Genomic DNA, 57,019 nt, shown 5'->3' with positions numbered 1-57,019 from the left:
GCGCTCCTCGTGACGGTGACCGCGCCCTTCGTGGCGGTGAGCGCGCCGTCTGCGGCGGTGACCGCGCCGGGAGCGGGAGTGACCGCCGCATGGCCGTCCGCGTGGCACAGGCCCATGAACAGGGCGCACAGCACGAGTGCCAGCGCCACAACGGAACCGCCGCGCCGTCGCTCCCCTGCCACCCGCCTCATGCCACTCATAGTGCACGCGACACTACTGACCGCACACGCGGCTCCGCAATGACGGCCGTCGGGCAGGTGGCCGGATCGGCCACGCCCCATGACCGCCTCCACGGCCACGCCCCGAGGCCACGCCCCGAGGCCACGCCCCGAGGCCCCGTGCGGCGGCCGTGTGCGACGGGCGTGTGCGGCGGCCGTGTGCGGCGGCCGTGGGCGACGGGCGGCAATGTGGCGTGAGGCGTCCCGCGGATGGCGTATAGTTGTGTTCACCGACGCGGGGTGGAGCAGCTCGGTAGCTCGCTGGGCTCATAACCCAGAGGTCGCAGGTTCAAATCCTGTCCCCGCTACTGAAGACATCAGGCCCGGCACATTCAATGTGCCGGGCCTGATGCGTGCGATCCGCAGGTTCCGCGAACCGCCGCACGCTGTCACGCTGTTGGGATGGCAGAGGTGTTCTTACGACGGCTGAGCCGATGGCAGGCGGACCAGCAACGGGAAGCCATCGCCGATCTCTACGTCGCGTCCTACCGCGCATCGCCGGACCGGGAGTACCACGACCGCAGGACCTTTCTGCTGCGGTTCGCGCAGGACGTGCAGCGCCCGGGCTTCGACATGCTCATAGCCAGCGAGACCTCCCTGGTCGGGGCGGTCTACGGCTATCCGCCGAGCCGCGACGGCGAGTGGTGGCGAGGGCTGCGTGTCGAACCCGAGGAACACGCGGGCCGGGTCCAGGAGAGCGGCGCACCGGTGCAGGAGAACGGCGGCGGGATCCCGGAAAGCGGCGGGCGGGTCCAGGAGATCGAGGAACTCACCCTGTCCGGGCGGGTGTTCACCGTCGCCGAACTGATGGTGCTGCCCTCCAGGCGCCGCACCCACATCGCGGACCGCCTCCAGAAACAGCTCCTCGTCCGTGTGAACGCCGACCTCGTCACCACACTCCTCGAACCGACGAGCACCGCCGCTTCGGCCGCGTACGCCGCGTGGGGCTGGACCCGGACGGGCCGCCTCGAACCCGACAACGGGCGCCCGCCGTTCGACGTGTGGAGCACCCGCACCGCTCCGGCCGGCCGGAGCGCCGGAAGCGCCGGGACCACCCGCTGAACTCCCAGGTACAGGGCGTAAAAAGGGCGAGAACCCTACCCGGGTAGGGTTCTCATGCCGACTTTGGCGACTGCGGATTGATCGGACGGCGGCGCCGGAGCAAAGCTGAGCACCCATCTCGGGAGCAGGAACGATCGCCCCACGGTGCACAGCCTTCCCATCGGTGTGCCCGTTCACATACGGCCCGATCGTGCTTTCCACCCCGAGCGCAAGCCGCGGGAGACAGCCATGCCCGCGGGGCTCGTGAGGCATGCCGGGACGTCTGCCCACTGGGCCCCGCCCTGAACCGAACAGAGGGGACCAATGGCACACGACGCGACATCGTTCGTCCATGAGCGCTTCGCCCTCCGAGCCGCCGCACAGCCCGACGCCATCGCGGTGGAGCAGGGTGAGCAGCGCATCGCCTATGCCGAACTCGACGCGCGCGCCGATCAGTTGGCGCACCGGCTGCGCGGCCACGGAGTGGGCCGCGGCTCCGTGGTCATGGTCCACCTGGAGCGCTCGATCGACCTGATCGTGTCGCTGCTCGCCACACTGAAGGCCGGCGGGGCCTATCTGCCGGTGGAGCCCGGCGTGCCGGACTGCCGTATCGGCACGTTCCTGGAGGAGACGGAGTGCGCGACCGTCATCACCACCTCCGGCGAGCGGCACCGCTTCGACGGCAAGGGGCTCACGGTCCTCGACCCCGCCGCAGGCCCCGAGCGCCGAAGTGACTCAACTCCCCTTGTCCGTACGGACGTCGAGGGCTCCGACAGCGCCTACGTCATCTACACCTCCGGCTCCACCGGTGCGCCCAAGGGGGTGCGGGTCGACCACGACTCGGTGGCCTATCTGCTCCGCGAGATCAACGAGCGGTACGGCATCGGCCCTTCCGACCGGGTGCTGCAGTTCGCCGCCATCACCTTCGACACCTCCCTGGAACAGATCCTCGTCGCTCTGCTCAACGGGGCGACGCTGATCCTCCCCGACCGGGTCTGGGCGCCCAGCGAGTTCGCCGGGCGGCTGACGGCGTACGGCGTCACGGTGATGGATCTGACCCCGTCGTACTGGCGTGCCTTTCTGGGCGAACTCGCCGTCTCACCGGCCGAGTTGTCCGTCCGGCTCACCCTGGTCGGCGGCAGTGCGGTGCACGCCGAGGACTGCCGGATCGCGCTGCGCCTGATGCCGCACTCGCGCCTGGTCAACGCCTACGGGCTGACCGAGACCACCATCACCTCCTGCACCATGGAGATCACCCCGCAGGTGCTGCCCGAGCACGGCCCGGTCCCGGTCGGCCGTGCGCTGCCGGGCACCGTCGTCCGCGTGCTCGACGAGGATCTGCGCCCGGTGCCGGACGGCACGCACGGCGAGGTCTACATCGGCGGCCCCGGTGTCGCCCACGGCTATGTGAGCGAGGGCGCCGACCACTCACGGTTCCTGCCCGATCCGCTGGCCGCGGCACAGGACCCCGGCGCCCGCCTGTACCGCACCGGCGACCTGGGCGGACTCACCCGCGCCGGCGACCTGGAGGTGGTCGGCCGCGTCGACCGGCAGATCAAGGTGCGCGGCTTCCGGGTCGAGCCCGCCGAGATCGAAGCGGCGCTCTCCGCCCATGAGCTGATCGCGGACGCCGCGGTGAAGTCGTACTGCCGCCGCGGGGAGCTGGAGATCGCCGCGTACTACGTACTGGCACCAGCTCCGGTCCAGGCCCAGGCCCAGACCGAGACCCGGGATCCGGCGGACGGGCCGCAGCTCGGCTCCCGTGATGTGCGTGCCTATCTCACCGGGCGCCTGCCCGCCTACATGGTGCCGACGGCCTTCGTGCCGCTGCCCGAGATGCCGGTGAAGTCCAACGGCAAGGTCGACACGGACGCTCTGCCGCTGCCGGAGCTGTGCGCACTGACGACCGGGGCCCCCGAGGCGCAGGCGGCCGGGGCCGCGGCCGAGCCGGAAGAGCAGGACTTCACCCCGCTGGAGCGGGCCGTCGCCGGGATCTGGCGCCAGGTGCTGGGCGTGGAGCAGGTCGCGCCGGACGCCAACTTCTTCGACATGGGCGGAAATTCACTGCTCGCCGCCGAGCTGCTCGCGAAGGTACGGGCCTCGCTCGGCATCATGATCACTCAAGTGCGGCCGCTGATCCGGCTGTTGCTGGACGACGCGACCCTGCGCGGTTTCGCCGCCGCCGTCGAGTCGGCCAGGGCCGGCACGCTCAGCAGCGACGCCAAGCAGATCGACTTCGCCGCCGAGGCCGAGCTCGGCGACATCGACATCCGGCGCACCCCGGCCGACCCGGCCTCCTGGCAGAACCCGGCCCATATCTTCCTCACCGGCGCCACCGGCTTCCTCGGCATCTACCTGCTGCGGGAGCTGCTCGCCCGCACCGAGGCCACCGTGCACTGCCTGGTCCGCGCCGACGACGCCGAAGGGGCGATGCGGCGGCTGCAGGCCAACGCCCTGCACTACTTCCGCGACGATCTCGCCGAGCACCGCGCGAGCGGCCGCGTCATCGCCGTACCCGGCGACCTCGCCGAGCCCCGCCTCGGCCTGACCGAGCGTGACTTCGACCGCCTCGCACAGATCGTCGACGTGATCCACCACCCCGGCGGACTCGTCAACTTCATCTATCCGTACGCGCACATGCGGCCCGCCAACGTCGAAGGCACCCGCGAGATCATCCGGATGGCCGCCCGGTACCGCAACGCGCCCGTGCACTACACCTCCACCATGGCGGTGATCTCCGGCTTCGGCACCGCGGGCGTCCGCCATGTCACCGAGAAGACCCCGGCCGCGCACCCCGACCATCTGTCCGTCGGCTATGTCGAGAGCAAGTGGGTCGCCGAGGCGCTGCTGCAGAACGCCGCCGAGGCCGGTCTTCCGGTGGCGGTCTACCGGGCCGCCGACATCTCCGGGGACCGCAAGTGCGGCGCCTGGAACACGGCGACCGAGATGTGCGCGATGAAGAAGTTCATCGTCGACACCGGAATGTCCCCGGTCGCCGAACTCCCCCTGGACTACACGCCGGTGGATGTCTTCGCCGCGGCGGTCGCGCATATCGCCGCCACCTCCCTGCCGCAGGGCGAGGTCTACCACCTCACCAACCCCGGCAAGACGAATGTCTCCGTGCTCACCGACCGGCTGCGCGCCCACGGCCACACCATCCGCGACGTGCCCTGGGACGAATGGCTCGACCAGGTCGTCAGGACCGCGGTGGAGCAGCCGGGGCACCCCATGACGCCCTTCGCGCCGCTGTTCATCGACCGCTGCTCCACGGGCGAGATGAGCGTCGCGGAAATGTATCTGGAGACGACGTTCCCGGTCTTCACACGGGACAACGTCGACGCCGCCCTGCAAGGCAGCGGTATCGAGATCCCGCCGGTGGACGGCGAGATGCTCGACCGGTACATCCGGTATCTGTCCGCCATCGACTTCCTGTGAGGCGGCCGTGCTGCCACCCGCTGTGACCCGGCCGCGCTCGGCCTGGGAGAACCTGGATCTGACGGCCGCACCCACCGAGGGACCGGTGGCGTTCGGCGACGACCTGCGCCCGCAGAGCCTGCTCGGCGCCTACCGGCGGGGCCTGTACCCGTTCCCCGCGGGCAGCGTCGAGCAGCGCTTCCTCAACGAGATGATGTACGAGGCCGAGGTCGACGCGGGCCGCGTGCAGATGCTCGCCGGCGTCAAGGAGCCCTACTCCGTGGCCTGGTGCTGCCCCGATCCCCGGCCGCTGATCCTCCTCGACCAGGTCAAGGTCCAGCGCAGCCTGCGCCGTATGCTGCGCGCCGCCACGACCTGGACGACCACGGCCGACGCCTGTTTCGAGCGCGTGGTCGCGCAGTGCCGCGAGGGCCGCTCCGAACGCTGGCTCACCGACGGCCTCCTGTCCAGCCTGTGCCGGCTGCACAAGCTCGGCTACGCGCACAGCGTGGAGGTGTGGGAGGACGGGGAACTCATCGGCGGCACCTTCGGCGTCCGTGTGGGTTCGGTGTTCAGCGCCGACTCCCAGTTCACCCTGCGCAGCGGCGCGGGCAAGGCGGCGGTCACGGATCTGACCCGCCGCTTCGCCGAGGCGGGCGGCGCCGCCGTCGACGTACAGCAGGACAGTGCGCATGTCCGCCTCCTCGGGGCCCGGCCCGTGCCGCGCACGCACTACCTGGAACTCCTCCGCGCCCCGCACTCCGGCGTGCCCCTGCCCACCGGGGCGCTGCCCGCGAGCCGCCTGGCCGACTGATGGCCGGTCCATTGATGTCGGGCCCATTGATGTCCGGTCCATTGATGTCCGGTCCATTGATGTCCGGTCCATTGATGTCGGGCCCATTGATGTCCGGTCCATTGATTCCCGGTCCATTGATTCCCGGCCAACTGACCCTGGAGGTCGTGATGTCGCGCGCCCCACGCACCGCCTCGCTCGCCGAACGGCCCGACCTCGAAGAGGGCCTGCTGACCATGGAGTCGTCCTGGCCGGCGTACATCCGCCCCGACCCGGTGCTCGTGCACTGGGCGTTCGAGCGCCACGCCGGGCATCAACTCGCCTTGTACGAGGGCGAGTCGACGGTCGTGGCGCGCGCCGCCACCGTCCCGCTCGCCTGGGACGGCGACCCCGGCTCGCTGCCCGACACCGGCTGGGACGAGGCGCTGCGCCAGTGCCTCGCCGACACCTACGGCGAGCGGAAGTTCACCGCGCTGTGCGCCCTGGAGATCGCCGTGGTGCCGGGGCGCAGGGGCGAGGACCTGTCGGCGCGCACACTCGCCGCCCTCGCGGACCACGCCCGGCGTGCGGGCCTCGCCGACATCGTCGTACCGGTGCGGCCCAGCCTGAAGCACACCGAGCCGCACGTCCCGATGGCCGAGTACGCCGCCCGCACCCGCCCGGACGGGCTCCCCCACGACCCCTGGCTGCGTGTGCACGTCCGCGCGGGCGGCCAGGTCCTGAAGGTCTGCCCGGTGTCGATGACGGTCTCCGGCAGCCTCGCACAGTGGCGCGCCTGGACCGGTCTGCCCTTCGACACCAGCGGCCCGGTGGAGGTGCCGGGCGCGCTCGCCCCGGTCGCGGTGGACATCGACCGCGATCACGCCGTGTACGTCGAACCCAACGTGTGGGTGCGGCACCGGCTCTGAGGCCCCAGCCCCTCCTTCCTCCCCGTACACCGATGCCTGCCTCTCCCCGTCTCTTCCTTCCTCTCCCTTCCTCGTACTGCCAACGGAGGTCGAACCACCATGAACAGCACCGCAGTTGAGCGCACCCCCGCCGAGCGCATGCGGCTTCGCGCCGCCCTGATCGAGCGCATCGGCGGCTATATGACCGCTCACTCCATCGGCCTCGCCGCGGAACTCGGCCTGGCAGATCTCATCAAGGACGGCATACGCGACAGCAAGGAGCTCGCCGCCGAGAGCGGTACGCACGAGCCGTCCCTGCGCCGTCTCCTTCGCACCCTCGCAGCGGTGGGCATCACGACCGAGCCCGAGCCGGGCCGGTTCGCCCTGACCGACGTCGGCGCCCAGCTGCGCTCCGACTCCCCCGACTCCCTCCGTGCCTTCTCGCGGGTCTTCTGCCACCCCTCCCTGTTCGCCGCCTGGGCCGGGCTCGGCCACACCGTCAGCACCGGCGAGCCGGGCTATGACCAGGTGTTCGGCAAGGATTTCTACAGCCACCTCTCCGAACAGGCCGACCTGAGCGCCCTGTTCAACGAGGCCATGGGCGAGGAGTCGAGGATCGCCGCCGGACAGCTCGCCGCTGGTTACGACTTCTCCGGCGTCGAGAAGGTCGTGGACCTCGGCGGTGGCGACGGCACACTGCTCGCCGCCGTCCTGCCGCGCTACCCGCAGCTGCGCGGCGTGGTCTTCGACAGCCAGAGCGGCGTGGCCGAGGCGCCCGGCGTCCTGAAGGAGGCGGGTGTCACCGACCGCTGCGAGGTCGTCGCGGGCGACTTCTTCCAGGACATCCCCGGCGACGGCGACCTCTACATCATCAAGAGCGTCTTCCAGGACTGGAGCGACGAGGACTCCGTCGCCCTCCTGCACTCCGTACGGGGGCAGATCCCCGAGTCGGCCACGCTCCTGATCGTGGGCACCGTGCTGCCCGAAACGGCCTCGCCCGAGCACCCCATCATGTTCTTCACCGACCTGAACATGCTGGTCAACACCGGTGGCCGGGAGCGCACCGAGAGCGAGTTCCGGGCCATGCTCGCCGCCACGGGCTTCGCCGTGGAGTCGGTCGGCATCGGCGCCGCGGGCCCGCTCTCGATCATCAAGGCCACCCCCGCCCCTGACTCGGCCCCCGCCTCGGGCTCGGCTCCGGGCTCGGGCTCGGACTCGGCCCGGTGACGGCGCCGAGCTTCGGTGCGGAGCTGTTCCTCGGACGGCTCCGCACCGGCCTTCTGGCCCTGCCGGCCGGTGACCCCGGCCGGCTGCCCGACACTGACGAGCAATTCCTCGCCCGGCTCCGGGAGTTCTGTGCCACCGAGGTCGACGGCAGCCTGATCGAGCGCGATGACCGCATCCCGGACCGGGTGATCGAAGGGCTCAAGGACCTCGGGGCGTTCGCCATCAGGATTCCCCGCGAGTACGGCGGTCTCGGCCTGTCCGGCGTCTGCTATCTGCGGGCCCTGATGACCGTGAGCGGCGTCCACTCGGCGCTGAGCGAGCTGCTCGCGGCGCACCAGGCCATCGGACTGCCGCAGCCGCTGGCGCTGTTCGGCACCGAGGAGCAGAAACGGGAGTTCCTGCCGCGCTGCGTCCGTGAGATCTCCGCGTTCACCCTCACCGAGCCCGACGTCGGCAACGACCCGTACCGGGTACGCACCACGGCCGTCCTGGACCGCGCCACGAACACGTACACCCTCAACGGGGTGAAGCTGTGGGTGACCAACGGCGTCATCGCCGATCTGCTGGTGGTGATGGCGCGGGTGCCGGGCTCCGGCGAGGACGGGAGCGGGAGCGGGAGCGGGAGCGGGGACGAAGGCGGGAGCGAGGGCGGGCGCGGGGCCGATGTCGGTGCCGGTGACCCGGGCGGCGACCTGACCGCCTTCATCGTCGAGGCCGAAAGCCCCGGCGTGACCGTGGAGCACCGCAGCTCCTTCCTCGGCCTGCGCGGCCTGGAGAACGGCGTGATCCGGCTGCACGACGTCACCGTCCCGGCCGGCCACCGGATCGGCGCGGAGGGCGCGGGCCTGGACATCGCGCTCGCCGCGCAGGACACGGGCCGGCTCTCGCTGCCCGCCGTGTGCGCGGCGGCCGCGAAGTGGTGCCTGAAGACCGGCCGCGAGTGGGCGCGGGCCCGGGTGCAGGGCGGGCGGCCGATCGGTGAGTACGACGCGGTCGCGGGCAAGCTGGCGTTCATCGCGGCGACGGCCTTCGCCCTGGAGGCAATGGTCGAGGTCACGGGACACCACGCGGACCGCGGCGGCCACGACACCCGCCTGGAGGCCGAACTGGCCAAGCTGTTCGCCTCGGAGCAGGCCTGGCTCGTCGCGGACGACCTGATGCAGATCCGTGGCGGCCGCGGCTACGAGACGGCCGAGTCCGCGGCCGCCCGCGGCGAACGCGGCATCCCGGTCGAGCGGCTCCTGCGGGATCTGCGGATCGGCCGGATCTTCGACGGCTCGACGGAGGCCCTGCGGGCCTTCCTGGCGGAGGCGGTACTCGAACAGATCCGTGGCACAGGCGACTCGGGCACTCCCGCGCCGGAGGAGCCCGGTTCCGCCGGACCGCTCGCCGCACACCGGCGCTTCGCCGCCGACGCCGCCGCCGAACTCGCCGACCGCTTCCATGAGTTCGCCCGGCGCCCCGCCTGCGCGGCGGTCGACGACCACCAGCGCTACCTGGGCCGCCTGATCGACATCGGCGCCGAGCTGTACGCGATGACCGCCACCTGCGCATACGCCGATGCCCTCGCGGACCACGGCGAGGCACCGGCCGAACTGGCCGACGCCTTCTGCGCCCAGGCGGAGCGCCGGGTCGATTCGCTGTTCCTGGAGCTCGACGGGAACACCGACGTCGGGGACCGCACCCTCACCAGGCGGCTGCTCGGCGAGCGCTACACCTGGCTGGAGGAGGGCGTCGCCGACTCCTCCAGCGACGGCCCCTGGATCGTCGAACCGAAACCGGGCCCGTCGACGGTCCCGAATGTGCGCAGGACCGTACCGGCGGAGCGAAGGACGGCGTCATGAACGAAGAGGTCACCAGGATCATCCGCACCGCACAACAGCAGATGACCGCGCATGAGCCGTCCGGGCGCCCGGCACCCAACCGGTATCTCGACCTGCTCGAATCGGGCCGCCTCCCCAAGGAACAGCTGCGCGCGCTCGCGGGCGAGCTGTACCACCTGGTGAGCAGCGACCGGCGCAGCTTCGCGCTCGCCGCCACCCGCTTCCCCGACCCCGCGGGCGCCGACCTGTTCCTCACCCTGACCCAGGGAGAGACCGAGGCCCTGCGCCTGCTGCTCGACTTCGCGTCCGAACTCGGCCTGGAAGAAAAGGAGTTACGAGAGTACGAGCCACAGCCCCTGACCCAGGCCTACCCGGCCTTCCTGACCCGGACCGCGCTCTTCGGCACCCGCAGCGACCTGGCCCTCGCGCTGCTCGCGAACGTGGCCGATTCGGGCGCGGCCTACACCCGCGCCGCGGACGCGCTGCAGTCCTCGTACGGCTTCGGCGACACGGCGGTGGCCCACTTCCGCTACTTCGCCGCGACCCCGCAGGAGCTACTCGACCAGGCCGCCGCCACGATGGCGGCGGGCCTGGCCGGAGGCGACGACCCGGCCCAGGCGATCCGTACGGCGCGGATGGTGCACGCGTACGAGGAGACGTTCTGGGCCACGCTCGCCGACGCCACGGCCTGACCGCCCAGGGGCCCCGGCCCGGGGCCGGGCCGGGACCGGGCCCACCTCCACGCCCGCCCCGACGCCCCTCACCCCAACTGCACCTGTTTCAGGGGCACTTCGAGGCGCCGGTCGATCCGGTCCTGCTCCCAGGTGCGGGTGTCGACCAGCCACCACCGCTCGACCTCGACGAGGTAGAGCCGGTGCACGGCCGGCGCCCGCAGCTCGGCCGGCGGAAGCTGCCATCGCGCACGCTCCCGCTCGTCCGGGAACAGGGCCTCGTAGAAGAAGCCGTGGTACCGCTCGAGGTCGCCACCGGTCAGTGCCGTACACCGCCCGCTGAACTGGGCGCCGTCGAGCGCCCCGACATCGAGGCCGCCACCGTCGCCGCCCGCCACGAAGAGCGATCCGCTCACCCGTGGCCGGGCGGCGATGTCGCGCCCGTGCTGTGAAACGGCCGCCGAGCCGAACACGAGGCGCAGCGGGTCGCCGAGCCAGGCGTACTGCAGGGTCGCCACCCACGGCTCGCCGTCCGCCGACACGGTCGCCAGGTTCAGATAGCGCGCCTCGTCGAGCAGCCGCCGGGTCCGCTCGGCCAGGACATCGGCCTGTGCCGCTCTCACGCGGTCACCTGTCCGCCGTCGTGGCGCAGATAGACCGGCAGCGAGCCGATCCCGTTGCCGATGAAGGTCGGCACGGGCTCGATCTCGTCGGGCGCGACGGCGAGTTCGAGCCGGGGAAAGCGCTCGAACAGTGCGGGCAGGGCGACCTGGGCCTCCAGCCGGGCGAGGCGTGAGCCGGGACAGAAGTGGGCGCCGAGCCCGAAGGCGATGTGTTCCTTGCTCGCCCGGTCGATGTCGAAGGTGCCGGGATCCGCGTGCACGGCCGGGTCCCGGCCGTGGGCGCCGTAACAGATCAGAATGGCGTCACCGGCCCTGATGAGGACGCCCTCGCCGAGGTCGATGTCCTCGACGGCCCAGCGCATCGGCAGATGCATGACCGGGCAGTGCACCCGCATCGACTCCTCGACGGCATCGCTCCAGCGGCCGGGGTCGGCCATGACTGTCTTCAACTGGTCGGGGTGGGTGAGGAGTTCACGCACCGTGTGGTCGATGAGATTGATGGTGGTGGTACTGCCGCCGCCGATCATCAGGAGCAGAGTGGATATCAACTCATGCTCGGTGAGCGGCTGTTGTTCACCAGCCGCCACACGGCCGCCCTCCCCCGCCCCCTCTCTGTACTCCTCGCCGGCCTCCTCGCCGTCCTCCTCGTGCGCGGCGAGCAGGAAGCTGGTCAGATCCTCACCCGGCTCGTCGCGCTTCGTGGTGATGAGGGACCGCATCTCGGCCACGAGGGCGTCGTTGACGGCGATCGACTCCACCTCCGAGACATCGGTCTGCCCGACGGCCCGGAACAGCCGCAGCACCTCCGGCCGTTGGGAGCCCGGCACCCCGAACAGATCGCAGATCATCTCGGTCGGTACGCGATAGGAGTACGCGGCGTGCAGATCGACCACCTCGTCGCCCGGCCGCCCCGCGAGGTCGTCGAGGAGCCGGGAGACGAGTGTGTCGAGCCGGCCGTGCATGGCGTCGACTCGGCGCGGGCTGAACGCCGGGGTGATGAGCTTGCGCAGCCGGGCGTGGTCCTTGCCCTCGGCGGTGGCCATGGAGTCCACATCCACCCACGGGGCGAGCCAGGGCACGGAACCCGGCCGGTAACTCGGCACGTTCTTCTTGAGGTTGCGGGTGACGCCCGGGTGGGTGAGCAGCCGTCGTACGACATCGCCCCGGGTGACCGACCAGGCCCCGACACCTTCGGGCAGCCGCACGGGCACGGCGGGGCCCTCCTCGCGCAGCCGGTCGACCTGTGCGTACATACACCGGCCGCCCGTGCTGCCGAGGGTCTGGGTGGGCTCCGCGCTGAACGGGATCATGCCTTCGCCTCTGCGGCCTCGCCGGACTCCGCGTCCGCGCCTGCGCCCGCGTCCGCGTCCGGCGTCTCGGCGGAAGCCGCGGCGGCCTGCCCCGTGGGCGGCACATGCCGGAGCCAGAAGGCGGCGACGACCGCGCCGACGGCGGCGATGCCCGCGGCGGTGGTGGCCGCGGTGCCGAGCCCGCTGGCGAAGGCGTCCCGCGCCACCCGGAGCAGGGAGCCGCCGGCCTCGGCCGGGAGCTGACCGGCCGCGGCGACCGCGCCGTCGAGGTTGTTCCGCGCGGCCTCGGAGGCCTCGGCGGGCAGCCCTTCGGGCAGGGAGCCCTCGATCTCGCTGCGGTAGCGGGCGACGCCGATGCTGCCGACGATCGCGACGCCGAGCGAGATACCGAGGTCGTTCACGGTCGAGCTGAGCCCACTGGCGGCCCCGGCCTTCTCCGGCGGCACGGAGCTGACGATCAGCTCGTTGGGCAGCGTCATGGACGGGGCGACGGCCGGGTAGATCACGATGAAGCTGGCGATCAGCCACGGCAGTCCGGTGGCGGGGCCGACCTGGGCGAGCAGCAGATAGCCGACCACCTGCACGGCGAGCCCGGTGGCCATGATGTAGCCGGGCCTGATCCGGCGGGCCATGATCGGCGAGAACGTGGCGACGGCGATCAGGATGAGCGCCGCGGGCAGGATCGCGAGCCCCGTCTCGATCGGCGAAAGCCCCTTAACGAGCTGCAGGAACTGGCTGAACATCAGATAGACCCCGCCGATGCCGGTCGGCGCGAGCACGAAGACGACGAGGGCGCCGCTGACGGTGCGGTTCTTGAAGAGCCGCATATCGAGCAGTGGCGCGGACGCCCGCAGCTGCCGCACCACGAACAGCACACCGAAGACAAGACCGACCACGATGGCGGCCACCGAGACGGCGAGGGACTCACCGGTGGCGATGGACTTGATGCCGTAGACGAACGGCAGCATGGTCGCGAGCAGCAGCAGGGCGCTGAAGAAGTCGAGCCGCGCCCCGCCCGCGTACTGGTGCTTGGGCAGCAGCAGCGGCGCACCGATCACGACGACGGCCATCACCGGCACGGCGACCAGGAACGTCGCCCGCCAGGAGAAGGCGTCCAGAAGCAGACCACTGAGCAGCGGGCCGAGTGCCACACCGCCGGAAATGCCCGCGGCCCAGGCGCCGATGGCGACTCCGCGCTGCTTGGCGTCATGGAACATCGTGAAGATCAGCCCGAGCGTGGCCGGCACCTGCGCGGCACCCGCGAGCCCGAGCACGGCCCGCCAGACGATCATCATCGCCGGATCGTCGGTGGTGGCGGCGGCCACCGACACGATCCCGAACACGGCCGCTCCGGCAATCAGCAGATTCCGGTGCCCGATCCGGTCGGCCATGGTGCCCATGAGCACCAGGAAGCCGGCCATGAGGAATCCGTAGATGTCCAGGATCCACAGCGTCTGCGTACTGCTGGGCGCGAGATCCGCGGCCAGATACGGGATCGCCAGGAACAGGATCGTGAGCATCATGAACAGGAGCATCGTGGGCAGCACAAGGATCGCTAGCGCGGTCCACTCCTTGCGCCCGGCCCGCGCCCCGGGCGCGTTGCTCGCCGAAGACATGGGAGTTCTCCCTTCACAGTCGTCCATCATCAATACCCCTACGGGGTACCCGTATGTGAACGTACGGCTGGGGGGTATCCAAGTCAAGGTCACAGACCAGGCGCTCGCCCGACAACAGCAACTCGCCAATGCCGTACGTCAGTTGCCCCCGCGCCCGGCGCAATCCCCCGTCACCACCACCCGCAGTCGCAGACAAACCCCCAAAACTCGCCGCACAACCCGCACTTCAACCACCCCAAGCCCACGCACGACCCCACAGACGGCAGAACAAGAACCCCGAGAATCCATACCTCCGACCGTACCCCCTACGGGTACGAGGTATACGGGCTTCGGTGAGGCGCGGTCAGACGGGGTTCCCCGGAGGCCCTCTGTGCGGAGTCGCTGGAACTCGTTGGCCGGTCATCGCCGCACCACGGCAGACTCGGTTCAATGGACGCGTACGCAGCAGGTAGTGAGCTCCGCAGACTTCAGCGGGGGCCCGACCCCACGGAGGACGCCTTCGTGATTCGCGTCCACTTCACGGCTGAAGCCCCCGAAACGGTCATCGAGCGCGCCCGCGAAGCGCTCAGCCGAGTTGTCGAGCGCGTGGAGTCCTGGCCACCGGAATCCGAATGGGAGCAGATGCTGCCCGCATGGTTCATTGAGCGCTGTGCACCGGAGCCGACGCCCGACCCTGACTTCGACAGCGCGTACTGGCTTGCCCGTTGGCGGGGACTCAGTCCCGCGGAGAAAGCGGCAGCGGCGGCAGGGCCGTGGACACTGTCGAACTGGCTCTACTACTTCGACCCCACGGACGAGGGGCAGGGAGACGACCGCAGCTGGTGGTGGTGGAATGCCGGCACGGACGATGCGCATGCGGGCTGGATCGACGTGGCCACCACTGGCTGGCCGTTCGGGACGGGCTCCCTGTACTGGCTGATCGAAGCATCGGGAGGCAGCGACCCGCGATACTGACCGTGCTCGTCGAGACGTGCCCTGCCTACGCCACGTGTGATGAGGCGTACACCGATACGGGCCGCGTCTTCGCTCGTGACGACGGCACGTGGCTGCACCCGGCATGGGTGACCGCCCGGCGTCCTCAGCCGGCACAGGGTCGGCAGACAGCGAAGCGCCCCACCCGAAAAGATCGAGTGGGGCGCTCGTGCGCAGGTCAGGCGATGTTCCCGCCAACCCGCCGGAGGTAGGCCGTGTGGGACTCGAACCCACAACCAATGGATTAAAAGTCCACTGCTCTGCCAATTGAGCTAACGGCCCGCGTCAACGCACCCCCGAGCATAGCCGCAGGAGCGGACAGAGCCGATCGGGTATCGGTGCAGGGACACGAAAGCGGGCCCACTCCTGGGAGTAGGCCCGCTTCTTCATGCCCTGAGTGCGTCCGGATCAGCCGGAGCGTCAGCCGTTGCGCTTCCAGCGGGGCTTGTCCTCGCGGCGGCCGAAGGAGCCGGAGCCGGCGCCACGGTGGTCGTCACGACGGTTGAACGGGCGGTCGCCGCCACCGCGGTGCTCACGGCGGTCACGGTTGAACGGGCGGTCGTCCCGGTTGAAGGGACGGTCGCTGCCGCCACGGTGCTCACGGCGGTCACGGTTGAAGCCACCGCGCTCGCCGGCGCCGCCACGGTCGTCCCGGCGGAAGCCGCCGCGCTCGCCGTCACGGCGGTCACGGTTGAAGGGACGGTCGTTGTCGCGGCGGGGGGCCGTGCGGTTGAACGGACGGTCGCCGTCACGGCGCTCGAAGGAACGGCCACCACGGTCGTCACGGTCGCGGTTGAAGCCACCACGGTCACCGCGGTCGTCACGGCGGAAGCCACCACGGTCGTTGTCACGGCGGTCACGGCTGAAGCCGCCACGCTCGCCGTCACGACGCTCGAAGGAACGGCCGCCACGGTCACCGCGGTCGTCACGGCGGAAGCCACCACGGTCGTTGTCACGACGGTCACGGCTGAAGCCGCCACGGTCACCGTCACGACGGTCACGACGGTCGAAGTTGCCCCGGTCGTCGCGACGCTCACGACGGTCGTACGAGGGACGCTCATCACGGGAGTCACGGGACTCGCGCGGCTCACGGACCTCGGCGCGCGGCTGCTCCGGAACCTCGGCCGTCGCAGCGGCCACGGCCTCGGCGGTGGCGGTCTCGGCAGCGGCGGCAAGCGCCTCAGCCGGGTCCTCGCCCCGCTCACGCGCGGCGCGCGCCGTGAGGCGGTCGGCCTCCTCGCGCAGCTCGCTCGCGCGCCGCTGCGCCCGCTCCAGCTGCTTGGTGAGGTCGGAGACATCACGCTCGGCCTGCTTCGCGGCGTTGTCCGCGGAGTCGGCCTGCACCTCGGTCAGGGACCGGGCACCGGTGATCTCGGCCACCTCGGGGTCGAACGAGCCGCCCTGGCCGATGATGTGGCGCGAGGCGTCGACGCCCGCGTCCTCCATCAGCCGGAAGATCTGGCGGCGCTGGTGCGGCAGCGACAGGGACACGACCGTGCCGGAGCGGCCCGCGCGAGCGGTACGGCCGGAACGGTGCAGGTAGTCCTTGTGGTCGCCGGCCGGGTCCACGTTCAGGACCAGGTCGATGCCGTCGACGTGGATACCGCGCGCGGCGACGTCGGTGGCGACCAGGGCGTTGACGTAGCCCTTCTTGAAGTCTTCGAGGACGCGGGTACGGGCACCCTGCGTCATACCGCCGTGCAGCGCGTCGGCCTTCACACCGGCCTCGCAGAGCTGCTCGGCGATGCGGTCGGCGCCCAGCTGGGTGCGGACGAAGATGATCGTGCGGCCCTTGCGGGCGGCGATGGCGGCCGTGACCGGCGCCTTGTCGCGCGGCTTCACGATCAGGATGTGGTGGGTCATGGTCGTGACGTTGCCCTGGGCGCTGTCGACCTCGTGCGTGACCGGGTTGTTCAGGTAGCGCTTGACCAGCGTGGAGATCTCGTTCTCCATCGTGGCCGAGAACAGCATCCGCTGGCCGCCGGACGGCACCTGGTCGAGCAGCTCGGTGACCTCGGGCAGGAAGCCCAGGTCGGACATCTGGTCGGCCTCGTCGAGCACCGCGATCTGGGTGTTCTCGAGGGAGCAGGCGCCGCGGTTGATGATGTCGCGCAGACGGCCCGGGGTGGCGACGAGGATGTCGACGCCGCGCTCCAGGGCGTAGATCTGATTGCCCATCGACGTACCGCCGCAGACGACCTTCATCTTCAGGCCGAGCACATCGCCGTAGGGCTGCAGCGCGTCCGCGACCTGCATGGCGAGCTCACGGGTCGGGGTCAGGATGACGCCGCGGGGCTTCTTCTTGTCGGTGTGACCGCCGGCCAGGGTCGCCAGCATCGGCAGACCGAAGGAGAGGGTCTTGCCGGAGCCGGTGCGGCCACGGCCGAGGATGTCCTTGCCGGCCAGAGCGTCCGGGATGGTCGCGGCCTGGATCGGGAAGGGCGTGCTGACGCCGTTCTGCGCGAGCTTGCGGACGACGCCCTCGGGCAGACCCAGGTCGCCGAAGGTGACCTCGGGCTTGCTGTCGGCCGCAGGGGCGTCCGACGCGGGGGCGTCCGTCGCGGAGGCGGCGGGGGCATCCGTCACAGCGGTGTCCGTCGAGGAAGCGGTGGGGGCGGTGGTGATGGCCTCGTCCGCCGCGATCTCGGGCATGACGGAGTGCTCAGTACTGAAAGTGGACATGCGAAATGCGAAACCTTCCGGAGTCTCGGCACGCGCCCAAACTCCGTGAATCGCAATTCGACCGCCTCTATGCGGTCAGCCACGGCTAGGGAGAGTACGCGCCACGCGGCGCGCTTCGATTCTGGCGCCGGGCAAATGGGATCAAACGATCTACCACTGTACGCACCCTCCACCCCAAAAGGCAAACCAGCCCCGCCATCAGCGGAAACGTCCCCCTCACCGCCTCTCACGCCCCTCCGCGAGGACCCGCAGCGGACTCGTCCGGCTACGACGGCCCGGCCTGCGGTGACGGCTCACGGCCGCCGTAGTCGGCACCCGCCACGTCCTGTCCGTCGAACGTCGACTGCGTCCGGTGCGCGGCGGACGAGGACGGCTCGTCGGAGGAGGGCGGCTCGGGCTCCGGCGTCGCGCTCGTGACGGGCGGGGTGGCGGTCGCCGTCGGCGAGGGCCTGGACGGCGCAGTCGTACGCGACGGGGTGGCCCTCGTCGGAGAAGGCCGGCCCGACGTGCTGCGCGTGGGCCCGGCGGCCGACGCAGGACCCGAGGCCGACGCACTCGCCGGCGAGGAAGCCCCGGGCCCCGCGTCCGCCCGCCCGTCCTCACGGTCGCCACCGGCGCCGTCGCCACCGCGCCCCGTACCGCCACGGCCACCGCCGCCCACCGCGGCGCCGCCGTCCGGATCGGCCTCGGCACCCCGCTCTCCCGCGGACCGGGGCGGGGAGGGTTTCTCCGCGCCGTCACCCACACTCACACAGCCCGCGCCCGCACCGAGGGCGGCGACCACCACGGCCAGACGGACGGATACGTACAAAGGGCGCACGGGCGGGTACCTCCGGGGCGCGGCGACGGGGTCCCCTTGCCCAACTCCCGCCGCCCGCAAGAGGACACGCGGCGCACACCGGCAAACGCACCCGCGCCGGACCGGGCCCAGCCGCGCCGGCTCACCCGCGCCGGCTCAGCCGTACCCCAGCGCGTGCAGCCGCTCGTCATCGATGCCGAAGTGGTGCGCGATCTCATGCACGACGGTGATCTCCGTCTCGGCGACGACATCCTCGCGCGACTCGCACATCCGCAGCGTCGGCCCGCGGTAGACCGTGATCCGGTCGGGCAGCACACCCGCGTACCACTCGCCGCGATCGGTCAGCGGTGTCCCCTCGTACAGGCCGAGCAGCTCGGGATCGTCCGCCGGGGGTTCGTCCTCGACGAACACCGCGACGTTGTCCATCAGCCGCGTCAACTCCGGCGGGATCCGGTCCAGGGCCTCGGCGACCAGTTCCTCGAACTCCTCGCGCGTCATCTCCAGCACAGCCCCATTGTCGGGTACGCCCCCGCATAGCCACCCGCGCACATGGGCATACGGCCCCAATGGCCGCCCGCGATCTCGTTGCCGCCATACGCCGCGTACGACGCACGCCCGGCGCACTCGTACGCCACTACCGCGCGCGCCACCCCCATCCGGTCAGCGAACTCGTCCACCAGCCGCACCCGTACGCCCGCGCCCTCGGCATGGTCGCCGTCGTGCTGCTCGGCGCCTGGCTCGGCCTGCTGATCGTCGGCAGTGTGCGCGCTCCGGTCGGCCCGATGGACACCCAGATGACGCTGCGCCCCTCGGCCACCGGCGGCACGAAGATCAACGTCTCCCCGCTCGGCGCCCTGGAACTCGACTCCCACATAGCCCCCATCCGGCTGGACGTCGACGTGGACAGCCTCGACCCGGAGCGCTCCCGCGCCCTCGTCGACCACCCCGAGCGGCTGTCCGGGCTGCAGGACGAGGTCACCCACGACGTCCAGGACGGCACTCTCGATCTGGCCCTGCGCTCCTGCGTCGCGGTCGTCTCCGGCGCCACCGCCCTCGGCCTCGCGGTCTACCGCAAGCCGCGCCGCGCCCTCGCCGCCGGCGGCCTGGCCCTCACCCTGCTCGCCGCCTCCGGAGCGACCGCCTTCCTCACCTGGAACCCCAAGTCGGTCCTGGAGCCCAAGTTCTCCGGACTGCTCTCCTCCGCACCCTCCGTGGTCGGCAGCGCCCGCAATATCGTCAGCGAATTCGACGTCTACCAAAAGGAGTTGGCGCGCCTGGTGACCAATGTGACCAAGCTCTACGACGCCACCTCCACCCTCCCCACCTACGCCCCCGACCCGTCCACGGCCCGCGTCCTGCACGTCTCCGACATCCACCTCAACCCGGCGAGCTGGCACATCATCGCCTCGCTCGTGGAGCAGTACGAGATCGACGTCATCGTGGACTCCGGCGACACCATGGACCACGGAACCGCCGCCGAGAACGGCTTCCTCGACCCCATCGAGGACCTCGGCGCCCCCTATGTCTGGGTGCGCGGCAACCACGACTCCCAGGCGACCCAGGGCTATCTGGAGCGCCTCAAGAACGTGCATGTCCTGGACGACGGCCGCACCGTGAACGTGGCCGGACTGCGGATCGCCGGCACCGGCGACCCGCAGTTCACCCCCGACCGCTCGGTGGCCGCCGAAGGCGATCCGGCCGAGCGCGCGGCGGGCAGCAGACTCGCCGCGGCCCTGCTCGCCCAGAAGGCCAAGGGCACTCCGGCCGACATCGCCGTGGCACACAACCCGGTCGCGGCCAAGGAGACCGACGGCCTGGTGCCGCTCGCCCTCGCCGGCCATGTCCACCACCCCGAGATGGAGCAGCTCGACGGCGGCACCCGGCTGCGTATCGAGGGCTCCACCGGCGGCAGCGGCCTGCGCGCCATCGAGGACGACAAGCCGGACCCGGTCACGGCATCCGTGCTCTATCTGGACCGCACGACCAAGCGCCTGCAGGCCTGGGACGAGATCAAACTCGGCGGTCTCGGCCTGACCACGGCCGAGGTCAGCCGCCATATCCCCGAGGAGAACGAACCCGGCGCCACCCCGACCCCACCCCTGTCCCCCGACCCGTCAAGCAGGTCACCACAGGGGTCCCCGTAAACCGTTTTGGCGATAGCTCCCCGCATCCCATATGCTTCTCACGTCCCCGACGCGCTGAGAAGCGCCCACGGCGGGTCGATAGCCCTCATCGTCTAGCGGCCTAGGACGCCGCCCTTTCAAGGCGGTAGCACGGGTTCGAATCCCGTTGGGGGCACGCACCACCCTGTGCGACACTTAGTCGCGCAACAGCTTGGTCCTGTGGAGCAGTTTGGAGTGCTCGCCACCCTGTCAAGGTGGAGGCCGCGGGTTCAAATCCCGTCAGGACCGCTGCGGTTCCCCGCGAATCGCGTGGCTGGGTAGCTCAGTTGGTACGAGCGTCCGCCTGAAAAGCGGAAGGTCGCCGGTTCGACCCCGGCCCCAGCCACAACAGCCCTAGCAGGGCAAACGGCCCCACCGAAGATCTTCGGTGGGGCCGTTTTCGTGCCACTTACGCCAACCCGCCCGCCCGTCCGGAGACGAGCGGGCGGGCGGGAGGCTCAGGCCTCGGGCTCGGGTTCCGTCCGGGCCCGCGGGCTGCGGCGCCGCCATGCGCGTACGCCGAAGAAGGCGGCCACGGCCAGCAGCAGGGCCGCGACCAGGACTCCGTCCGGCACCTTGTCGCCCACACCCCGGGCCCACTGCTCGACGGCGAAGGACTCGTCGACGTCGAGCAGTCCCGGCAGCGCGGTCGTGCCGTCGAAGACCAGGAACAGCGTGCCGAGCGCGATGAAGAACAGGCCCGACAGGAGGGATGTGGTGTGCAGTTCGAAGCGGCCGACACGGAACGCGCGCCCGCGCAGCCAGCGGCGGCGGCCCAGGTCGAAGCGCTCCCAGAGGAGGGCCAGGAGGAAGAGCGGGACCGCCATGCCGAGGGCGTAGACCGCGAGCAGCGCACCGCCGTAGCCGGGATTGCCGCCGAGCGCGGCGACGGTCAGGACGCTGCCCAGGATCGGCCCGGCGCAGAAGCCCGCCAGGCCGTACACCGCGCCGAGGGCGTAGACCGACAGGCCGTTCGTCGGGCGGATGCGGCCCGACAGCTCCGCCATCCGGCGCGAGGCGAAGCCCATGCCGAGGATCTGCAGGACTCCGAGCGCGATGATCAGCCAGCCGCCGACGAGGACGAGGAGATCCCGGTTGCCGTAGAAGAACCGGCCCGCGAACGAACCCGCGGCACCGAGCGGCACCAGGGTGGTGGCCAGGCCCAGATAGAAGATTCCGGTGCGGGCCAGGAGCCGGGACGAGCTGTCGATCGAGTACGCGAAGAAGGCCGGCAGAAGCAGGGCGCTGCACGGGCTGAGCAGGGCGAGCAGCCCGCCGAGGAACGCGACGAGATAGCCGATGTCGCCCGCTCCCGAGCCCGTCATTTGCCGCCGCCCTGCTGCTCCTCGCCGCCCGTCTTCTTCTCGGCGCCCTGCTTCTTCGCTGCGGCCGCCGCCTCCTCGATCGCCTGCGTGAAGGTCTCCTCGGGCTGTGCGCCCGCGATCGGGCGGCCGTTGACCAGGAAGGACGGTGTGGAGGTGGCGCCGAGCTTGTACGCCTCCTCGGTGTCCTTGCCCACGGCTGCCTTCGCGGCGGCGCTGTCGAGGTCCTTCTTGAAGCGGTCGAGGTCGCCGACGCCCGCCTGCTTCGCGAGGTCGGCGAGACGGTCCGGCTTGAAGCCCTTCTCCTTGGACCCGTCGGCGTACGCCGCCTCGTGGAACTGCCAGAAGCGGCCCTGCTGCCCGGCGGCCCAGGCACCGCGCGCCGCGGCCTCCGACTCCTCGCCGAAGATCGGGAAGTTGCGCCACTCGATCCGCAGGGTGCCGGCGTCGACGTACTTCTTCACCAGGTCGGGCTCGGTGTCACGGGCGAACTTGCCGCAGAAGCCGCACTTGAAGTCGGCGTACTCGACGAGGACGACGGGGGCGTCCGCCTTGCCCTGGGCGAGCGGGTCCTTGGCGTCGCGGCGGGCCAGCTTCTCCAGCTCCGGATAGACGCCGTTCCGGGGATCGGCAGAGACATCGGCGGCGGGGGTGTCACTCGCGTCCGTCTCCTTGGAGTCCGGCCTGGTCGCGGTGAAGGAGAAGACGCCGAGCAGCAGCGCGGCGACGAGGACGGCCGCGCCGATGGCGATGCCGCGGCTCTTCGAAGGGCCGGTAGGGGTCTTGGACATGGTGGTTCAGGTCTCCTGAAGGCAGTTCAAGAAGTGCGGGGGAAGATCAACGGGAGTCGGCCGGGGCCGCCGGGCAGGCGACCTCGCCCGCGAGCCGGCGCACCGTGGCCACGGCGAGCAGCGCGAGCGAGACGACGGCGAGCGCGGGCTGCAGGGGCGCCCACACACTCAGCGCGCCCGAGGTGCCGAGGGCGAGCAGCACGAGCTTGTTGCAGACCGGGCAGCCGATGGCGAGGAACGACAGGACGGCGCCGGCGGAACCGAGCCGTGAGGCCCGCTCACCGGGCGGGCGCCGGTCCTCACCGGTGCGCCGGTCCTCACCCGTGCGCCGATCCTCACCCGTGCGCCGATCCTCGCCGGTGCGCCGGTCCTCGCCGGTGCGTACATACGTCGCGAGCAGCAGCCCGGCGAGCAGCGCCGAGGCCACGAGCACCGGATAACTCCACCACTCGGGCGGGATCTCACGGCCGAAGAGCGGGTTGGGGATCAGTGCCGTCGGCAGTCCGAGCAGCAGGGCACAGAGCACGGCGGCGCCGAGCGCCACGGACCGGCGCGCCGCCGGCCAATGGGCGGGGGCGCGCAGTGCGAGCCGCAGGTCCATGCGGGGTGGTTCTCCTGTCCTGGGCGTCGAGTTGAGGGCCGGAGACAGGGCCTTCTACACGCGCAGGACGGAGAGTTCGACATGCGTGGGCGGATCGCGGGGCGGCGGTCCGCGGTCGGGGGTGACGCCGAGGAAGGCGCCGTCCGCCGTCCAGTCGGCATGGCCGCCGTGCGCGTACGACAGCGTGGAGACCAGCTGTTCGTGCGCGAACGCGCCGCGGGACGGTGCGGCGGGCTGGCCGCCGCTCTCGTCCTTCTTCTGCTGTCCGCAGCCGACGCCGTCACCCACGGCGGACATGGCGGGCGCGGCGACGCGCACCGTCTGCGCACCCGCACCCGCACCCGCACCCGAAGCGCCAGCACTGAAGGCGCCGGAAGTGCCAAGAGCACCGGAAGCCCCCGCGGCAGCCGCACTCGCGGGCCCGCATACGAGCCCCAGCGTCAGCACCGCGAGAAGCGCGCCCAGGAGAAGCGCCACCGACGAGCGGCGACGGGGTGCGGGCGCAAGGGACATGGCTCCATAGTGCACCACCGGGACAGACGGGACAGAAATGCGTTCGCCAGCGCCTGAGCGCGGGTGAGATCCTGGGATCCGTATGTCTACTTCCTACGCCGAACTCGTGAGTCTCCTCGACGAGGTCTCGCTCCGCGACGCGCACCGTCTGGGCCGCCGTCTCGAAGGCAGCCGCCGGATCCGTAAGCCCGAGGCCCGTCAGTCCGTGCTCGACGAGATCGCGGCCGAGGCGGGGAAGTGCGCTGCCCGGGTGCAGGAGCGGCGCTCCGCGCTGCCCGCGATCAGTTACCCCGAGCAGCTGCCGGTCAGCCAGAAGAAGGACGAGATCCTGGAGGCGATCCGGGACCACCAGGTCGTGATCGTCGCCGGTGAGACCGGATCGGGCAAGACCACCCAGATCCCGAAGATCTGTATGGAGCTCGGCCGCGGAGTGCGCGGCATGATCGGCCATACGCAGCCGCGCCGGATCGCCGCCCGTACGGTCGCCGAGCGCGTGGCGGACGAGCTGGACACTCCGCTCGGCGAGGCGGTCGGCTGGAAGGTCCGCTTCACCGACCAGGTCAGCAACAGCACGTATCTGAAGCTGATGACGGACGGCATCCTGCTCGCCGAGATCCAGACGGACCGCGAGCTGCGCGCGTACGACACGATCATCATCGACGAGGCCCACGAGCGGTCCCTGAACATCGACTTCCTGCTCGGTTATCTGGCCCAGCTGCTGCCCAGGCGCCCGGATCTGAAGGTCGTCATCACCTCGGCGACCATCGACCCGGAGCGTTTCAGCAGACACTTCGGCGACGCCCCCATCGTGGAGGTCTCCGGCCGCACCTACCCGGTGGAGGTCCGCTACCGCCCGCTCCTCGAAGAGGACGCGGACGATGCGGACCGCGACCAGATCACCGCGATCACGGACGCCGTCGAGGAGCTGATGGGCGAGGGCAAGGGCGACATCCTGGTCTTCCTCTCCGGCGAGCGCGAGATCCGGGACACCGCGGACGCGCTGGAGAAGAAGAAGTACAAGTTCACCGAAGTGCTCCCGCTGTACGCCCGGCTTTCGCACGCCGAGCAGCACCGGGTCTTCCAGCAGCACACCGGCCGCAGGATCGTTCTGGCGACGAACGTCGCGGAGACCTCCCTGACCGTCCCCGGCATCAAGTACGTGATCGACCCGGGCACCGCGCGCATCTCCCGCTACAGCCACCGCACCAAGGTGCAGCGCCTGCCCATCGAGGCCGTCTCGCAGGCCAGCGCCAACCAGCGCAAGGGCCGCTGCGGGCGTACGTCGGACGGCATCTGCATCCGGCTCTATTCGGAGGACGACTTCCTCTCCCGGCCGGAGTTCACGGACGCCGAGATCCTGCGTACGAATCTGGCCTCCGTGATCCTGCAGATGACCGCGGCGGGCCTCGGCGACATCGAGAAGTTCCCCTTCATCGACCCGCCGGACCACCGCAACATCCGTGACGGCGTCCAACTCCTCCAGGAGCTGGGCGCGTTGGACCCCAAGCAGAAGGACGTCCGCAAGCGGCTCACGACGATGGGCCGCAAGCTGGCGCAGCTGCCGGTGGACCCGCGTCTGGCCCGGATGGTCCTGGAGGCCGACAAGAACGGCTGTGTCCGCGAGGTCATGGTGATCGCGGCCGCCCTGTCCATCCAGGACCCGCGCGAGCGCCCGGCGGAGAAACAGGCGCAGGCGGACCAGCAGCACGCCCGCTTCAAGGACGAGACCTCCGACTTCCTCGCGTTCCTCAACCTCTGGCGTTATGTCCGCGAGCAGCAGAAGGAGCGGGGCTCCAGCTCCTTCCGGCGGATGTGCAAGCAGGAGTATCTGAACTTCCTGCGGATCCGCGAGTGGCAGGACATCTACACCCAACTGCGCACCGTGGCCAAGCAGATGGGCATCCATCTGAACGAGGACGACGCCGCCGACCAGCAGGTCCATATCTCGCTCCTGGCGGGCCTGCTCTCCCACATCGGCATGAAGGACGTGAAGGAGTCCAAGGACAGCGGCCCGGGCGCCAAGCGGGACGGCGGCGGCCGTAACGAGTATCTGGGCGCGCGCAACGCCAAGTTCGCGGTCTTCCCCGGCTCGGCCCTCTTCAAGAAGCCGCCGCGCTTCATCATGTCTGCCGAGCTGGTCGAGACCTCACGCCTGTGGGCCCGGGTCAACGCGAAGATCGAGCCGGAGTGGGTCGAGCCGCTGGCGGAGCATCTGCTCAAGCGCACCTACTCCGAGCCGCACTGGGAGAAGGACCAGGCGGCGGTGATGGCGTACGAGAAGGTCACGCTGTACGGCGTCCCGATCGTCGCCCAGCGCAAGGTGAACTACGGCCGCATCGACCCCGAGGTCTCCCGCGAGCTGTTCATCCGCAACGCCCTGGTCGAGGGCGACTGGCGTACGCACCACAAGTTCTACGCCGACAACCGCCGGCTCCTCACCGAGGTCGAGGAGCTGGAGCACCGGGCGCGCCGCCGCGACATCATGGTCGACGACGAGACGCTCTTCGACTTCTACGACCAGCGCATCCCCGAACACGTCGTGTCCGGCGCCCACTTCGACTCCTGGTGGAAGCACAAGCGCAAGGAGGAGCCCGAACTCCTCGACTTCGAGCGCTCGATGCTGATCCGCGAGTCGGCCGAGGCGGTCACCAAGGCGGACTACCCGGACGCGTGGCACCAGGGCGCCCTCAAGTTCCGGGTGACCTACCAGTTCGAGCCGGGCGCGGACGCCGACGGCGTGACGGTCCATATCCCGCTGCAGGTCCTCAACCAGGTCACCGACGAGGGCTTCGACTGGCAGATCCCGGGCCTGCGCGAACAGGTGGTCACGGAGCTGATCCGCTCCCTGCCGAAGCCGATCCGCCGGCACTACGTCCCGGCCCCGAACTACGCCAAGGCGTTCCTGGAGCGCACGGCGCCCCTCCAGGAGCCGCTGCACGTCACCCTGGCGCGCGAGCTGCACCGGATGGTGGGCGTGCCGGTGCACCCGGACGACTTCGATCTGGCCCGGGTGCCCGAGCACTTGAAGATCACGTTCCGGATCGTCGACGAGCGCCGCAAGAAGCTCGCCGAGGACAAGGACCTCGAAGCCCTCAAGCTCCGGCTCAAGCCCAAGGCCCGCAAGGCGATCTCGCAGGCCGCCGCGGCCACGGCGGAACGATCCGGCGGCGAGGCCATCGAGCGCACCGGCCTCACCGACTGGACCATCGGCACCCTCAGCCGCGTCTTCGAGACCCGGCGCGCGGGCCACCCCGTCAAGGCCTACCCCGCGCTCACGGACGCCGGCGACAGCGTGTCCGTACGCCTCTACGACACCGAGGCCGAGCAGCAGCAGGCCATGTGGAAGGGCACCCGCAAGCTCATCCTCCTCAACATCCCGGTGAACCCCGCCAAGTTCGCCACGGGCAAGCTCACCAACCAGCAGAAGCTCACCCTCTCCGCGAACCCGCACGGCTCCATGCAGGCCCTGGTGGACGACTGCGCCACGGCCGCCGCGGACAAGCTGATCGCGGACTTCGGCGGCCCCGCCTGGGACGAGGAGTCGTACCGCAAGCTCTACGAGAAGGTGCGCGCCGACATCGTGGACGCGACCGTGCACACGGTCGGCCAGGTGCAGCAGGCGCTGGCCGCCTGGCAGGCCTGCGAGCGCCGCCTGAAGTCGGCGAAGAGCCCCGCGCTCCTGGCCAACCTCGCGGATGTACGCGCCCAGCTCGACGCCCTCGTGAAGCCCGGCTTCGTGACGGCGACGGGCCTGCGCCGGCTGCCCGACCTGATGCGCTATCTGGTGGCCGCCGACCGCCGTCTGCAGCAGATGCCGACGAACGTCCAGCGGGACACCACACGGATGCAGAAGGTCCACGAGATGCAGGACGAGTACGCATGGCTGCTCGAGCAGCTGCCGCAGGGCCGCCCGGTGCCGCAGGAAGTGAAGGACATCCGCTGGATGCTGGAGGAGCTGCGCGTGAGCTACTTCGCGCACGCGCTCGGCACGGCGTATCCGGTCTCGGACAAGCGCATCGTGAAGGCGATCGACGCGGCCGCGCCCTAGCCTCATGCCGTGACGAGACCGTCACACAGAGCGAGTTCGACCGGTGCCCATCTGCTGCTGTAGAGTCTCTTCTCGCAGCACAGCGCAGGAATCAGGTGCTGCGACTCCAGGTCCTGTGGAGCAGTTTGGAGTGCTCGCCACCCTGTCAAGGTGGAGGCCGCGGGTTCAAATCCCGTCAGGACCGCAGCAATCGAAGCCCGTATCCGTGAGGATGCGGGCTTCGACGCGTCTTGACTCCGTCACGTACCACCGGTACTCACACATCAAGGGGTAATGGGGCCGAGGAGGTGGCGCATGCCGGCATCCGCACGACGGCACGAGACACGCGCACTGCTGCGCGCACATCTGGCTGCGGCCTCCGAGTATCGCCATCTGACCCGCCACTGCCCCATATGCCACCGGCTACTTCGCCTCGCGATGGAGCCCGCCCCGCTCACCCCGGCCGACCTCGCACCGGCCGATTTCGCCCCGGCCGACGCCGCTGAAGGTGACCAGGAGCCGACGGAGGACGAAAGTCCCGCCAGTCCATGACCAAAGGCGCGCCACAGGCGCCGTCGGCGGTGGGAGGCTGACTGTGGGGCGAGTTGAGCCCGGCCCCGCACAGTTCGTGATCTCCATTAACGCAGGACCGCCACCAGCAACAAGCGTCACGACGTGTGACGGGTGTCACCGAACGAGTTTGAAAAACCCCGGTACTTACACCCGCCCTACATAGGGTCAATTTAATATGTGCAATTGCACTGCCAGTTGAGGCTCTCCCGAGGCACTTCCGACGGAGCCCCACAGACCCCCTCAAGGACCAACAGGCAACCGCCGCCGACCCGCTGAGCGGCGAGTGAGCGGCAGTCGAGGGACGGATGAGCAGCGGCTGAGCAGCAGCTGAGCGACAGCCGGCGGCGTCCGGCCGGGCACAAAAAAGATCGCGCTGGACCCGGCGGAGTCCAGCGCGATCGACGACGTACCCATGGTGCTCGGGTGTGGAGCCTGTTGGGGCAGGTTCCCGTCATATGGAGCTGTGTCGGGCGACTGCCGGGTTGGGGGACCCGGAAATGCCCGGTAATGCAGTGCTAAGCAGTCGTTCAGGCCTCGCTGCGCTGCTGCGGGATACCCGCAAGCAGTGCGCGGACCTCTGCCTCGCGGTAACGACGGTGCCCACCCAGCGTGCGGATGGACGTGAGCTTGCCGGCCTTCGCCCAGCGCGTGACCGTCTTGGGGTCGACGCGGAACATCGTGGCGACCTCAGCCGGGGTCAGCAGCGGCTCGGCATCAGGGGTGCGAGCGGTCATGAGCGGCCTCCTCGGGTGAACCGAACCTTCTCGGTTCATTCCTCTAAATTCTGCACCTTGACCCGCGTTGCCCGAAATGGCGGACGCGAGTCGAGTCGGTTATAGGACGAACGGCTTGTCCTCGGCACTACAACTACACCATCTGTCCAGCCGCGTCGGCCAAACCGATGGAATTGCCCTCTCAGGTGTCCATCAACGGCGGAAGCCGATGGACCATGCCATAGCGGACAGTCACGCCACTGTGACGATCAGTCACAGGGTGATCAGGAGTCATCAGGCCCCCCATAGAGTGCAATGCCGAGCACTCCGCCCAAACTTGGGCGGATGGAGTCCTCCCCGGACTCCTTGTCCTATTTTGGCACGAGGGTGGGGGAAGAGGGCAAGAGCGCTGTTAGTGCGGTCCGTCACGCTTGACACAAAAGCCCGGATCAGGACCTACGTCCTCACGGCCCCCTGACGATAGACCCCCGCCATCTTAGGCAATGGTCACTAAAGGGTCGAGATGTCCCGGTTTTTCTAGCTTGCGAACTGCCGCTCGCGGACCGCGCGCCACCGTTCCATAAGTCGCGCATACGCCTCGCCCGCCCCGGCGCCATCACCGTTCTTGAGCGCCTCGATGCCCTCGGCGACATCCGCCGCCGAGTGGTCCGCGTCGAGGTGATCGGCGGGAAGGGCATGCACCAGACCGCCGTAGTCGAGTTCGACGAGTGAGCGGGGGTGGAACTCCTCCAGCCAACGCCCCACATCTACCAGGCCCTCGATCAGCGGCCCCTCGTCCATGGCGTCCCGCAGTGCCTTCAGGCCGCGCGCCACCCGGCGCCGGGCCTGCACCATCGGCGTCCGGTAGCGCAGCATCGGCGCCGCCGCCTCCGACGCCGCGTCCCCCGCCCCCTTGTCGTACTGCCGCTCCTCGTCGGACACGAGCACGAACCAGCTGAGCGGTACGTGCCAGGTCGAGGTCCTGATCCAAGGGCGGGCGTCGGGATTGCGCTCGCGCCACTCCTCGTAGTCCGCGCTCGCCTGCCGTCGTACGACCGGCGGCAGCACCGCGTCGAGCACCGGGAGCGGCAGCTCCTCGGCCAGATCGCCGAGGGCCTGCCAGCCGCGGAGCCGGGTCCGCCAGGGACAGACACACAGCACCCCGTCGACATGCGCCACAAAGGCGTCGGCGCTCTCGTGCACCGGCACCGGGACCGGCGGCATGGGCAGCAAGTCGCCCAAGGAGCGCCGGAGTTCGACTTGATACGAGGGGTGTTCCGGGCGCTCCGCATAGCGCGCCCAGTGGCCGCGCTCGGACTCCGGGAAAGCGGCGAGCGGCTCGTACACCCGGAGGTAGGACGCGTACGGAACACACAGTGAAGGCACCTTGGGCACGCCTGCTCCCTCCCCTGCCGGCCAACGGGAAAACCCCCCGAATCGTCCCATGGCCGCACTTCACGAGAGAGTGATCCGCAGCACTGCGCCCGTGGAGAGGCGTGACAGGTCGTACCCTCTTGCTCACAGCTCTCCCCACCCGCACGAGAGCTGCATTACCCGCCGCTATACACATGGGAGTCACCACCGTGACCGAAGTGACCGGCGCCCCTGCCGACGTACTGCACACGCTGTTCCGCTCGGAGCAGGGTGGCCATGAGCAAGTCGTGCTCTGCCAGGACCGGGCCAGTGGCCTCAAGGCCGTCATCGCGATCCACTCCACCGCCCTGGGCCCCGCCCTCGGCGGCACCCGTTTCTACCCGTACGCGAGTGAGGAAGAGGCCGTCGCCGACGCCCTGAACCTCGCGCGGGGCATGTCGTACAAGAACGCCCTGGCCGGGCTCGACCACGGCGGCGGCAAGGCCGTGATCATCGGCGACCCGGAGAAGATCAAGAGCGAGGAACTCCTGCTCGCCTACGGCCGGTTCGTGGCCTCGCTCGGCGGGCGCTACGTCACCGCCTGCGACGTCGGCACCTACGTCGCCGATATGGACGTCGTGGCCCGTGAGTGCCGCTGGACGACGGGGCGCTCCCCCGAGAACGGCGGCGCGGGCGACTCCTCCGTACTCACCGCCTTCGGCGTCTTCCAGGGCATGCGCGCCTCCGCCCAGCACCTGTGGGGCGACCCGACGCTGCGCGGCCGCAAGGTCGGTGTCGCCGGGGTCGGCAAGGTCGGCCATCACCTGGTCGAGCACCTCCTCGAGGACGGCGCCGAGGTCGTGATCACGGATGTCCGCGAGGAGTCGGTGCGCCGGATCCTGGAGCGGCACCCGGGCGGCCGGGTCACCGCCGTGGCCGACACCGAGTCCCTGATCCGCGTCGAAGGCCTCGACATCTACGCCCCGTGCGCGCTCGGCGGCGCCCTGAACGACGACACCGTCCCGGTCCTGACGGCCAAGGTGGTCTGCGGCGCGGCCAACAACCAGCTGCAGCACCCGGGCGTGGAGAAGGACCTCGCCGACCGCGGAATCCTCTACGCCCCCGACTACGTGGTGAACGCCGGCGGTGTGATCCAGGTCGCCGACGAACTGCACGGCTTCGACTTCGACCGCTGCAAGCAGAAGGCGTCAAAGATCTACGACACCACGCTTGCCATATTCGCACGTGCGAAGTCGGATGGGATTCCGCCGGCCGCGGCGGCCGACCGCATCGCCGAGCAGCGGATGGCGGAGGCTCGCCTCAGCCACTGATCGGACACCTTGGGTGAACCCGCCGGGGGCGTGAGGGGCCAGGAAGAGACAAGCCTCACGCCCGTCGGCGGGTCGCCCGCCAAGAAGAGGTTAAAATCGCTGTTGACCAGCGAGGACAAGGCTCCTCAAGGGTCTTGGAGCTAGGCGCGTCCTGTGGGCGGCGTACCGTATGGCCGCTGAAGCAGGTACCGTTGAAGCCCTACGGCACGGTCTCTCTGCGGAGAGCCCGTTCCGAATCATGAACGCGTGTCAAGACTCTGGGGCCGTCGAGCCCCATATCCAAGGGGGTCGAGCCATGGGGCGCGGCCGGGCAAAGGCCAAGCAGACGAAGGTCGCCCGCCAGCTGAAGTACAGCAGCGGCGGGACTGACCTGTCGCGTCTGGCCAATGAGCTGGGCGCTTCGACTTCGCAGCAGCCGCCGAATGGCGAGCCGTTCGAAGACGACGAGGAAGACGACCCGTACGCCCAGTACGCGGATCTCTACAACGAGGACGAGGACGAGGACTCCGACGAGTCAGGTCCTTCGTCACAGCGCCGCGGCGCTTGACGTTGTCCGCATAGCTTGCGCACCCTGCCCGGTCCGGGCACAGCGACCTAGTCGCGCCGGACCGGGTTTTGTGCTGTCTCCCTGCGCCCTGCGGGGCTCGGTGCAATCGGGTGCGGGCCTGGATCCGCCGGGGTCGCCGGGGTTCTCGGGGGCACCACCAGAAGTGCCCCCGGAGGGCTGATTCCTCAGGCGTAGTCGCCCGTGAGGGTCGCGCCCGACTCGTGTGTGCCGCGGTCGGTGATCTCGCCGGCCACCCAGGCCTCCACTCCCCGGTCCGCCAGCGTCGTGAGGGCGACGTCCACGGACTGTTCGGGGACCACCGCCATCATGCCGACGCCCATGTTCAGGGTCTTCTCCAGCTCCAGGCGCTCGACTTGGCCCGCCTTGCCGACCAGGTCGAAGACCGGGCCCGGCGTCCAGGTGGAGCGGTCGACCGTGGCGTGCAGGCCGTCGGGGACGACGCGGGCCAGGTTGTTCGCCAGGCCGCCGCCGGTGATGTGGCTGAAGGCGTGCACCTCGGCGGTGCGGATCAACGCGAGGCAGTCCAGGGAGTAGATCTTGGTGGGCTCGAGCAGCTCCTCGCCGAGGGTGCGGCCGAACTCCTCCACCTGCTGGTCGAGGGACATCTTCGCGCGGTCGAAGAGCACATGCCGGACGAGCGAATACCCGTTGGAGTGAAGACCGGAGGCCGCCATCGCGATCACCGCGTCACCCTTGCGGATGCGGTCCGCGCCCAGGAGTTGATCGGCTTCCACGACGCCGGTGCCCGCGCCCGCGACATCGAAGTCGTCCGCGCCGAGGAGGCCCGGGTGCTCGGCCGTCTCGCCGCCGACGAGGGAGCAGCCGGCCAGGACACAGCCCTCGGCGATGCCCTTCACGATGGCGGCGACGCGCTCGGGGTGGACCTTGCCGACGCAGATGTAGTCGGTCATGAACAGCGGTTCGGCGCCGCAGACCACGATGTCGTCCATGACCATCGCGACCAGGTCGTGGCCGATGGTGTCGTACACGCCGAGCTGCCGGGCGAGGTCGACCTTCGTGCCCACGCCGTCGGTGGCCGAGGCGAGCAGGGGGCGCTCGTAGCGCTTGAGCGCGGAGGCGTCGAAGAGGCCGGCGAAGCCGCCGAGACCGCCGAGACCTGCGACCTCGGGGCGCTGGGTCTTCTTCACCCACTCCTTCATCAGCTCGACGGCGCGGTCGCCCGCTTCGATGTCCACGCCCGCGGCTGCGTAGCTGGCACCACTGGTCTCTGACATGACGGAGAGAACTTTCGTGTCGTTACTGCGGGTGTTACGGACTTACGGGCGACGGATCGCGTCGGCCGCGGCCGTGGTGGCGGCGCCGGCGGCGAGCTCGGTCTCCAGGAGCTGCTTGCCGAGCAGCTCGGGGTCCGGCAGGTCCATCGGGTACTCGCCGTCGAAGCAGGCCCGGCAGAGGTTCGGCTTGGCGATGGTGGTCGCCTCGATCATGCCGTCGATGGAGATGTACGAGAGGGAGTCGGCGCCCATCGAGACGCCGATCTCCTCCACCGTCATGCCGTTGGCGATCAGCTCGGCGCGGGTGGCGAAGTCGATACCGAAGAAGCACGGCCACTTCACGGGGGGCGAGGAGATCCGGACATGGACCTCGGCGGCGCCCGCTTCGCGGAGCATGCGCACCAGGGCGCGCTGGGTGTTGCCGCGGACGATCGAGTCGTCCACCACGACCAGGCGCTTGCCCTTGATGACTTCCTTGAGCGGGTTCAGCTTGAGGCGGATGCCGAGCTGGCGGATGGTCTGCGAGGGCTGGATGAACGTACGTCCGACGTAGGCGTTCTTCACCAGGCCCGAGCCATAGGGGATGCCGCTGGCCTCCGCGTACCCGATCGCGGCGGGGGTGCCGGATTCCGGGGTCGCTATCACCAGATCGGCGTCCGCCGGGGCTTCCTTGGCGAGCTTTCGGCCCATCTCCACGCGGGAGAGATAGACGTTCCGGCCGGCGATATCGGTGTCCGGGCGGGCCAGGTAGACATACTCGAAGACACAGCCCTTGGGCTTTGCTTCGGCGAATCGGGAGCTTCGCAGTCCGTTCTCGTCGACGGCGATCAGCTCGCCCGGCTCGACCTCGCGGACATAGGCGGCACCGCAGATGTCCAGGGCGGCGGACTCGGATGCGATCACCCAGCCGCGCTCCAGGCGGCCGAGGACCAGGGGGCGGATGCCCTGGGGGTCACGGGCCGCGTACAGCGTCTGCTCGTCCATGAAGACCAGGGAGAACGCTCCCTGCACGTCCGGCAGGACCTTGGCGGCGGCTTCCTCTATGGTCAGCGGCTTGCCGTCGGCGTCCGTCTGGCCCGCGAGCAGCGCGGTGACCAGGTCGGTGTCGTTGGTGGCGGCGACCTGGGTCGCGCGGCCGTTCTCCTTGGGCAGATCCGCGACCATCTCGGCGAGCTGGGCGGTGTTCACCAGGTTGCCGTTGTGGCCGAGCGCGATCGAGCCGTGCGCGGTGGCACGGAACGTCGGCTGCGCGTTCTCCCACACCGAGGCTCCGGTGGTGGAGTAGCGGGCATGACCGACCGCGATATGGCCCTGCAGGGAGCCCAGAGAGGTTTCGTCGAAGACTTGCGAGACCAGACCCATGTCCTTGAAGACCAGGATCTGGGACCCGTTGCTCACTGCGATGCCCGCGGACTCCTGTCCACGGTGCTGCAGGGCATACAGTCCGAAATAGGTGAGCTTGGCGACCTCTTCACCCGGAGCCCAGACACCGAAGACGCCGCAAGCGTCCTGGGGGCCCTTCTCGCCGGGGAGCAGGTCGTGGTTGAGTCGTCCATCACCACGAGGCACGGCACCGAGTGTAGGCGAGATCGACCACTGGTCCGAATTGGGGATACGACCGCGTGACGGCCGTCTCCACGCCGGTGTGCGCAGAGCGGCCGTCACGTGCGGTCATGCGTTGCGGTGGGACACGGCTGCGATACGGCCGCGCGGCGCGTGCCGTCGCCCGTCCCTGCCCGGTCCGGCTACTTGCCGCCGCCGAGCAGACCGCCCAGGACCGCGCCCAGGTCGAGGTTGGTGTCCACCTGGGCGCCGAGGTCCAGATTCAGGTCGACGGCCAGGTTGGCGGCGTTGTCCAGGGAGAGGTCGGAGTCCAGGGTGAGGAGCCGGGCGCCGCCCACGAGGAGCTCCACGCCGAGGTCCGCGTTGATCTTCGCGGCGAGGTCGGCGTCGATGGTGACCGCGCTGTCGAGCTCCACCGTGTTCGAGGCGACGTCGACGGTCTTGTCGTCCAGCTTGGGGCGCTCGAATGTGCCGAGTTTCACTTCGGAGGCGCCGGACTTGCTCTGCAGCGTGGCGACGATCGCGCCGGTGTTCAGGTCGGCCGACAGGTTCTTCACGACCACGGCCTTGTGGTCCTTGGAGTTGACCAGGCCCAGGCAGGTGTCCGCGAAGGCGACCTTGCCGCCGACCTTGGCCTCCACTGAGGCGATGTCGCCGGCCTTCACACCGAGGCTGAGCGAGGTGACGGGCGGCAGATAGGGCTTGCCCGCCTCGTCCTTCGGGATCTGGCACCCGGCGGTGAGCTGGGTGAGGACGACACCCTTGACCTTGAGGGCGTCGAGCAGCTTGGCGTCGATCTCGATCTTGGCGAGACCACCGTCGACCGGGACCGCCTTGGCGGGCGGCGGCTCGGGGGCCGCCCAGGCCGTCGCGGGAACGGCGGCGGCGGTGGCGGTGAGGGCGGCGGTGACGACGGCCGAGGCTATGCGCTTGGACTGCATGAGGGAGGTGCTCCTTGGTGGGGCTCTGGGGGTTCGAGTGCGCACGAGTACGCACAGTCAGCCAAGGGCACTCTGTGTGACTCCGCGATTCCGGAGGGTGCATATGGGGTACCGGAGACCGGGACGGTGCGTGACGTGACGTGACGTACGGAGTGTTGCGGGGCCATGAAGCCGGCCGGGGACTCATTGACACCCGCGTCACCGGGCCGTCAGGCTCCCTGACCATGCAGCCACAGCCCTTCGGTGACCCGACGGTCACGCTTGTGGAGCGCCGCCACGTCGACCTGGTCCGTGTCGCGAGCGCGATCTGTCGCCGCGCCTTCTGAGTTCCGCTTCCCTTCTCCCTCTGCTTTCCCTTCCGGCTGCCTGCCTTCCCGGGCGGCGGCCGTACTCAGGAGTGCCTGTGACCTCGTACGAACAGAAGCTGTCCCGGCGTGCCTTCGGTGGGGTGGTCGGGGCCGGTGCGGCCACCGCCGCGCTGGGCGCCGGTGCCGGTGAAGCCCGGGCCGAGGCGCCCGGTGAGCGGCCCTTCCGGGCGGCGGCCGGGCGCAGCGCCAAGCGGCCCAACATCCTGTTCATCCTCGGCGACGACCTCGGCTGGGCCGATCTGTCCTCGTACGGCTCGACCCACATCAACACCCCCCACCTGGACCGGCTCGGGCGCCAGGGTGTGCGGTTCACGGATGCGTACTCCGGGTCCGCGACCTGCTCGCCGACCCGGTTCAGCCTGTACACCGGGCGCTTTCCCGGGCGTACGGAAGGCGGGCTCGCGGAGCCGATCGCGGACAGGACGGCAGGCCTTGAACCAACGCATCCGACCCTTGCCTCGCTGCTGCGGGACGCCGGGTACGCGACCGCCCTGATCGGCAAGTGGCACTGCGGGTTCCTGCCGGACTACTCGCCCACCAAGTCCGGTTGGGACGAGTTCTTCGGGAACTTCGGCGGCGCCCTGGAGTACTACTCGAAGCTGGGCTCGGGCGGCGAGTACGACCTGTACCGGGGCAGCGCGGGGGAAGGGGACGCCGCGTACAAGGACCTGCGGTACTACACACGGGTCCTGACCGAGAAGGCCGGTGAGTACGTCCGGCGCGAGCACGGGAAGCCATGGCTGCTCAACCTCAACTTCACCACCCCGCACTGGCCGTGGATCGCCGACGGTGACGAGGAGGAGAGCGCGGAGGTCGTACGGCGGATCAAGGCCGGGGACGCACGGGCCCTGTGGCACGCCGACGGCGGTTCGCTCGCCAAGTACAAGGAGATGGTCGAGGACCTGGACCGTTCCATCGGCCAAGTCCTGGGCGCGCTGCGGGAGTCGGGGCAGGAGCGGGACACCCTCGTCTTCTTCGCCAGTGACAACGGCGGCGAGCGGTTCTCGTACAACTGGCCGCTGAGCGGCGAGAAGTCCTCGCTCCAGGAGGGCGGCATCCGGGTGCCCGCGCTGCTTCGCTGGCCCGCGCGGATCGACGGCGGGCAGGTCAGCGATCTGCCCGTGTTCACCCCCGACTGGACGGCCACGCTGCTCGAACTGGGCGGGGCACGGCCGCACCCGGCCTATCCGCTGGACGGCACCTCCCTCACCGGGTACTTGCTGCGCGGCGAGGAGGTCGCCGAGCGTGAGCTGTTCTGGCGGGTGCGCGGGGAGCGGGCGCTCAGGCGCGGCGACTGGAAGTACTACCGGGGCAAGTCGGGCAAGGACCAGCTCTTCCAGCTCTCGTCCGATCTGCGCGAACAGGCCGACAGGGCGGCGGCCGAGCCGGGGCTGCTCGGTGAGCTGCGGGACGCCTGGGAGCGTACGGACAAGGAGTTGCTGCCCTATCCGGCGGCGTGAGCTGCTCTGAGCTGCGCTGTCCGGCGGTGTGAGCTGCTCTGAGCTGCTCTGTCCGGCGGTGTGAGCTGCTCTGTCCGGCGGCGTGACGGTCCTCTGCTGTGTGCCGCGCGGGTTCCTTAGGCCGGCCTTAAGGCGGGCCTAAGCGGTCGTGCGAAGGGGTTTCTTCCGGATGCCTGATCGATAACGTGCCGCAGGCACGCCCGAGTTGATCGTCTTCTCCGGAAGGAACCCCCACCATGCGTCTGTCCCCACGGGCCCTGCTGATATCGGCCGCCTGCGGCTCCGTCGCCCTGGCCGCCTCCGCCCAGTCGGCGGCGTTCGCGGCGGAGGAATCGCCGGCGGAGCGACGGGTCCAGGTCGTCATGGTGAACTTCACCGACAGCTCCTTCCCGGACGCGACCGCCACCGAAAAGCTGTTGAAGAAGGCGTACTTCGGCGAGAGCGGGTCCCTGACCTCGTACTACAACGAAGTGACCCGTAAGGCCACGACGTTCAAGCCCGCCGGGGACGACGGGGTGCTCGGGCCGATCGATCTGCCCATGACGGGTGCCGGCTGCGACAGCGACAAGATCTCCGATCTGACGTACAAGGCGCTTGAGGAGAAGGGCATCACCGAGGACGACTACGAGCATGTCTCGGTCGTCTTCCCCAACCAGAAGACCGACTGCGACTATCTGGCGCTCGGCTCCGTCGGCGGCGGCACCACCTGGATGCCCATCGACGGCGAGGAGATCTCGATGACGGCCCTGGTGCACGAGTTCGGGCACAACTTCGGCTACGACCACCACATGCGGCTGCGCTGCGACGGCACCGACCTGGCGTCCTGCAAGGACAGCGACGAGACCAGCCACAAGACGCCGATGGGCGGCGGCGGCTGGGAGGCCGGGCTCACCTCGCCGGAGCTGATCCACAGCAAGTGGCTCTCCGGCAAGGGGGCCGTGAAGGTCGCCAAGTCCGGTACATACACACTGCGGCCGCTGTACGGGGCGGGCAGCGGGGTGCGTGCCCTGGACATCCCCGTGGGCGATGACCGTCTGGTCGTGGAGTTGCGCGGAGCGTCCGGCACCCTCGACAAGGGCATCGAGGGCGTGCACGCGTACCGCGTCCAGAAGGGGGACTACGCCGCCTCGGCCCTGGTCGACACCACGCCTGACGCCGACCACTCGTCCGACGGGGGCGCCCCGGACGCCGACGCCCTCGCGGCCGGCCGGACGCTGACCGACAAGGCGGACAAGGTCCAGGTCAAGGTGGTGAAGTCGGGCTCAGGCGCGGCCACGGTGGCGGTGAGCCTGAACGGTGAGCCGGCGCCCGCCGCGACGCCCGCGACCGGCTGGGGCTCCGGGTCCGGTGCCGACGCCGGGTCCGCTGCCGGTGCCGACGAGCAGGGCGTCGTGCCACAGACCGAGGGCGAGGAGCCCGCGGACGGGACCCGGGCCGAGGGCGCCAAGGGCGCCGAAGGCACCGAACTCGCCGAGACCGGCGGGGACTCGACCACCCTGCCGGTGGCTGCGGGCGGCGCCGCGCTGCTCGCCCTCGGTGCCGCGTTCCTGCTCAGGAGCCGTCGTCGGCGCCCTGCTCCGGCTTCCCCTGCTGGACGGCACTCGCGTTGACGCCCTTGCCGTCGGCGGCGGTGAGCTTCAGCTTGTCGTGCAGGATCTCGTAGTCCACCGTCGAGTCGAAGAGTTTGACCAGCTCACGCTCGGCCTTCATGGCATCGCCCGGGCACATCTTGCGGGTGAGGCCTGCGGGGCCGAGCTTGATCTTTCCGTTGTCGAGGATCTCGGCCTTGGCGTTGAGCTGATTGCAGCCGAGGTTGCCGCGGACGGTGCCGTCCTTGCCGAAGATCAGATGGGCCTGCCCGGCGGCCGACTTGGGCAGGGAGTCGACCACGTCCTTGTTGAGCAGGCCGGTCAGCTCCCACCTGGTGCCGGTGAGCTCGGCGGGCTGCTCGGAGCTGAGAGTGATGGCGTCCCCCTTGGCGGTGGTCAGGGTCAGCTTGCCGCCGCTGACCTTGGCCTTGAGCTTGCCCTGGAGGGCGTCGTTCAGAGTCTTCTCCAGGTTGTCGATCTTCTCGCCGCAGGACATCTTCGTAGAGATGATCTTGCCTACGGTGATGGTGTCGCCCTTGACCGAGGCGGTGCCGCCGAAGCCGTTGCAGCCGAAGTTGCCCGTGGCCCTGCCCTTCTTGTCGAAGGCGACATGAGCCTTGGTGCCCGGTGCGTCGATCTTCTTGCCGTTCGCCGTGACGTCGTCCACGGTCCAGTGCGTCCCGGTCACGGGCACGCTGGGCTCGGCCGGTGCGTCACCGGCTCCGGTCTTGTCGCCGCCACAGGCCGTGAGCAGCCCCAAGGCCGCTGCCGCACTGACGGCGCCGACGGTGCTGAGGGTCTTTCGCTGCGTGTGCATGCCGATGTGACGGAGGAGGTGGGGTGATCGGTTCCGTTCCTCTCGGCGACTTCCCGGCAGGCTCCGGGAGTCCCGGCGGGCTCACGGGAGTCCCGGTGGGCTCACGGGAGAGGCCGTCCGCCGGGCCGTCCCTAGCTCATGACCGGCAGCAGGTCCGAGAGATCCGCCCGCTCCCCGCTGGCGGAGACCTTCGCCCCGTCGAGCGCCGTGCGCCAGTCCGTACGTCCCGTGGCGAGCCTGACCCAGGTCAGCGGGTCCGTCTCCACGACGTTCGGCGGGGTGCCACGGGTGTGCCGCGGCCCCTCCACGCACTGCACCACGGCGTACGGCGGAATCCGCACCTCCGTCGCCCCGCCCGGCGCCTTCACGGCCAGGGCGTCGGCGAGCAGCCGGACACAGGCGGCGAGGGCCTGCCGGTCGAAGGGCACGTCGATCCCGGCGGCACGGTTCAAGTCATCGGTGTGCACGACGAGTTCGACGGTCCGGGTGACGAGATAGTCGAGCAGGGTCATCGCGCCCATACGGGCCTGCATGAGGCGCTCGGCCGGTGTGGCCGCGAGCAGCTCCTCGACCCGGGCCGTGGTCCGGTCGAAGAGCTCGCCCAAGTCGTCCGGGGCCTCGCTCGCAAGCTCGGGCACGCCTTCGGCCACCGCCCTGGCGAACTTCTCCGTCGCGAACGGCCAGTCCAGGAGCGGCACTTCCTGCCGCGCGGGCTCCGGGCCCGCCAGGCCGCGGCCGATCGAGGCCACGGCCATGTCGATATGCACCACCAGCTCGCGCACCGTCCAGTCACCGAGGTGCGTGGGGCCCGCGAGCTGCTCGGGAGTAAGGGCCCGCACGGCCTCGCGTACGTTCCCGAACTGCGCGAGGACGGCTGCACGGGTCTTGGCGTGGTCGTACGTACGCGGGCGCTTCTTGACCGGTGGCATGGAAGGAACCCTACTTCCGGCCGCTGCTTCCGGACCCCGCGGTTACTTCTGCTGCCCGGCCGCGCACCACTCGGCCCGCTCCGACGGCCGGTCGAAGTCACCGCGGCCCGCACAAACGCACCGCGGCCTCGCCCGGCGAACCACAAACGCACCGCGGCCCCGCCCGGAGAAACCGGACGGGGCCGCGGCGACAAGCAAAGGCGCCGACCAAGGCACCGGCAAAGGACCCGGTGAAGGCTCAGGCCAGCAGTCCGGGCACCGTCTCCTCGTGGGCCGTGCGCAGCTCGCTCAGCGGAAGGCTGAACTCGCCCTGGACCTCGACCTCTTCGCCGTCGATGACGCCGACCCGGGTGACCGGGAGGCCGCGCGCCCCGCACATGTCCGTGAACCGGAGCTCCTCGCTGCGCGGCACCGCGACGATCGCGCGGCCCGCGGACTCGGAGAGCAGGAAGGTGAAGGCGTCCAGGCCCTCGGGGACGACGAGGCGTGCCCCGACGCCACCGCGCAGACAGGACTCGACGACCGCCTGGATCAGGCCGCCGTCGGACAGGTCGTGCGCGGCGTCGATCATGCCGTCGCGGGATGCCGAGATCAGGATCTCGGCGAGCAGCCGCTCGCGCTCCAGGTCCACCTGCGGCGGCAGGCCGCCCAGGTGGTCGTGGACGACCTGGGACCAGGCCGAGCCGCCGAACTCCTCGCGGGTCTCGCCCAGGAGGTAGATCAGCTGGCCCTCTTCGGCGAACGCGACCGGAGTGCGCCGGGTCACGTCGTCGATGACACCGAGCACCGCGACCACCGGGGTCGGGTGGATGGCGGTCTCGCCGGTCTGGTTGTAGAGCGAGACATTGCCGCCGGTCACCGGGGTGCCCAGGATCTGGCAGGCGTCCGCGAGACCACGGGTGGCCTCGGCGAACTGCCACATCACGCCCGGGTCCTCGGGCGAGCCGAAGTTCAGGCAGTCCGAGACGGCGAGCGGCTTGGCGCCGGTGGTGGCGACGTTCCGGTACGACTCGGCGAGGGCGAGCTGCGCGCCGGTGTACGGGTCGAGCTTCGCGTACCGGCCGTTGCCGTCGGTGGCCACGGCCACGCCGAGGTTGGTGCCCTCGTCGATCCGTACCATGCCGGAGTCCTCCGGCTGCGCGAGGACCGTGTTGCCCTGCACGAAACGGTCGTACTGATCCGTGATCCATGCCTTGGACGCCTGGTTCGGCGAGGCCACGACCTTGAGGATCTGCCGGCGCAGCTCGTCCGAAGTGGCCGGGCGGGCCAGCTTGTTCGCGTCGTCGGCCTGCAGCGCGTCCTGCCAGGACGGGCGCTCGTACGGCCGGTGGTAGACCGGGCCTTCGTGCGCGACCGTGCGCGGCGGTACGTCGACGATCTGCTCGCCGTGCCAGAAGATCTCCAGGCGCTCGCCCTCGGTCACCTCACCGATGACCGTGGCGATGACATCCCACTTCTCGCAGATCTCCAGGAAGCGGTCGACCTTGTCGGGCTCGACGACGGCGCACATACGCTCCTGCGACTCGCTCATGAGGATCTCCTCCGGCGAGAGCGTCGCGTCGCGCAGCGGCACCGTGTCGAGCTCGACGCGCATACCGCCGGAGCCCGCGGACGCCAACTCGCTGGTGGCACAGGAGAGTCCGGCGCCGCCGAGGTCCTGGATACCCGCGACCAGGTTCTCCTTGAAGATCTCAAGGGTGCACTCGATGAGGAGCTTCTCCTGGAAGGGGTCGCCGACCTGGACGGCGGGGCGGCGCGAGGGCCCGGTGGAGTCGAAGGTCTCGGAGGCGAGCACGGAGACACCGCCGATGCCGTCGCCGCCGGTGCGGGCACCGTAGAGGATGACCTTGTTGCCGGTGCCCGAGGCCTTGGCGAGGTGGATGTCCTCGTGCTTCATGACGCCCACGCACAGGGCGTTGACCAGTGGGTTGCCCTGGTAGCAGGGGTCGAAGACGACCTCGCCGCCGATGTTGGGCAGGCCCAGGCAGTTGCCGTAGCCACCGATGCCTGCGACGACCCCCGGCAGGACGCGCTTGGTGTCGGGGTGGTCGGCGGCGCCGAAGCGCAGCGGGTCCATGACGGCGACCGGGCGTGCGCCCATGGCGAGGATGTCGCGCACGATGCCGCCGACTCCGGTGGCCGCGCCCTGGTAGGGCTCGATGTAGGAGGGGTGGTTGTGCGACTCCACCTTGAAGGTGACCGCGTAGCCCTGGCCGACGTCGACGACGCCCGCGTTCTCACCGATGCCGACGAGCATGGCGTCGTTCTCGGGGGCCTTCTCGCCGAACTGCTTCAGGTGCACCTTGCTGCTCTTGTACGAGCAGTGCTCGGACCACATGACGGAGTACATGGCGAGCTCGGCGCCGGTGGGACGGCGGTCCAGGATCTCGCGGATCCGCTCGTACTCGTCCTGCTTCAGGCCGAGTTCCTGCCAGGGCTGGGCGACCTCGGGGGTCTCGGCGGCGTGCTTGACGGTGTCGAGGCTCATCAGGCGTTGACCAGCTTCTTGAGGATCGAGGTGAAGAATCCGAGGCCGTCGGTGCGGCCGGTGCCGACCAGCGGCTCGACGGCGTGCTCGGGGTGCGGCATGAGGCCGACGACATTGCCCGCCTCGTTGGTGATGCCGGCGATGTCGCGGAGCGAGCCGTTGGGGTTCATGTCGAGATAGCGGAAGGCGACCCGGCCCTCGGCCTCCAGCATGTCGAGCGTGCGCTCGTCCGCGACGTACCGCCCGTCGATGTTCTTGAGCGGTACGGAGATCTCCTGGCCCACTTCGTAATCGGCGGTCCAGGCGGTCCTGTCCGTCTCCACCCGCAGCTTCTGGTCACGGCAGATGAAGTGCAGGTGGTTGTTGCGGAGCATGGCGCCCGGCAGCAGATGGGTCTCGGTGAGCACCTGGAAGCCGTTGCAAATGCCCAGAACCGGCATTCCGCCCTTGGCCTGCTCGATGACCGTCTCCATTACCGGCGAGAACCGGGAGATCGCCCCGGCCCGCAGATAGTCGCCGTAGGAGAAACCGCCGGGAAGGACCACGGCGTCGACCTGCTTGAGGTCCTTGTCGCGATGCCAGAGCGGCACCGCCTCCGCGCCGGCGACCCGGACCGCGCGCTGGGTGTCACGGTCGTCGAGGGTGCCGGGAAAAGTGACGACTCCGATACGAGCGGTCACTTGGACTCCCCGGCAACGGCGGGCTCTTCGACCTTGACGACGAAGTCCTCGATGACGGTGTTGGCGAGGAAGGTCTCGGCCATCTCATGGATACGGGCGAGGGCGGCCTCGTCGACCGGCCCTTCGACCTCGAGCTCGAAGCGCTTTCCTTGACGTACGTCCGCGATGCCCTCGAACCCGAGCCGCGGCAGTGCACGCTGCACCGCCTGTCCCTGCGGGTCGAGGATCTCGGGCTTGAGCATGACGTCGACTACGACGCGTGCCACTGGCACTCCCGGTGGTGTGGTGCGTGAGAACGGTGTCTTCAGCGTATCCGACGGAAATTTCTACGCGCATAGATTCGTAGACTCCTACGTGATGGCCGTCACTTTTAGATGGCGGGCACCGGGCCCCGGGGAAAATCCAGGAAAAATTCAGGGACGTTCATTGCCGAGGGACACGCGGGGGGATTTAGTCGGGCTTCCCAATGCATTGCCGGGCCCTGTACAAAGGAAATGGCAATAGCTCGGGATAGGCCGTGCTTTGCCCCGAAAACAACCGGACAAGTACCGGACCGGAGCCGGGCGGATGCCCGGCCTTGAGCCGGACAGTCGGCCATCGCCGCATGTCAGCGCGGTGATTCCGCATGAAGGGACCGATATTCGTGGCGCAGCGTGTCGTAGTCACTCTCTCTGACGACATCGACGGCGGGGAAGCGGCGGAAACGGTCGCCTTCGGTCTCGACGGCAAGTCGTACGAGATCGACCTCAATCAAGCCAATGCCAAGAAACTGCGCAAGGCTCTCGCCCCTTACCTGCAGGCGGGGCGCAAGCAGACCGGCAAGGCGGGCAAGGGCGGCAAGGCGGGCAGGACGTTCAAGCACACCGCGGTGACCGCCGACCCGGCGGCAGTCCGCGCCTGGGCCCGCTCCAACAAGATGGAGGTCCCGGCCCGCGGCCGGATCCCCAAGAAGGTCTACGAGGCGTTCGAGGCCGCCAACTGACCGTGCCGGCAGGCTTGCTGTGGCGGGTACACGAGCCCGCCGCAGCAGCCGACTTGCACACCACCCCCGACGGTCGGCTAAAGTCTGGAGCACGCCGAGGGGCGAGGCCGCAGGGCCGGACCTCACGGAGTCTTGCGGGTGTAGTTCAGTAGTAGAACATCCCCCTTCCAGGGGGAAGGCGCAGTGTGCAATTCCTGTCACCCGCTCTGCATCGGTTACCGACCACGCTTGTGGATCAGGTACTCTGGTGCTCGCGCCGATCGGTGAGAGCCGGTCGGAGGCAATGCGAACGTAGCTCAGTTGGTAGAGCGCAACCTTGCCAAGGTTGAGGTCGCGAGTTCGAACCTCGTCGTTCGCTCAGAAATGAAGGCCCCGGTCCCAGGACCGGGGCCTTCTTCGTATGCGGGTTCCGTATGCGGGTGCGCTGCCGCGTCTGACATTTGTCATGCGGGCTCATGACAGCGCGCACTGCTCCGGGCGCCGTGGCCACGGAACGCTGAAGACATGGCTGCGACATTCCAGGAACGCGATGATCACGTCATCGAGGTCACCGAGCTGCGGCGGGCGTACAAGGGCGGATTCGAGGCGGTGCGAGGGATTTCCTTCGCGGTCGGCCGCGGTGAACTCTTCGCCCTGCTCGGCACCAACGGCGCCGGCAAGACCTCCACCGTCGAAGTGCTCGAAGGCCTCGCGAAGCCCTCGGGCGGACAGGTGCGGGTGCTCGGGCACGACCCGTACAGCCGGCGCGACCGGGTGCGGCCGCGGATCGGGGTGATGCTGCAGGAGGGCGGCTTCCCGTCCGAGCTGACCGTCGCCGAGGCCGTCCGGATGTGGGCGGGCTGCACGAGCAATGCCAGGCCCACGGGAGAGGCCCTGGAGCTCGTGGGGCTCGGCAAGCGGTCCGGTGTCCGGGTCAAGCAGCTGTCGGGCGGTGAGAAGCGGCGGCTCGATCTGGCGCTCGCCCTGCTCGGCCGGCCCGAGGTGCTGTTCCTCGACGAGCCGACGACCGGTCTGGACGCCGAAGGGCGGGTCGAGACCTGGGAGTTGGTACGCGCCCTGCGCGCGTCCGGCACCACCGTGCTGCTGACCACGCACTACCTCGAAGAGGCCGAGTCGCTCGCCGACCGGCTCGCGATCATGCACGAAGGCCGGCTCGCGGTCAGCGGGACCCCCGCCGAAGTCACCGCCACCCAGCCCTCACAGATCACCTTCGAGCTGCCCGACGGCTACCACGTCGGCGATCTGCCGCCGCTCGGCGCGCTCGGCGTCACCGCGCACGAGACGGCGGGCCGGACCGTGAAGCTGCGCACCGACGAACTCCAAGGGGTCGCCACCCGGCTGCTGTTGTGGGCCCAGGAGGCCCGGGTCGAGCTGCGCGGGCTCGATGTGCGGTCCGCCTCGCTCGAAGAGGCGTTCCTGCAGATCGCGCGGGACATCAAGGCGGGGGACGCACAGGACGTACGGCAGAAGGAGACGGTGGCATGAGTGCCGCGACAGCGACCACACAGCGCACGGCGACGACGGGGCGCACGACGACCGCCGGGGGCCGGCTCGCGGCCCTGGGACGGGCCGAGTTGACGCTGCTCCTGCGCAGCAAGGGGATGCTCGTCACCGCGCTCGCGATTCCGCTCGCGCTGCCCTTCACCGTCAAGTCGACGCTGAAGGAGGACATGCTCAAGGACGCCGGGGTCACCGTGGCCACCACCATGCTGACCGCCGCCGTCGGGTTCTCGCTGCTTTTCGCGGTGTACGCGAACCTCGTGAACGTCTTCGTGGCGCGCCGCGAGGAGCTCGTACTGAAGCGGCTGCGCACCGGTGAGCTGCAGGACCGGGAGATCCTCGCGGGCGCCGCCCTGCCGGCCTCCCTGATCGGGCTCGTGCAGTGTGTGGTGGTGGCCGCCGGCTGTATGGCCCTGGTCGGCCTCGGCGCACCGAAGGCAGTCCATCTGGCCGTCCTGGGCGTGCTGTTGGGGATCGTCCTGATGGCGGCGCTCGCCGCGGTGACCGCGGCGTTCAGCCGCAACGCGGAGAGCGCGCAGGTCACCAGCCTGCCGCTGATGTTCCTCTCCATGCTGGGCTCGGGCATCGCCGTCCCTCTGGAGATCTTCCCCGACAAGGTCGCCTCGGTGCTCGAACTGCTGCCGCTGTCCCCCGTGATCCGCCTGGTGCGCGGCGGCTGGACCGGGGAGCTCTCGGCTTACGAGGCGCTCGGCGCGACGGCCACGGCGGTGGCCTGGGTCGTTCTCGCGGTGTTTGCTGTACAGCGGTGGTTCCGGTGGGAGCCGCGGCGCTGAGGCGGGAAGCGAGTGGGACGGTGTTCGTACAGGTCAGGAAGTGGCGGGAGCGCAGTGACCTCGCCCGGGTCGATCTCTACACCCGCTGGACGGTGTACCTCCTCGTCTGGGTCACCGTCCCGGTCGTGGTCGCGCTGTCGGTGACCCGGCCCGTACGGCATTCCGCTCCCCCGCTCCTGATCGCCGCCGTGGTGGCCCTCATCCTGGTCCAGGCCGTGTGGGCCGTCCGGCTCCTGCGCGCGGGATTCGACGCGTACCTGGGCAGGCAGGAGGTGCCGAGGCGCGACATCGGGGCCGGTGCCGCGCTGATGGGAGCGGTCCTCGCGGGCCTGCTCGTCCTGGGCTCCCTGACCGGTCCCACGGACTTCCCGCTCCTGCCGACGGCGCTCGGCTGCGCGACGCTGCCCTTCTTCAGTTTCTACGGCCTGATGGTGCCGGTGCGCACGAGCGTCCCGGCACTGCTCGCCGTGACAGTGGCGCTGTGCGCGGCGCTCTGGCTGGTCAGCCGGGAACTGCCGCTGACCCTCGCCACAGCGATCTCGGTGGTGTTCGCCGGCGGCTGGATGGCGCTCACGGTGCGGATCTCCGCGTGGACGCTCGGCGTGATGTACGAGCTGCGCGAGGCCCGCGACGTCCAGGCCCGGCTCGCCGTCGCCGAGGAACGCCTGCGCTTCGGCCGCGATCTGCACGATGTGCTCGGCCGCAACCTCGCCGTGGTCGCCCTCAAGAGCGAGCTCGCCGTACAGCTGGCCCGGCGCGGACGGCCCGAGGCGGTGGAACAGATGACCGAGGTGCAGCGGATCGCGCAGGAGTCGCAGCGCGAGGTCAGAGAGGTCGTACGCGGCTATCGCGAGATCGGCCTTGGGGCCGAACTCGCGGGCGCGCAAGGGGTGTTGAAGGCCGCCGGGATCGACTGCCGGGTGCTCGGCGCCGAGGCCGCGGACGAGCTGCCGCCCGCCGTGCACGCGGCGCTCGGCTGGGTGGTCAGGGAGGCGGCCACCAATGTGCTGCGGCACGGGGACGCGGCGCGCTGCACGGTGGCGCTGCGGGTCACTTCGCAGGACCCCGCCACGGCCGTACTGACCGTCGAGAACGACGGTGCGCCCGAGCCGCCCGCGCAGGGCTCTTCGGCGCCGGACCCGGCCGCGGAGGGCTTGTCCGGGGAGGGCTTGTCCGGGGAGGGCTTGTCCGGGGAGGGCTTGTCTGCCCCTGGCTCGTCCGCGGAGGGATCGTCCGCGGACGGCTCGTCCGGCGGCTCGGGTCTCATGGGCCTTCGCGAACGGCTGTCCCAGGTGGACGGCGTCCTGGAGGCGGGCCCGACGAGCGGCGGACATTTCCGGCTCACGGCCGAGGTGCCGCTGCCCACGGCCGTGGGCCCGGCGGAGAGGATCACGGGGTGAACACCACAGCCGTACGGGTTCTGCTCGCCGACGACGAGCACCTCATCCGGGGTGCGCTCGCCGCGCTGCTCGCCCTCGAAGACGATCTCACCGTGGTCGCCGAGGCCGCCTCAGGACCCGAGGCGCTCGCCATGGCGCGGGCGCACCGGCCGGATGTCGCGGTCCTCGATCTGCAGATGCCGGGCGCCGACGGTGTGAGTGTGGCCACATCACTGCGGGCCGAACTCCCCGGCTGCCAGACCATGATCGTGACCAGCCATGGGCGGCCCGGACATCTGAAGCGGGCCCTGGAGGCGGGCGTACGAGGTTTCGTGCCGAAGACCGTCAGCGCCCAGCGGCTCGCCGAGATCATCCGGGCGGTGCACGCCGGAAACCGTTATGTGGACCCGGAGTTGGCGGCCGACGCCATCGCTTCGGGCGACTCTCCGCTGACCGCGCGCGAGGCCGAAGTGCTCGAGTTCGCGGCCGACGGTGCGCCCGTCGCGGAGATCGCCGAGCGGGCCGCGCTGTCGCAGGGGACGGTGCGCAACTACCTCTCGTCCGCCGTCTCGAAGCTCTCCGCCGAGAACCGGCACGCGGCAGTGCGCATCGCACGCGAGCGGGGTTGGCTATAGTGGAGGTGCACCGACGCGGTGCACGCCTTGCGGACGTAGCTCAGTTGGTAGAGCGCAACCTTGCCAAGGTTGAGGTCGCCAGTTCGAACCTGGTCGTCCGCTCTTGATCGAAGCCCCCGGCGCCATCGGCGCCGGGGGCTTCGTCGTCCAGCAGTGGAACCTGCCGGAGCGGGCCTACCGGGAGGCGGCCTACCGGGAGCGGGCCCTACCAGGCGGTGCCGGTGAGCTTCTCGTACGCCTCGATGTACTTGGCCCGGGTGGCCTCCACGACCTGCGGCGGCAGCGCGGGCGGCGGCTGCTCGCCCTTGCGGTCCCAGCCGGAGGCCGGTGACGTCAGCCAGTCGCGGACGTACTGCTTGTCGTACGAGGGCTGGGCGCGGCCCGGCTGCCAGGTGTCGGCGGGCCAGAAGCGCGAGGAGTCCGGGGTCAGGACCTCGTCCGCGATCACCAACTCCTCGTCGGCGAAGCCGAACTCGAACTTGGTGTCCGCGAGCAGGATGCCGCGCTCACGGGCGATGTCACGGGCCCGGCCGTACACGGCGAGGGTCGTCTGGCGCAGCTGGGCGGCGGTCTCCGCGCCGACCTGACGGGCGACTTCCTCGTAGCTCACGTTCTCGTCGTGCTCGCCGACCTCGGCCTTGGTGGCGGGCGTGAAGATCGGCGCGGGCAGTTCGGAGCCGTCCACCAGGCCCTCGGGCAGGGCGAGTCCGCAGACGGTACGGGACTGCTCGTACTCGACGAGTCCCGAGCCGGTGAGATAGCCGCGCGCCACGCACTCGACCGGGACCATCCGCAGCGACTTGCAGATCAGGGTGCGGCCGGCCCAGTCGGCGGGGGCGCCGGGCGGCAGCTCGGTGGACAGGACGTGGTTGGGGACCAGGTCGGCGAGCTGGTCGAACCACCAGAGCGACAGCTGTGTGAGGACGCGGCCCTTGTCCGGGATCTCGCTGGGCAGCACCCAGTCGTAGGCGGACATACGGTCGCTGGCGACCATGACGAGGTCGCCCGCCTCGTTCTGGTACAGCTCCCGCACCTTGCCGGTGTGCAGATGCACCAGACCCGGAACCTCGATCGGCTCGGGCTTTTCAACGAATCCGGACACGGTTCCTCCCCGTGGTTTTGGCCAACGCTGCATTCTCCCGTACGCGGGAGGCTGCCTCGGCCAGGGGCCCGGTGGGCGGGGCCGCCGGGATGGGGTGTCAGTCGCGCGTGCTGCGGTGCGTCAGTGGGGTGCGGTGGTGCGTCAGCGGGGTGCAGCGGTGCGTCAGTCGCGTTTGCAGATGCGGTCGAGGAGATTTGCGGTGGCGCGCTGGACGCGGGTGTCGACATGGCCGGGCCGGTCGAGCGCCGGGGACCAGGCGAAGGTGCCCGAGGCGAAGACCAGGGCGCCGGAGGGCGCGCGGTAGAGCGAGGTCTCCTGGTGCCGCCGGGCGCCGTCACCGTCCCGGTAGGGCGAGTGGGCGAGCAGGATGCGGCGCTGGTGCTCGGGGAGCGCGGTACGCGGAAAGTAGCGGTCGGCCTCGCCCGCGACCAGGCCGTCGAGTTCGTCGCCCTCGTGCGCTCCGGTCGCCTCCCACAGCCAGTGGTCGGCGTTGCGCACGACCAGGGGGTGCGGCTCGGGGACGCGGCCCGCGTACTGGATGCCGAGGAGCTGCTGCTCGGCCCGGTCGATCTCGCGCCACAGCGCGGGCTTTCCGGGACCGCGGCGCTTGCGGCAGGTCAGCAGGCGGTCGGGGACGCCGGACGGGGAGGGGCTCAACTCCACTTGCCAGTACATGGTGTTGGCGGAGAGGAAGACGAGCGAGGTGCCGTTGTCCCTGGCCAGTTCGGCCGTACGCCGCATCGGCACCGACCAGTACTCGTCGTGGCCGGGGAAGACCAGGCCGCGGTAGCGCGTGGGGTCGACACGGCCGGCATGCAGATCGCGGGTGTCGGCGTACGCCAGGTCGTAGCCGTACCGCTCGGCCCAGCGGATGAAGTCGTAGGCGTGGCCCACGTGGAGGGGCAGTCCCGCGCCCGCGTACGGGCGGTCGAAGGAGACGGTGACCGCGGCGTCGCTCTCGCCGAGCAGATGCCCTTCCTCGTCCCAGGCGTGATACAGGCTGGCGCCGGTGCGGCCGTCCTCCGGATAGAGGTTGTACGCCTGCCAGGTGACGTCCGGCAGGAGCAGCAGCAGATCGGCCGGGTGGGTGTCGCGGACGGTGAAGGGGATGTGCGAGCGGTAGCCGTCGACGGTGGTGAGGACCGCGACGTACGCCCCGATGCTCCAGTAACTGGGCACCTGCAGACGCCAGGAGAGCCACCAGTGATGGCAGGAGACCGTGCGGTCGGCGATGAGCGGCGGCGGCTGGACGATGCCGGAGAGCCGCGGGCTCGTAGTGATCTTGGCGGCGCCGTCGCCGCCGTAGTGCCCGATGCGGTAGATGTCGACGCTGAACTGCTGGGGCGGGTCCACCGTGACGTGGAAGTCGATGGCCTCGCCGGGGGCGACGGCGCCGGTGGAGGCGAAGCCCTTGATCTGGCGGTGCACGTCGTCGGCGGTACGCGGGCCTGTGGTGGAGCAGGTGCGGGGGTGCGGGATCCCGGCGGCGCCCGGGGCCTCGGCGCCCGGGGCGGGGGCCAGGTCGACGTACCAGGGGACGACCTGGCCCGTGTCGTCGAAGTAGTGCTCGCTGCCGCGCAGCCAGGGCAGCGGGCCCTGGCCGAAGGGGTCGGACACGGCGTGTGCGAGTGCGCCGGATTCCCATCGCCGGATCGGCTGCTGCGGGCCCCGGCTCCGCGCCGGCCGCTGCGCTCGCTGGTCCGGCCTCCCCATGGCGCTCCCCTCCCTCGCTTCCCTCGCTCCCCCGCCGCCCGGTCCGCGACGCGTACGGCCGACGGACGCTCCCAGCACATCACATAACGCACGCGCGCCGTCACCGTTCGTCGCGAATTTACTTGGGATTGCCGGGGTTTCGGGCCCCCTTGGAGTCCCTCTCGGAGCCCCTCGGAGCCCCTCGGAGCCCCTTCACAGCCCTCTCAGACCAGGCGGACCGGCTTCTCCGGGCGGACGCCCAGGTCAGTGAGCCAGCTGCGGAGAGGCTCGGGGTCGCCGTCCTCGATCAGGGTCTGGACGCGCGGGGTGAGGTCCATGACGCGCTCGCCGGCGACCAGGAGGGTCGGGCCGTCCAGCCAGTCGAGGCCGGGGGCCGCACCCGCGGTGTCGACGGCGGAGCAGCAGACCATCGCCGTGACGTGATCGGTGAGCAGCTCACGTCCTGAGCGGGGTGGCTGCAGCGGGAACAGCGGCAGCAGGTTGTCGTCCCACAGGGCGTCGTCGGGGTCGAGACTCGGCCGGGCCGGCGGCGGGGCGGCTGCCTCCTCACGCGCCAACTCGGCGGTGAGCCGGGCCGCGAGGGCGTCCCCTTCGCCGCCGGCCGGGGCGATCGCGGAGGGCGCGGGGTTCTCGTAAACGGAGTTCTCGTAAACGGAGTCTTCGTAAGCGGAGTTTTCGTAAGCGGCCTCATCGGCCTCACGGTCGGTGCCGGGGGCGAGGACGGGGCCGAGGTCTTCGTACGGGGACGGGGCCGGGGCCCGGGAGGACGCCTCGGGGTCCGGGGAGGGCTCGTGGGCAGGTGCGCCGGGGTGAGCGGGGGCGGTCTCGCCGGATGCCTGGCCGCTGGAGGTCTGGTCACCGGACGCCCGGCCACCGGTCCACTCACCGGCAGACGCCTGGCCGCCAGGGGCCTGGTCACCGAGGGCCTGGTCACCGGTCATCCGGCCACCGGTCGAGGTCAGGTGCTCCATGACCCTGGCGAGGGTCGGCGGCTCGGGGTCGCCGGCCGATGTGCTGGCACGGCGGACGCCCAGGTCGTCGAGGACGCGGTGCAGACGGGCGGCGTCCGCCCGCCACTTGCGGTCGACGACCTCCTCCGGGTACTCCTGCCAGCCGATCGGGGACCAGTCGGGACCCTGCTCGGCCGGGCCGCCGTGGAACAGCCGGGCGGCGAGCAGCGAAGTGGCCTCGTCGACCGCGCCCGGCTCCTCCAGGAGGTCGCAGGCGGGGCGCTCGCCGAGCCGGGAGGCGAAGCCCTCCGCGAGGCGGTCGCGGCGGGAGAGCTCCGTGAGGGCGGCGACCACTCCGGCGTCGAGGCGGTCGGGCCAGCGGCCCATGCGCCAGGCGGGCAGCGCGACCCTGGTGAGCAGGCGGTCCCAGCCCGCGTACGCGAGACCGACCTGCTCCTGGGCGACGATCCGCAGGCCGTAGTCCACAGCCTGTGCACGCTCGGCGGCGGCGGCCGCGACACCGCGCTCCATCTCGGCGGCATGGCCGCGGCAGGCGCGCAGGAGGAGGCGGGAGACCCAGCCGACACCGGCGAGTACCGCGCGGGGCAGCGGGCCGCCGCCGGGTCTGGCCGCCACCGCCACCGCCGCGTCGAGCCCGCGCACGAAGCGGCGGGCCGCCGCTATGTCGGGGTGGGCGGAGGGGCCGGTGCCGGCGACGACCGGGGCGAGGACCGCCCGCAGCTCGCCGACCCTCATCCACCACAGGAAGGGCGAGCCGATGACGAGGACCGGCGCGGTCGCCGGGGCCTCGCGTGAGGGTCTGGCGGGAGGGCCGTGCGCCCGGTGGGTGCGGTCCTCGAGCCAGCTGTCGCAGTCGGGGGTGAGCGCTATCGCCGAGGGCGCGGGGACCTCCAGGCGGTCCGCGAGATCACGCACCAGGCGGTACAGATCGGGGGCGGACTCCTCGGCGATCGGGACGGTCGGGCTCAGGGCGGGCCGGGCACGGGCCACCACCAGGGCGACACCTGCCGCGGCGAGCAGCACGAGCAGCGCCGCGCCGGTCACGACCCAGCGCACGACGGCCCAACTCCCGCCGCCGATACGGCCGGTGACACCGCCGGCCAGCAGCACCACGGCCACCGCCGCGGGCAGCAACGCGACTGCCAGCGCACGGCTGCGCACGCGCAGCACGGCCAGCGCTCGCGAACGCGCGGCCTGCGCGCCCACCTCGGCTTCCATACCGGTTCCGGACACGGCCGGACGTCACCCCCTCTGCCCTGCGACGGCTTTGCTCACTCCCCCACTGTGGCACCCACCACTGACACCGCAATGCCGGTGGGCCAAGTGCCGGAATGCCTGCGCCGCACCCTAGTTGGGGGTTTGGAGCCCGTCAGCCGGATGGGTGAGCGGTCACTCGATGGAATGGCTTTGGGTAGAGGTGGCTGACGATCAAGGCCCCGATCCGGTGTCAGATCGGGGCCGTGATCGGCTGTCGGGTCGGGAGGGCGGCGACGTCGGGCGCCGGGCCGGTGAGTGCTCCCGGCGGAGGGCGGCCGACCGGGGACAGGCCCGGTGACAGACGAGGTCCGGGCCGGTCCAGGCCGGGCCGCGCCGCTTCGGGCCGGTCGGGAGCGGTCCGCCGGTCGCGAGCGGTGCGGACCGGGATGCCGGCGTCAGGACGCGGCGGCCGCCGCCTTTGCGGCGATGTCCGTCCTGTGCTGCGAGCCGTCGAGGCGGATCCGGTCGACGGCGGCGTACGCGCGCTCCCTGGCCTGGGACAGGTCCTCGCCGGTCGCCGTCACGGACAGCACCCGGCCGCCCGCGCTGACGACGGCGTCACCGTCGCGCTTCGTGCCGGCGTGCAGCACGTACGCGTGCGGGGCGTCCTGCGCCGCCACCTCGTCGAGGCCCTCGATGGGGTCGCCGGTGCGCGGGGTCTCCGGGTAGTTGTACGAGGCCACGACCACGGTGACGGCGGCGTCGTCGCGCCAGTTCAGCGGGGGTTCGTCGGCGAGGGTGCCGTTGGCCGCGTGCAGCAGGACGCCCGCGAGGGGGGTCTGCAGCCGGGCCAGGACGACCTGGGTCTCGGGGTCGCCGAACCGGGCGTTGAACTCGATCACCCGCACCCCGCGGCTCGTGATGGCGAGACCCGCGTACAAAAGGCCGGAAAACGGTGTTCCGCGGCGCCGCAATTCATCGACGGTGGGCTGCAGAACGGTCGCCATGACCTCGTCGACCAGCTTCGGGTCGGCCCAGGGCAGCGGGGAGTACGCGCCCATGCCGCCGGTGTTGGGCCCCTCGTCGCCGTCCAGGGCGCGCTTGAAGTCCTGGGCCGGGGTGAGCGGGACGACCGTCGTGCCGTCGGTGATGGCGAAGAGGGAGACCTCGGGGCCGTCGAGGAACTCCTCGATCACGACCCGCTCGCAGGCGGCGGCGTGCGCACGGGCGGCTTCGAGGTCGTCGGTCACGACGACGCCCTTGCCCGCGGCGAGGCCGTCGTCCTTGACGACATAGGGGGCACCGAAGGCGTCGAGCGCCTCGTCGGCCTCGGCCGCGTTCGTGCAGACGTAGGAGCGGGCCGTGGGCACACCTGCGGCCGCCATGACGTCCTTGGCGAAGGCCTTGGAACCCTCCAGCTGCGCGGCCTCCTTGGAGGGGCCGAAGCACGGGATGCCCGCCTCGCGCACCGCGTCGGCGACTCCCGCGACGAGGGGCGCCTCCGGGCCGACCACGACCAGGTCGGCGCCGAGCCGGGTGGCCAGGGCGGCCACGGCGGCGCCGTCGAGCGCGTCGACCGTGTGCGGCTCGGCGACCTCCGCGGTGCCGGCGTTGCCGGGCGCGCAGTGCAGGGCGGTGACGCCGGGGTCGAGGGACAGTGAGCGGCACAGGGCGTGTTCGCGGGCGCCGCTGCCGATGACAAGGACCTTCACACGTGCAGCCTAGCCGGAACGCGACGGTGCGTTTGTACGGGGCGACGGGACCCGGGGGCGGCGGTCTTCGTAGGTTCCTCTACGTACCGCAGCCGACTCCCGCCGCGTACCGACCGCCGTCTCCGCTCGTCTCCCGCCGCCCGACGCGTTCCGTGCCCATGCGTAGGCACTTCTACGGCTCGCGCTGAGGGCCGCCTCCTCCGCGCGGGCTCCGCCCCTCCGCGCGGGGTCCGCCCCTCCGCGCGGGGTCCGCCCCTCCGCGCGGGGTCCGCCTACTCGTTCGTGAACTCTTCGACGACCGTCGCGCCCAGCTCGCGCACGATCAGGTCGTGGCCGGAAAGGGCCGACTCGTCGAGGTCCGGGTCGTCGTCCGCCGGTACGTCGTCCTCCAGAGAGACCGGCGGGGGCTCCGGGGCCTCGGAAGGACGCGGCTCGGGGGCGGGCGCGGGCGCGGGGAGTGCGGCGGGGCGCGGCGCGGCGGCCTGCGCCTGGGGGGCGGGCGGACGCGGGGCGGACGCGGGGGCCGCGCCGCCTCCGAACGCTGGCGCCGCGGGCGGGGGTGCGGCGCCGCCCGAGGGGTCGACGATCGCCTCGATCTTCCAGTGGGCGTTGAACTGTTCGGTCAGGGCCTGGCGCAGGACGTCCTCGCTGCCGCTGCTCGCGAAGTTGTCCCTGGCCCCGGCGTTGATGAAACCGAGCTGCAGGGTCTGGCCGTCGAAGCCCGCCACCGAGGCGTTCTGGCTGAGCAGGATCCAGGTGAAGCGGCGGCGGTTCTTGACCGCCTCCAGGATGTTCGGCCAGAGGGCGCGGGCGTCGAGGCCACCGGCCGGCGGGCCCGACGGTGCCGCCGGGGCGGACGAAGCCGCGGGGGCGGGAGGTGCCGTCGGCGCGGGGGACGCGGGCTGGGTCGCCGGGGCGGGCGCGGCCGGCCTGC

Annotated in this window: 46 protein-coding genes, 9 tRNA genes and 1 pseudogene (1 of these 56 cut by a window edge); 29 read left to right on the top strand and 27 right to left on the bottom strand. The window is 70.5% G+C overall.

Going from position 1 to position 57,019, the window contains the following annotated elements; all coding sequences use genetic code 11:
• Nucleotides 1-191, bottom strand: the 5' end (the start) of a protein-coding gene (locus ACFQVC_RS38975; RefSeq protein WP_381840204.1) for a hypothetical protein. It extends 265 nt beyond the left edge of the window; only the first 191 of its 456 coding nucleotides appear in the window; it begins with the start codon at nt 189-191; the stop codon falls past the left edge of the window.
• Nucleotides 192-452: 261 nt separating this feature from the next.
• On the opposite strand from ACFQVC_RS38975, the gene ACFQVC_RS38970 reads away from it, so the two are divergent.
• The 8 genes from ACFQVC_RS38970 to ACFQVC_RS38935 all read left to right on the top strand — a co-directional run bounded on the left by ACFQVC_RS38970 (nt 453) and on the right by ACFQVC_RS38935 (nt 10,095).
• Nucleotides 453-526: transfer RNA gene (locus ACFQVC_RS38970), tRNA-Met, on the top strand.
• Between the two features lie 94 nt (nt 527-620).
• Complete coding sequence (locus ACFQVC_RS38965) at nt 621-1,280, top strand: hypothetical protein (RefSeq protein ID WP_381840201.1); 660 nt, start codon at nt 621-623, stop codon at nt 1,278-1,280.
• A gap of 303 nt (nt 1,281-1,583) precedes the next feature.
• On the top strand, nt 1,584-4,694 hold the full coding sequence (locus tag ACFQVC_RS38960; protein WP_381840199.1) for an amino acid adenylation domain-containing protein: 3,111 nt from the start codon (nt 1,584-1,586) through the stop codon (nt 4,692-4,694).
• A gap of 7 nt (nt 4,695-4,701) precedes the next feature.
• Nucleotides 4,702-5,487, top strand: coding sequence for a leucyl/phenylalanyl-tRNA--protein transferase (locus tag ACFQVC_RS38955; RefSeq protein ID WP_381840196.1), 786 nt, complete (start codon nt 4,702-4,704; stop codon nt 5,485-5,487).
• 149 nt (nt 5,488-5,636) lie between these two features.
• Entirely contained in the window at nt 5,637-6,374 is a 738-nt protein-coding gene (locus ACFQVC_RS38950) for an N-acetyltransferase (protein WP_381840193.1), read from the top strand.
• 99 nt (nt 6,375-6,473) lie between these two features.
• Nucleotides 6,474-7,580 carry a methyltransferase gene (locus tag ACFQVC_RS38945; protein WP_381840190.1) on the top strand — a complete coding sequence of 369 codons (1,107 nt, stop codon included), beginning with the start codon at nt 6,474-6,476 and terminating at the stop codon, nt 7,578-7,580.
• Complete coding sequence (locus ACFQVC_RS38940) at nt 7,577-9,424, top strand: acyl-CoA dehydrogenase family protein (RefSeq protein WP_381840187.1); 1,848 nt, start codon at nt 7,577-7,579, stop codon at nt 9,422-9,424. Before ACFQVC_RS38945 ends, ACFQVC_RS38940 begins: the two co-directional genes overlap by 4 nt.
• Nucleotides 9,421-10,095 (top strand): thiaminase II/PqqC family protein, encoded by a 675-nt coding sequence (locus tag ACFQVC_RS38935; protein ID WP_381840184.1) that lies wholly within the window; start codon nt 9,421-9,423, stop codon nt 10,093-10,095. The genes ACFQVC_RS38940 and ACFQVC_RS38935 overlap by 4 nt, the downstream gene beginning before the upstream one ends.
• A 68-nt stretch (nt 10,096-10,163) precedes the next feature.
• On the opposite strand, the gene ACFQVC_RS38930 is transcribed toward ACFQVC_RS38935, so the two are convergent.
• Genes ACFQVC_RS38930 through ACFQVC_RS38920 form a run of 3 tightly spaced genes read right to left on the bottom strand, consistent with a single transcriptional unit; the run spans nt 10,164 to nt 13,623 of the window.
• On the bottom strand, nt 10,164-10,697 hold the full coding sequence (locus ACFQVC_RS38930) for a pyridoxamine 5'-phosphate oxidase family protein (RefSeq protein WP_381840181.1): 534 nt from the start codon (nt 10,695-10,697) through the stop codon (nt 10,164-10,166).
• On the bottom strand, nt 10,694-12,007 hold the full coding sequence (locus tag ACFQVC_RS38925; protein ID WP_381840178.1) for a cytochrome P450 family protein: 1,314 nt from the start codon (nt 12,005-12,007) through the stop codon (nt 10,694-10,696). The genes ACFQVC_RS38930 and ACFQVC_RS38925 overlap by 4 nt, the downstream gene beginning before the upstream one ends.
• Nucleotides 12,004-13,623: an MFS transporter gene (locus ACFQVC_RS38920; protein ID WP_381840175.1), complete on the bottom strand. Its 1,620-nt coding sequence runs from the start codon at nt 13,621-13,623 to the stop codon at nt 12,004-12,006. Before ACFQVC_RS38920 ends, ACFQVC_RS38925 begins: the two co-directional genes overlap by 4 nt.
• 501 nt (nt 13,624-14,124) lie before the next feature.
• On the opposite strand from ACFQVC_RS38920, the gene ACFQVC_RS38915 reads away from it, so the two are divergent.
• Nucleotides 14,125-14,577, top strand: a complete 453-nt coding sequence (locus tag ACFQVC_RS38915) for a hypothetical protein (RefSeq protein ID WP_381840172.1) — start codon at nt 14,125-14,127, stop codon at nt 14,575-14,577.
• Between the two features lie 227 nt (nt 14,578-14,804).
• Here the strand turns inward: ACFQVC_RS38915 and ACFQVC_RS38910 are convergent.
• From ACFQVC_RS38910 to ACFQVC_RS38895, 4 genes are all read right to left on the bottom strand, one after another.
• A tRNA-Lys gene (locus ACFQVC_RS38910) sits at nt 14,805-14,877 on the bottom strand.
• A 138-nt stretch (nt 14,878-15,015) separates the two neighbouring features.
• Nucleotides 15,016-17,277, bottom strand: coding sequence for a DEAD/DEAH box helicase (locus ACFQVC_RS38905; protein ID WP_381840169.1), 2,262 nt, complete (start codon nt 17,275-17,277; stop codon nt 15,016-15,018).
• A 265-nt stretch (nt 17,278-17,542) separates the two neighbouring features.
• On the bottom strand, nt 17,543-18,097 hold the full coding sequence (locus ACFQVC_RS38900) for a hypothetical protein (protein WP_381840166.1): 555 nt from the start codon (nt 18,095-18,097) through the stop codon (nt 17,543-17,545).
• Between the two features lie 135 nt (nt 18,098-18,232).
• Nucleotides 18,233-18,583, bottom strand: coding sequence for a metallopeptidase family protein (locus ACFQVC_RS38895; RefSeq protein ID WP_381840163.1), 351 nt, complete (start codon nt 18,581-18,583; stop codon nt 18,233-18,235).
• A gap of 59 nt (nt 18,584-18,642) precedes the next feature.
• Here ACFQVC_RS38895 and ACFQVC_RS38890 point away from each other — a divergent pair, with 59 nt between their 5' ends.
• The 4 genes from ACFQVC_RS38890 to ACFQVC_RS38875 all read left to right on the top strand — a co-directional run bounded on the left by ACFQVC_RS38890 (nt 18,643) and on the right by ACFQVC_RS38875 (nt 20,584).
• Entirely contained in the window at nt 18,643-20,220 is a 1,578-nt protein-coding gene (locus tag ACFQVC_RS38890; protein ID WP_381840160.1) for a metallophosphoesterase family protein, read from the top strand.
• Nucleotides 20,221-20,301: 81 nt separating this feature from the next.
• Nucleotides 20,302-20,374: transfer RNA gene (locus ACFQVC_RS38885), tRNA-Glu, on the top strand.
• A gap of 38 nt (nt 20,375-20,412) precedes the next feature.
• Nucleotides 20,413-20,487: transfer RNA gene (locus ACFQVC_RS38880), tRNA-Asp, on the top strand.
• A gap of 23 nt (nt 20,488-20,510) precedes the next feature.
• Nucleotides 20,511-20,584 (top strand) — tRNA-Phe (locus ACFQVC_RS38875).
• A gap of 112 nt (nt 20,585-20,696) precedes the next feature.
• Here ACFQVC_RS38875 and ACFQVC_RS38870 read toward each other — a convergent pair.
• Genes ACFQVC_RS38870 through ACFQVC_RS38855 form a run of 4 tightly spaced genes read right to left on the bottom strand, consistent with a single transcriptional unit; the run spans nt 20,697 to nt 23,465 of the window.
• Nucleotides 20,697-21,563 carry a cytochrome c biogenesis CcdA family protein gene (locus ACFQVC_RS38870; RefSeq protein ID WP_381840157.1) on the bottom strand — a complete coding sequence of 289 codons (867 nt, stop codon included), beginning with the start codon at nt 21,561-21,563 and terminating at the stop codon, nt 20,697-20,699.
• Nucleotides 21,560-22,351, bottom strand: a complete 792-nt coding sequence (locus ACFQVC_RS38865) for a DsbA family protein (RefSeq protein ID WP_381840154.1) — start codon at nt 22,349-22,351, stop codon at nt 21,560-21,562. Before ACFQVC_RS38865 ends, ACFQVC_RS38870 begins: the two co-directional genes overlap by 4 nt.
• Nucleotides 22,352-22,397: 46 nt before the next feature.
• Complete coding sequence (locus ACFQVC_RS38860; protein ID WP_381840151.1) at nt 22,398-22,952, bottom strand: hypothetical protein; 555 nt, start codon at nt 22,950-22,952, stop codon at nt 22,398-22,400.
• 54 nt (nt 22,953-23,006) lie between these two features.
• Nucleotides 23,007-23,465: a hypothetical protein gene (locus ACFQVC_RS38855; protein ID WP_381840148.1), complete on the bottom strand. Its 459-nt coding sequence runs from the start codon at nt 23,463-23,465 to the stop codon at nt 23,007-23,009.
• An 82-nt stretch (nt 23,466-23,547) separates the two neighbouring features.
• Between ACFQVC_RS38855 and hrpA the strand changes: the two genes are divergently transcribed.
• The 3 genes from hrpA to ACFQVC_RS38840 all read left to right on the top strand — a co-directional run bounded on the left by hrpA (nt 23,548) and on the right by ACFQVC_RS38840 (nt 28,044).
• A complete protein-coding gene (gene hrpA, locus ACFQVC_RS38850; protein ID WP_381840145.1) occupies nt 23,548-27,513 on the top strand; it encodes an ATP-dependent RNA helicase HrpA in 3,966 nt (1,321 codons plus the stop codon).
• A gap of 109 nt (nt 27,514-27,622) precedes the next feature.
• A tRNA-Asp gene (locus ACFQVC_RS38845) sits at nt 27,623-27,697 on the top strand.
• An 89-nt stretch (nt 27,698-27,786) separates the two neighbouring features.
• Nucleotides 27,787-28,044 (top strand): DUF6274 family protein, encoded by a 258-nt coding sequence (locus tag ACFQVC_RS38840; RefSeq protein ID WP_381840142.1) that lies wholly within the window; start codon nt 27,787-27,789, stop codon nt 28,042-28,044.
• A 548-nt stretch (nt 28,045-28,592) separates the two neighbouring features.
• Here the strand turns inward: ACFQVC_RS38840 and bldC are convergent.
• Entirely contained in the window at nt 28,593-28,799 is a 207-nt protein-coding gene (bldC, locus tag ACFQVC_RS38835) for a developmental transcriptional regulator BldC (protein WP_003949541.1), read from the bottom strand.
• Between the two features lie 516 nt (nt 28,800-29,315).
• Nucleotides 29,316-30,173: a DUF8083 family protein gene (locus ACFQVC_RS38830; RefSeq protein ID WP_381840140.1), complete on the bottom strand. Its 858-nt coding sequence runs from the start codon at nt 30,171-30,173 to the stop codon at nt 29,316-29,318.
• Nucleotides 30,174-30,361: 188 nt separating this feature from the next.
• Here ACFQVC_RS38830 and ACFQVC_RS38825 point away from each other — a divergent pair, with 188 nt between their 5' ends.
• Both ACFQVC_RS38825 and ACFQVC_RS38820 read left to right on the top strand, forming a co-directional pair.
• Complete coding sequence (locus ACFQVC_RS38825) at nt 30,362-31,462, top strand: Leu/Phe/Val dehydrogenase (protein WP_381840137.1); 1,101 nt, start codon at nt 30,362-30,364, stop codon at nt 31,460-31,462.
• A 295-nt stretch (nt 31,463-31,757) separates the two neighbouring features.
• The gene (locus ACFQVC_RS38820) at nt 31,758-32,009 is read left to right on the top strand and encodes a DUF3073 domain-containing protein (RefSeq protein WP_381840134.1); all 252 of its coding nucleotides are present in this window, start codon (nt 31,758-31,760) and stop codon (nt 32,007-32,009) included.
• Nucleotides 32,010-32,194: 185 nt separating this feature from the next.
• Here ACFQVC_RS38820 and purM read toward each other — a convergent pair whose 3' ends face one another.
• From purM to ACFQVC_RS38805, 3 genes are all read right to left on the bottom strand, one after another.
• Nucleotides 32,195-33,265, bottom strand: coding sequence for a phosphoribosylformylglycinamidine cyclo-ligase (gene purM / locus ACFQVC_RS38815; protein WP_381840131.1), 1,071 nt, complete (start codon nt 33,263-33,265; stop codon nt 32,195-32,197).
• Nucleotides 33,266-33,307: 42 nt separating this feature from the next.
• Nucleotides 33,308-34,834 (bottom strand): amidophosphoribosyltransferase, encoded by a 1,527-nt coding sequence (purF, locus tag ACFQVC_RS38810; protein WP_381840128.1) that lies wholly within the window; start codon nt 34,832-34,834, stop codon nt 33,308-33,310.
• A gap of 176 nt (nt 34,835-35,010) precedes the next feature.
• The gene (locus tag ACFQVC_RS38805; RefSeq protein WP_381840125.1) at nt 35,011-35,769 is read right to left on the bottom strand and encodes a hypothetical protein; all 759 of its coding nucleotides are present in this window, start codon (nt 35,767-35,769) and stop codon (nt 35,011-35,013) included.
• 224 nt (nt 35,770-35,993) lie between these two features.
• Here ACFQVC_RS38805 and ACFQVC_RS38800 point away from each other — a divergent pair, with 224 nt between their 5' ends.
• The 3 genes from ACFQVC_RS38800 to ACFQVC_RS38790 all read left to right on the top strand — a co-directional run bounded on the left by ACFQVC_RS38800 (nt 35,994) and on the right by ACFQVC_RS38790 (nt 39,207).
• Nucleotides 35,994-36,095: a putative leader peptide gene (locus tag ACFQVC_RS38800; protein ID WP_381840122.1), complete on the top strand. Its 102-nt coding sequence runs from the start codon at nt 35,994-35,996 to the stop codon at nt 36,093-36,095.
• A 71-nt stretch (nt 36,096-36,166) separates the two neighbouring features.
• Entirely contained in the window at nt 36,167-37,597 is a 1,431-nt protein-coding gene (locus ACFQVC_RS38795) for a sulfatase family protein (protein ID WP_381840119.1), read from the top strand.
• A 236-nt stretch (nt 37,598-37,833) separates the two neighbouring features.
• Nucleotides 37,834-39,207, top strand: coding sequence for an LAETG motif-containing sortase-dependent surface protein (locus tag ACFQVC_RS38790; RefSeq protein ID WP_381840116.1), 1,374 nt, complete (start codon nt 37,834-37,836; stop codon nt 39,205-39,207).
• Here the strand turns inward: ACFQVC_RS38790 and ACFQVC_RS38785 are convergent.
• From ACFQVC_RS38785 to purS, 5 genes are all read right to left on the bottom strand, one after another.
• Nucleotides 39,149-40,003, bottom strand: coding sequence for an META domain-containing protein (locus ACFQVC_RS38785; RefSeq protein ID WP_381840113.1), 855 nt, complete (start codon nt 40,001-40,003; stop codon nt 39,149-39,151). The genes ACFQVC_RS38790 and ACFQVC_RS38785 overlap by 59 nt on opposite strands.
• Before the next feature lie 131 nt (nt 40,004-40,134).
• On the bottom strand, nt 40,135-40,932 hold the full coding sequence (locus ACFQVC_RS38780) for a maleylpyruvate isomerase family mycothiol-dependent enzyme (protein WP_381840110.1): 798 nt from the start codon (nt 40,930-40,932) through the stop codon (nt 40,135-40,137).
• A gap of 238 nt (nt 40,933-41,170) precedes the next feature.
• Nucleotides 41,171-43,420, bottom strand: coding sequence for a phosphoribosylformylglycinamidine synthase subunit PurL (gene purL / locus ACFQVC_RS38775; RefSeq protein ID WP_381840107.1), 2,250 nt, complete (start codon nt 43,418-43,420; stop codon nt 41,171-41,173).
• Entirely contained in the window at nt 43,420-44,100 is a 681-nt protein-coding gene (gene purQ, locus ACFQVC_RS38770; RefSeq protein ID WP_381840104.1) for a phosphoribosylformylglycinamidine synthase subunit PurQ, read from the bottom strand. Before purQ ends, purL begins: the two co-directional genes overlap by 1 nt.
• The gene (gene purS / locus ACFQVC_RS38765) at nt 44,097-44,366 is read right to left on the bottom strand and encodes a phosphoribosylformylglycinamidine synthase subunit PurS (RefSeq protein WP_381840101.1); all 270 of its coding nucleotides are present in this window, start codon (nt 44,364-44,366) and stop codon (nt 44,097-44,099) included. The genes purQ and purS overlap by 4 nt, the downstream gene beginning before the upstream one ends.
• 377 nt (nt 44,367-44,743) lie before the next feature.
• Between purS and ACFQVC_RS38760 the strand changes: the two genes are divergently transcribed.
• The 8 genes from ACFQVC_RS38760 to ACFQVC_RS38725 all read left to right on the top strand — a co-directional run bounded on the left by ACFQVC_RS38760 (nt 44,744) and on the right by ACFQVC_RS38725 (nt 49,492).
• On the top strand, nt 44,744-45,082 hold the full coding sequence (locus ACFQVC_RS38760; protein ID WP_381840261.1) for a histone-like nucleoid-structuring protein Lsr2: 339 nt from the start codon (nt 44,744-44,746) through the stop codon (nt 45,080-45,082).
• Between the two features lie 134 nt (nt 45,083-45,216).
• A tRNA-Gly gene (locus ACFQVC_RS38755) sits at nt 45,217-45,288 on the top strand.
• A 79-nt stretch (nt 45,289-45,367) separates the two neighbouring features.
• Nucleotides 45,368-45,440, top strand: a tRNA-Gly gene (locus ACFQVC_RS38750).
• Nucleotides 45,441-45,586: 146 nt separating this feature from the next.
• Nucleotides 45,587-46,567, top strand: coding sequence for an ABC transporter ATP-binding protein (locus ACFQVC_RS38745; RefSeq protein ID WP_381840098.1), 981 nt, complete (start codon nt 45,587-45,589; stop codon nt 46,565-46,567).
• On the top strand, nt 46,564-47,376 hold the full coding sequence (locus ACFQVC_RS38740) for an ABC transporter permease (protein ID WP_381840095.1): 813 nt from the start codon (nt 46,564-46,566) through the stop codon (nt 47,374-47,376). The genes ACFQVC_RS38745 and ACFQVC_RS38740 overlap by 4 nt, the downstream gene beginning before the upstream one ends.
• Before the next feature lie 20 nt (nt 47,377-47,396).
• Nucleotides 47,397-48,776, top strand: a complete 1,380-nt coding sequence (locus tag ACFQVC_RS38735; protein WP_381840092.1) for a sensor histidine kinase — start codon at nt 47,397-47,399, stop codon at nt 48,774-48,776.
• Nucleotides 48,773-49,390: a response regulator transcription factor gene (locus tag ACFQVC_RS38730; RefSeq protein WP_381840089.1), complete on the top strand. Its 618-nt coding sequence runs from the start codon at nt 48,773-48,775 to the stop codon at nt 49,388-49,390. The genes ACFQVC_RS38735 and ACFQVC_RS38730 overlap by 4 nt, the downstream gene beginning before the upstream one ends.
• A gap of 29 nt (nt 49,391-49,419) precedes the next feature.
• Nucleotides 49,420-49,492 (top strand) — tRNA-Gly (locus ACFQVC_RS38725).
• 103 nt (nt 49,493-49,595) lie between these two features.
• On the opposite strand, the gene ACFQVC_RS38720 is transcribed toward ACFQVC_RS38725, so the two are convergent.
• The 5 genes and pseudogenes from ACFQVC_RS38720 to ACFQVC_RS38700 form a co-directional block, all read right to left on the bottom strand.
• Nucleotides 49,596-50,492, bottom strand: a complete 897-nt coding sequence (locus ACFQVC_RS38720; protein WP_381840086.1) for a phosphoribosylaminoimidazolesuccinocarboxamide synthase — start codon at nt 50,490-50,492, stop codon at nt 49,596-49,598.
• A gap of 162 nt (nt 50,493-50,654) precedes the next feature.
• Nucleotides 50,655-52,205, bottom strand: a complete 1,551-nt coding sequence (locus ACFQVC_RS38715; RefSeq protein ID WP_381840084.1) for a N,N-dimethylformamidase beta subunit family domain-containing protein — start codon at nt 52,203-52,205, stop codon at nt 50,655-50,657.
• A gap of 203 nt (nt 52,206-52,408) precedes the next feature.
• Nucleotides 52,409-54,394, bottom strand: coding sequence for a hypothetical protein (locus ACFQVC_RS38710; RefSeq protein WP_381840258.1), 1,986 nt, complete (start codon nt 54,392-54,394; stop codon nt 52,409-52,411).
• 434 nt (nt 54,395-54,828) lie between these two features.
• On the bottom strand, nt 54,829-56,085 hold the full coding sequence (purD, locus tag ACFQVC_RS38705) for a phosphoribosylamine--glycine ligase (RefSeq protein WP_381840081.1): 1,257 nt from the start codon (nt 56,083-56,085) through the stop codon (nt 54,829-54,831).
• Nucleotides 56,086-56,357: 272 nt separating this feature from the next.
• Nucleotides 56,358-57,019: pseudogene (locus tag ACFQVC_RS38700) on the bottom strand (DNA polymerase III subunit gamma and tau); the annotation flags it as partial.

Origin of the sequence: Streptomyces monticola (assembly GCF_042665355.1) — a bacterium.
GTDB classification, from domain to species: domain Bacteria; phylum Actinomycetota; class Actinomycetes; order Streptomycetales; family Streptomycetaceae; genus Streptomyces; species Streptomyces monticola.
Note: the sequence above shows the minus strand (reverse complement) of the source record. Positions and strands in the feature narration are given on the sequence as shown.

Coding starts and splice junctions, on each gene's coding strand:
- ACFQVC_RS38965 (WP_381840201.1), top strand. CDS start 621: ATGGCAGAGGTGTTCTTACGACGGCTGAGCCGATGGCAGGCGGACCAG.
- ACFQVC_RS38960 (WP_381840199.1), top strand. CDS start 1,584: ATGGCACACGACGCGACATCGTTCGTCCATGAGCGCTTCGCCCTCCGA.
- ACFQVC_RS38950 (WP_381840193.1), top strand. CDS start 5,637: ATGTCGCGCGCCCCACGCACCGCCTCGCTCGCCGAACGGCCCGACCTC.
- ACFQVC_RS38945 (WP_381840190.1), top strand. CDS start 6,474: ATGAACAGCACCGCAGTTGAGCGCACCCCCGCCGAGCGCATGCGGCTT.
- ACFQVC_RS38935 (WP_381840184.1), top strand. CDS start 9,421: ATGAACGAAGAGGTCACCAGGATCATCCGCACCGCACAACAGCAGATG.
- ACFQVC_RS38925 (WP_381840178.1), bottom strand. CDS start 12,007: ATGATCCCGTTCAGCGCGGAGCCCACCCAGACCCTCGGCAGCACGGGC.
- ACFQVC_RS38920 (WP_381840175.1), bottom strand. CDS start 13,623: ATGTCTTCGGCGAGCAACGCGCCCGGGGCGCGGGCCGGGCGCAAGGAG.
- ACFQVC_RS38905 (WP_381840169.1), bottom strand. CDS start 17,277: ATGTCCACTTTCAGTACTGAGCACTCCGTCATGCCCGAGATCGCGGCG.
- ACFQVC_RS38890 (WP_381840160.1), top strand. CDS start 18,643: ATGGCCGCCCGCGATCTCGTTGCCGCCATACGCCGCGTACGACGCACG.
- ACFQVC_RS38870 (WP_381840157.1), bottom strand. CDS start 21,563: ATGACGGGCTCGGGAGCGGGCGACATCGGCTATCTCGTCGCGTTCCTC.
- ACFQVC_RS38865 (WP_381840154.1), bottom strand. CDS start 22,351: ATGTCCAAGACCCCTACCGGCCCTTCGAAGAGCCGCGGCATCGCCATC.
- ACFQVC_RS38860 (WP_381840151.1), bottom strand. CDS start 22,952: ATGGACCTGCGGCTCGCACTGCGCGCCCCCGCCCATTGGCCGGCGGCG.
- ACFQVC_RS38855 (WP_381840148.1), bottom strand. CDS start 23,465: ATGTCCCTTGCGCCCGCACCCCGTCGCCGCTCGTCGGTGGCGCTTCTC.
- hrpA (WP_381840145.1), top strand. CDS start 23,548: ATGTCTACTTCCTACGCCGAACTCGTGAGTCTCCTCGACGAGGTCTCG.
- ACFQVC_RS38840 (WP_381840142.1), top strand. CDS start 27,787: ATGGGGCCGAGGAGGTGGCGCATGCCGGCATCCGCACGACGGCACGAG.
- bldC (WP_003949541.1), bottom strand. CDS start 28,799: ATGACCGCTCGCACCCCTGATGCCGAGCCGCTGCTGACCCCGGCTGAG.
- ACFQVC_RS38820 (WP_381840134.1), top strand. CDS start 31,758: ATGGGGCGCGGCCGGGCAAAGGCCAAGCAGACGAAGGTCGCCCGCCAG.
- purM (WP_381840131.1), bottom strand. CDS start 33,265: ATGTCAGAGACCAGTGGTGCCAGCTACGCAGCCGCGGGCGTGGACATC.
- ACFQVC_RS38805 (WP_381840125.1), bottom strand. CDS start 35,769: ATGCAGTCCAAGCGCATAGCCTCGGCCGTCGTCACCGCCGCCCTCACC.
- ACFQVC_RS38800 (WP_381840122.1), top strand. CDS start 35,994: ATGCAGCCACAGCCCTTCGGTGACCCGACGGTCACGCTTGTGGAGCGC.
- ACFQVC_RS38790 (WP_381840116.1), top strand. CDS start 37,834: ATGCGTCTGTCCCCACGGGCCCTGCTGATATCGGCCGCCTGCGGCTCC.
- ACFQVC_RS38785 (WP_381840113.1), bottom strand. CDS start 40,003: ATGCACACGCAGCGAAAGACCCTCAGCACCGTCGGCGCCGTCAGTGCG.
- ACFQVC_RS38780 (WP_381840110.1), bottom strand. CDS start 40,932: ATGCCACCGGTCAAGAAGCGCCCGCGTACGTACGACCACGCCAAGACC.
- purL (WP_381840107.1), bottom strand. CDS start 43,420: ATGAGCCTCGACACCGTCAAGCACGCCGCCGAGACCCCCGAGGTCGCC.
- ACFQVC_RS38745 (WP_381840098.1), top strand. CDS start 45,587: ATGGCTGCGACATTCCAGGAACGCGATGATCACGTCATCGAGGTCACC.
- ACFQVC_RS38740 (WP_381840095.1), top strand. CDS start 46,564: ATGAGTGCCGCGACAGCGACCACACAGCGCACGGCGACGACGGGGCGC.
- ACFQVC_RS38715 (WP_381840084.1), bottom strand. CDS start 52,205: ATGGGGAGGCCGGACCAGCGAGCGCAGCGGCCGGCGCGGAGCCGGGGC.
- ACFQVC_RS38710 (WP_381840258.1), bottom strand. CDS start 54,394: ATGGAAGCCGAGGTGGGCGCGCAGGCCGCGCGTTCGCGAGCGCTGGCC.